The sequence below is a fragment of the Atlanticothrix silvestris CENA357 genome (assembly GCF_016056295.1).
Taxonomy (GTDB): domain Bacteria; phylum Cyanobacteriota; class Cyanobacteriia; order Cyanobacteriales; family Nostocaceae; genus Atlanticothrix; species Atlanticothrix silvestris.
In genome coordinates this window covers 1-56,494 of sequence record NZ_JAECZB010000020.1, presented here as the reverse complement: position 1 = coordinate 56,494, position 56,494 = coordinate 1, and the positions used below count along the sequence as shown (strand labels likewise).

Genomic DNA, 56,494 nt, shown 5'->3' with positions numbered 1-56,494 from the left:
ATTACGAATTACGAATTACGAATTACGAATTACGAATTACGAATTACGAATTACGAATTACGTGCAGCGATCGCTATCCTACTTTTTCATCGCTGGATACTGCTGTAATACCTGCTGCAAATACTGTCCAGTATAAGACCGAGGATTTTTGGCAATTTCCTCTGGTGTCCCTACAGCAATGATTTCTCCCCCTTTATCGCCACCTTCAGGCCCTAAATCAATCACCCAATCAGCACAACGAATCACATCTAAGTTGTGTTCAATGACTAAAATCGAATTGCCTTTATCCACCAAACGTTGCAATACATCTAACAATTTGTGAACATCATAAAAAGATAAACCTGTAGTTGGTTCATCTATTAAATAAAGCGTTTTACCTGTGGCGCGGCGCGATAGTTCTGTGGCTAATTTCACTCTTTGAGCTTCACCACCAGATAACGTAGTCGCAGGTTGTCCAAGTTTTACATAACCCAAACCTACATCATATAAAGTTTGCAAACGAGTCACAGCTTTGGGGATATTTTGAAAAAACTCTAAACTTTCCTCAACTGTCATGTTGAGAACATCAGAAATAGACTTGTCTTTGTACTTTACCTGCAAAGTTTCACGGTTATATCTTGCACCTTTACAAATTTCGCATTGGACATAAACATCAGGCAAAAAGTTCATTTCAATGACATTTACACCTTGTCCACTACAAGCTTCGCAACGTCCACCTTTGACATTGAAAGAAAATTGTCCAGGTTTATAACCCCTAGCTTTGGCTTCTACTGTTTGAGAAAATACATCTCGAATCGCATCAAAAATACCTGTGTAAGTTGCAGGATTAGAACGTGGTGTGCGTCCTATTGGGGACTGATCTATAACGATCGCTTTATCGACTGCATTTAATCCCTTAATTTCCTGTAACTGTTTAGGTAAAGGAACTTTTTTCGTCAAGTGGTGTTGCAGTGATGGGTAAAGTAATTCGTTAATTAAAGTCGATTTACCTGAACCCGAAACACCAGTAACAGCAACAAGTTTACCCAATGGGATTTCTACATCGATATTTCTTAAATTGTTGCGATGGGCATTATTAATTACCAGACTGCGCCCATTTCCTGGTCGGCGTTCTGCTGGTGTATTAATTACTCGTCGTCCAGATAAATAAGCACCAGTCAAAGAATCTTCTGCTGTGAGCAAAGCCTGCAAATCACCTTGGGCGATAATATTTCCGCCGTGGATTCCTGCACCTGGCCCAATATCAACAATGTGATTAGCTGCACGAATTGTTTCTTCATCATGCTCAACCACAATTAATGTATTACCCAAATCACGCAATTTAGTTAAAGTTTTGAGTAAGCGTCCATTATCTCGTTGATGTAAACCAATACTCGGTTCATCTAAAACGTAGAGAACCCCAGTTAAACCAGAACCAATTTGAGTTGCAAGACGAATCCGTTGGGCTTCGCCACCAGAAAGAGTCATCGCGGGACGATCAAGAGTCAGGTAATCTAAACCTACATCCAACAAAAATTGCAATCTAGCTTTAATTTCTCTAAGCACTAAATCAGCAATTTGCATCTGGCGATCGCTCAACTTTAACTGAGCAGTTCTTTCTTGACAATCTCGAATCGATACCCCAGTTAAATCTAAAATTCCATATTGTCCCAATCGTACCGCCAAAGCTTCCGGTTTTAATCGTTTCCCCCCGCAAACTTCACATGGTTGATCAACTAAATACTGCTCTAATTTTTGCTTAATTAACTCCGAACCCCCTTCATATTGCCGCTGTAAAATCGGAATAGCACCTTTAAAACTCTGCGTTTTCCGCGCCTCTGCGGTAGCCTGCGGCAAGCCGCTAGCGCGTCTACGTTCTTCCTTCTCCCCATACAAAACAATCTGCTGTTGTTCTTCTGTCAAATTTTTCCAATGTGTTTGTAACTCAAACCCATGAGCTTGACCCAAACTATAAAGTAATTCCAGATAATATGAATTATCTTTTTCTGACCAAGGCGCGATCGCAGCATAAATTGGTGCTTCGGGGTTAGGTACTACCAAATCGGGTGCAAATCTTCTTAAAGTCCCAATTCCATGACAATTGGGACAAGCACCATAAGGCGAATTAAACGAGAATAAACGCGGCGATAATTCCTCCATTACCGCCCCATGTACTGGACAAGCAAAGTTTTCCGAAAATACTAATTCTTCTTCGCTGTCAGTTGTCAGTTGTTCCTTGTCAGTTGTTTGTTGATTATCACTACTGACTACTGACGACTGACTAATAACAATGTTAGCAATACCGCCTGATTGCTTTAGACACGTAGATAGAGAATCGACCAAACGTTCTTGGATGTCTGGTTTTTTCACCAAGCGATCAATTACAACTTCAATCGTGTGAGTTAAATTTTTATCTAATTCAATCGAGTCTGACAATTCCCGGACTTCGCCATCAATGCGGACACGAACAAAACCTTGGGAGGCCAGACTCGATAAAAGTTTGCGGTGAGTACCTTTTTTACCCCGGACAACAGGGGCGAGAATTTGAAACCGAGTGCGGTCTGGTAATTCTGAAATGCGATCGCACATCTCATCAATTGTCTGGGGTGCAATAGAGCGATCGCATATCGGACAATGGGGTTCACCAGCACGCCCAAATAACAGCCGTAAATAATCGTAAATCTCTGTAACCGTCCCGACTGTAGAACGAGGGTTATGAGATGTAGATTTTTGGTCAATGGAAATTGCCGGACTTAAGCCTTCAATCGCTTCCACATCCGGTTTATCCAATTGTCCTAAAAATTGCCGCGCGTAGGCGCTGAGAGATTCGACATAGCGACGTTGCCCTTCAGCAAAAATGGTATCAAAAGCCAAAGAAGACTTACCCGAACCAGATACACCAGTAAACACAATCAGGCGATCGCGTGGCAATTCCAAATCAATATTTTTCAGATTATGCTGCCTAGCACCCCTAATCCGAATTGTGTTCCGGTCATTATGGTTAGGGTGCGGAAGATGTCCATTGAGGGATGCGGCTAGCTTGTTCTCTGACATATCGGCAGGCTAATAGTGAAATAAAGGCACAAACATTAAGTGTAAAATAATACAGTATCAAGGAATAAGGCATGAATCTGGAAAAATCTGATTTCTTTGCCCATAAGAGGCGAAGAATATACCAATTTCTTACTTTATCCTTAACACTTCAGACTTAATTTAATGAAACAGTCCTTAATAATAATATCTTTACTGTGGTTATAGTAGAACAATAGTACTGTTTTAGGTAGGGATTACTCTATATTCAGGCCGCAGACATCTTCCTTTGTTTGCAAACTTTAAAGGCATTTAGATTAAACATCCTCCTATGGGTAAAGTTATCGCAAATATATATAGGACTGTGTATCGAGTTTTATTACCGAATTATTGAGAAGCAAGAGCAGATAATTGTGTTATCGGACGCGATAAATCCCGTGTCTACATGAGGCTTTTTAGCTTGACTCAACGGCGATAGTTCCAAATCAGGAGGGGTCGAATCTCATGAGTGATTTGCTCCTCCTGCCTCATTTATAAAACTCTGAGTCAGCAATTCACTCAATCCCATGAGCTTAGTATATAATTATGGATTGTGTCGATTCAAAGCTAGACCATGCCTAAACTAAAGACCCGTAAAGCAGCAGCGAAGCGATTCCGTGCCACTGGCACAGGTAAAATCGTGCGTCGTAAAGCCTTCAAAAATCACCTGTTAGAACACAAGTCTTCCAACAAAAAGCGTAACTTGTCTAAGACAGCACTTGTAGACGAACGCGATGCAGATAACGTGCGTTTGATGCTCCCATATTTGTAAGTATAAGTTTTTCAGGAAATAAATTATGACTAGAGTAAAACGCGGCAACGTAGCTCGTAAACGCCGCAATAAAATTCTCAAACTAGCTAAAGGTTTTCGTGGTTCTCACTCAACTCTATTTAGAACCGCCAACCAACAAGTAATGAAAGCACTACGCAGTGCTTACCGCGATCGCAAAAACAAAAAGCGCGATTTTCGCCGCCTTTGGATTACTCGTATTAACGCGGCTTCTAGACAACATGGCTTGAGTTACAGCCAGTTGATGGGCAACTTGAAAAAAGCCGATGTCCAACTTAATCGTAAAATGTTGGCACAATTGGCAGTCCTCGATCCAGCTAGCTTTAGCAAAGTCGCTGAACTAGCAAGTCAAACTAAAGGATAAAGGTGGCAACGGATGTATAACGGATGTAACAGACGGCAAGTAATTACTCGGTTACATCTGGTATTATCCGCCACTATTTGTTGGATATTTTGCTTTTTGATAGTGGGGACAGGATTGACTGCATCTGCCGCCGAAATGCCAAAAATTCAGCAGCGTGGCTATCTAATTATTGCCGTGAAAGACAACTTGCGTCCCTTAGGATTTAGAGATGCTAGTGGCAATTTGCAAGGCTTAGAAATCGACTTAGCACACCACTTGGCACTTGAATTACTGGGTAAAGCAGAGGCTGTCAAATTGAAACCTGTAGCGAATCGCGATCGCTTGTCTGTAGTTTTAAACGACAAAGTTGATTTTGCGATCGCCAGGGTAACAGCAACTGAATCACGCGCTCGTTTAGTAAGTTTTAGTGTACCTTATTACTTCGATGGAACTGTTTTAGTTACAAAAGAAGCCTCTGTACAGCAGTTCAGTGATTTGGCAAAACGAAAAATTGCCGTACTCAATAACTCCAGTACCATTGCCGAAGTCCGGTACTATATTCCTAACGCTGAGTTAGTTGGTGTTAATTCGTATGAAGAAGCAAGAGAAAAAATAGAAAGCAACGCATTAGCAGCCTTTGCCGCAGATGCTAGCGTCCTCAGTGGTTGGGTGCAACAATATCCCCAATATCGACTTCTGCCAACTAAACTATCAACTGCACCGTTGTCTGTAGTCATGCCCAAGGGATTGCAGTACGATAATTTAAGACGACAAATTAATGAAGCGATCGCTCGTTACACAGCAGAAGGTTGGTTAAAGGAACGTGCTAAATATTGGGGTTTGCCTAATAGTCAACAGTCAGTGTTAGAAAAAAATAACAATTGACCAATGACAAAAAGCTGATAATAAAGATCAAAAGCAAATTTTAATATTTATATTTCAAAGTAATGGATAACAATCTAGCCGTTGTTTACCTCTCAATTTTTGTAGGACTACTCACATTTGCAGTTGTAAATGTTTTTCGCCAGATTTTCAAAACTCGTAAGCGTGAAAATGCTCTGGCGCGATTACGAAAAAAATTGGAAAAAGAAAAAGGTACAGCTCAAGAATATTATGAATTAGGCAGTATTTATTCGGAAAAGAAGGTTTTTTCTCAAGCGATCGCACTGTTTCAAAAAGCTATAAAAGCCGCCGAAGAAGAGGAAGAAGAAAACAGTGCCCCCATTTTTAACGGACTAGGCTATGTTTACTTTGCTCAAGAGCAATATGATTTAGCAATTCGTCAATACAAAGAAGCTCTAAAACGTAAACCCGATTATGTGACAGCATTAAATAATTTGGCACATGCTTATGAACGCAAAAAACTAACCACTCAGGCACTACAAACTTACGAAGAAGCACTCAAATTTGCTCCTAATAATCCTACCGCCAAACGCCGTGCTGAATCTTTGCGACGTTTGGTTTCTGCATAATTTATTCAAATATCTCCATTGAAAGCAGTCCTTCAGTTACTTTAGTGACAGCACCCGTCATTGTGATTAAAAAATCATCGCTAATTTCTATTGCAATTTGTCCTCCCGGCGTATGAACTGCAATTGATGAATCACATAAACCCAAGCGATGAGCCACAGCCGCCGCTGCACTGCTACTACTACCGGATGCCAAAGTGTAGCCTGCTCCTCTTTCCCAAATTTCAATCTGGATATTTCCCCGATCAAGAACTTTCATGAACTGAACATTTGTGCGGTTAGGAAAGTAGGGATGAACTTCTAGCCGAGGGCCGTATTTCTTCACTATTTCTGGTGTGACTTCGAGCATCTGTATAACACAGTGGGGATTACCAATTGTAGCTGCACAAAAAGTAAAGGTTTGCTCGTCAATTGTGATACTTTCTTCGAGAACTTCTCTGGAATGTCCTGCTACAGGGATATTGTCACTATGGAAGCTCACATAACCCATTTCTAATCGAACGTTTTGACCTGACTTGGCAACACAGGCTTTAACTCGTCCACCTAATGTGTCGATATCAAACTCTTCCTCTCCAACAAGTTTTTTATCCCACAAGTAGCGAGAAAATATTCTCAGTCCATTACCGCTTTTTTCTGCCTCGCTGCCATCTGGATTAAAAATGCGTAATCCAAATTTCGCATCTTTGGATGGTAGCGGCCCAAACAAAATTCCATCTGAGCCAATTCCAAAATTCCGGTGACAAATCCGCTTAATTTTTTCTGAGCTTAATTCAAAAGCTAAGTCTTCAGGAGCAATAACTAAATAATCGTTTCCGAGAGCATGATATTTAGAATATTTCATTGGCGCTAGTATCACAAGTAGCAGAAATCTCTATAATACAGAATTAAGAATCTAATTATAGATAACCAATGCTGGTAAATTAATTTGGTCTAAGCTTCTAAATCTATCGGGTTCTTAGCTGACGTTGAGAAATAGATAACTATACATTGTTCTCAACGTGTAAAAAATGATTAAGAGGCTACAGTTTTTTGGTTTAGCGATCGCCATTATTCTTTGCGTTTGTTTCTCTATAGGTTTGACAGGAAGATTATCGGCTCAACAACCTGTAATTTCCCATCCTCTAAGTTCTTTAATAGAAGCAGAAATTACAACAGCGGTTTCAGTACTCAAAAAAGCAAAAACTTTGAGCGAAAAGGCAGTATTTCCAGTTATTGCCTTACAAGAACCAGATAAAAACGCAGTCATTAATTTTACATCTGGTAAATTATTTCAGCGACAAGCTTTTTTAGTAGTTTATGAACGATCGCAAAACAAAACTTATGAAGGTGTGGTTGATCTGCAAACCCAGAAATTAAGTTCTTGGAAAGAAATAGCTGGTGTTCAACCTGCGATCGTCAATACAGAATATGAATTAGCCAACCATGTAGTCAAAGCTGATCCCCGATGGCGAACAGCAATGCAAAAGCGGGGAATTACAGATTTTGATCAAGTCCAAATCAGTTGTTGGGCAGCGGGAATTTTAAATAAACAAGAAGAAACGAGGGGTAGTCGTCTATGTCGAGCCTTATCTTATTACAAAGGCGAACACCTACGGCGCGCTGGAAGCGAACGCTGGAATTATTACGGCAGTCCTATTGAAGGAGTGTTGGCAACTGTCAACTTAAATACTGGTACAGTGTCTAGTTTTATAGATCAGGGAATTGTTCCCTTCTCAAAAGCAAACTGGGACTATGATTTGAAGTCTTTAAGAAAATTACTTTCACCACTAAAATCATTAAGAATTCTGCAACCTCAAGGTGCAAGTTTCCGAATTAATAGTAATGAAATTAGTTGGCAAGGTTGGAAGTTTCGCTATTTAATGCATCCCCGTGAAGGGTTAATACTGTACTTAGTAAATTACAACGACGGAGAAAAAATTCGACCAGTGTTATACCGCGCCAGTTTATCGGAGATGGTTGTACCCTATGGTGATCCCGATCCTACTTGGTCATTCCGCAATGCTTTTGATGTTGGAGAATACAACTTTGGTTCTTTAGCAACCAGAATGGAATTAGGTAAAGAAATTCCCGAAAACGGTCTTTTACTGGATGCTGTGTTGGCTAATGAGCAAGGAGAACCGTTTGTAAGGCAGGGGATTGTGGGTATTTACGAACGCGATCGCGGAATGCTCTGGAAGCACTATGAATACAATACCCAACGTAATGATGTGCGTCGCAGTCGTGAATTAGTCATGACTATGACTGTGGCAATTGACAACTATGATTACAGTCTCAACTGGATTTTTCACCAGGATGGTACTTTGGAGGTGGAAAATGAATTAACGGGTATCGTGCTGGCAAAAGGAACTGCTGCCCAAAAACAGTCAAAGATAGATTATGGTCAGTTGATAGCCGAAAACATCATTGGGGTGAATCATCAGCACTTTTTCAATTACCGTTTAGATATGGATGTAGATGGTCAGGCTAATTCTGTAATGGAAATGAATGTCCAAGCCTTACCGATGGATGAGAAAAATCCTCTCGGAAATGCGATCGCAGTAGCAGAGACTCCATTAGCAAAAGAAACAACTGCTGTGCGCGATCTGGATTTAAAACATAGTCGAGAATGGATGATTGTCAGCGCAGATCAGAAAAATACTCTAGAAGCTGCACCTGGATATATGCTGATGCCAGGAGGAAATGCTACATTTTTGCCTGTGGAAGGCTCAAAAATTCACCAAAAGGCAGAATTTGCTACTCATCATGTTTGGGTAACAAAATATCAGCCAGATGAACTTTATGCTGGTAGCGATTATCCCAATCAAACTCAACCTGGACAAGGTTTACCAAAATATATTTCAAACGATGAATCTTTGATGGGTGAAGATATCGTACTGTGGTACACAATGGGCGTAACTCATATCCCGCGATCAGAAGATTGGCCTGTAATGCCTGTTCACCGAGTTGGATTTAAGCTCGTCCCTAGAGGCTTTTTTCCCCGCAATCCAGCCATTAATCTGCCTGAACCAACGCCTGTGAATAAACCCAGGAAAAGCTAAAATGAAGCCATTGAGTTTCTAGTTTTGATGCCGTTCATGCGGTATCTTAGACTACAAGCCGATGCCTAAGGAAACCGCATGACCGAGGGAAATCAACCAAACGACTTTGAAAAGTCGGAAAATGAAAATTGGGATTGGCAAACAGAAACAAGAGAGTGGTCAGCCGCAGCAACAGAGCTTTCTTGCTTTGCGATCGCAAGAATGAAAAACAAAGATTTAGTAGAAATAATTGATACCAAGCGCGGGATTCTGAAATTTGTTTGTATTTTTAGGGATAAAGCACAATGACAGAAGCACAACTAACGGCGACTCAAATCTCTGTTAACGAGTTGATAGGTATGCTTGCTGCTATAGGCGACCAAGACTATTCAAAGTTCCAGGAACTAGAAACCGCTTTTGTTTCTCAACACGGTGAGGAAGTTTGGCAAGAAGTTTTTAGCTTTCGTGTTTTGCCTGCATTGGATAAGGCAGCTAGTCAATGGTTACTAAATCAATGGTTAAGCGCGGGTATCAACAGTATTAGGAAAATAGGGTAATTGTTCTCAAAACTGAACAAATACAACGCTTTGTGTTTTTTAGCCACTGAAGTGACTACTTTTAAAAAAATATTTGTTGAGACATTAAGATTTATTTAACTTAAACAACATTAATGTTGTTTAAGTTAAGAACTGAACCCTAGTCACTGCAAGAGTTTGGGCGATTACATTGGAGTGTAAACTCACATAAGCACCCACTTCTTTGGGGTTACAAGTTTTGAGACAATTCAGAAGCGATTTAATTAATAATCAAGCAATCATAGTCCACCGCTGATCGGACTCCATGTTATTGAAAAGGGAGAACACATAATGAAATTGGCTTACTGGATGTATGCCGGCCCAGCTCACATCGGCACTCTGCGGATCGCCAGTTCGTTTAAAAACGTTCATGCCATCATGCACGCCCCACTAGGTGATGACTACTTCAACGTTATGCGCTCCATGTTATCGCGGGAAAGGGACTTCACCCCGGTAACAACCAGTGTTGTTGATCGCAACGTTTTGGCACGCGGTTCTCAAGAAAAGGTGGTAGACAACATCACCCGCAAAGATGCCGAAGAACACCCGGATTTGATTGTATTAACTCCCACCTGCACCTCCAGCATTCTGCAAGAAGACCTGCACAACTTTGTCGAACGGGCGCAGTTGGAAGCGAAAGGGGACGTGATGTTAGCGGATGTGAACCACTACCGCTACAACGAATTACAAGCCGCCGATCGCACTTTGGATCAAATCGTCCAATACTACATTGAAAAAGCCCGGAAGCGGGGCGAATTGGTAGAAGGCAAAACCGAAAAGCCCTCGGTTAATATTATCGGTACTTCCACCCTTGGTTTCCATAACAATCACGACTGCACCGAACTAAAGCGGCTAATGGCTGACTTAGGAATTGAGGTAAATACCTTAATTCCCGAAGGTGCTTCGGTGAGCGACTTGAAGAAGATGCCCAAAGCTTGGTTTAACCTGGTGCCTTACCGTGAACTCGGTTTGACCACAGCTCGTTACTTGGAAGAACAATTCGGCACACCATACATCGACATTACGCCAATGGGTGTAGTGGAAACTGCCCGTTGTATTCGCAAGATTCAGCAGGTAATCAACGCTCAAGGTGCAGAAGTTGACTACGAAGACTTCATCAATGAACAAACACTGCACGTATCTCAAGCTGCTTGGTTCTCTCGTTCTATTGACTGTCAAAACTTGACTGGCAAAAAAGCTGTGGTCTTTGGTGACAACACCCACGCAGCCGCCATTACCAAGATTTTGGCGCGAGAAATGGGGATTCACGTTGTTTGGGCTGGAACCTACTGCAAATATGATGCAGACTGGTTCCGTGAACAGGTAAGCGAGTATTGCGATGAAGTGCTAATCTCCGAAGATCATGGCGAAATTGGGGATGCGATCGCCCGCGTTGAACCCTCCGCCATTTTTGGTACTCAAATGGAACGCCACGTTGGTAAACGCTTAGACATCCCTTGCGGGGTAATTGCTGCACCAATCCACGTCCAAAACTTCCCCATTGGTTACAAACCATTTATGGGTTATGAAGGCACGAATCAGATTACAGATTTGATCTACAATTCCTTCACTTTGGGAATGGAAGATCACTTATTAGAAATCTTCGGTGGTCATGATACCAAAGAAGTAATTACTAAAGGTATTTCTGCTGATTCTGATTTAAATTGGACAAAAGATGGTCAAGCAGAATTGAATAAAATTCCTGGATTTGTGCGCGGTAAAGTGAAGCGTAATACTGAAAAATTTGCCCGCGATCGCGGTTTCAAAGAAATCAATGCTGAGGTATTGTACGCTGCCAAGGAAGCAGTCGGGGCTTAATGATAATTTAGTTATCAGCTATAAAACTGATAGCTAGAATTCAATAGAAGAGTGTTTCTTTTAAAGAACACTCTTCTGCTTCTTATGAAATAAATTTTACTAGACAAACTAATTTATTAAAAATGAGGTATTTATGAGCAGCAATCAATTATCTAGCAGTCCTAACGAAAATAGACTATACACCAGATTAATTACGACTATAAAGATACTTCAGTTTTTCGGCTTTTTTATTACAGTCATTTTTTTTATTATATTATTTTCAGCATATAATCAAGCTTTTAGGTATAATTATTATACATCTAATACAATTAATATAATTTTTTTAGTACCTTTTCTTTATATAATTATTACCTGTATTATAGTATATATTCTGACAGCAGCTTTAATAGCAATTATTGACCTTTTAAGCAGGATAGAACGGAATACAAGACCGGAATAATAACTGAGGACTAATCAGTTCATCTGCTTATTTGGTTAGATTTAGAAAACTTAAGTTAGATCAAAGTTTAATTTGTGTGGTGGTTATATATTATTTACAGCAGTATTTATAGCAATGATTGACCTTTTAAGCCGCATAGAACGGAATACAAGGTCTGAATAATAACTGCTATTTAGCAATGATTTCATGTAACAGAATATAAATCTAGTCTAGCACCAAGAAATTTAATTGCGATCGCGGTTTCAAAGAAATCAACGCTGAGGTATTATACGCCGAGAAGGAAGTTGTCGGGGCGTAAGTTAACGGGTTAGCAATTATTAATAATAAAGGGCATATCTTAAGGAATGCCTTTTATTCTGACTTCAGCAGACGAATAAAGCCAGCTTGTTCAAAGTGGTGATCTGTGGTTAAGGCATCTTTTATGCGTAGCTGTTGCATGACTATAAAAGAAGTACTATCTACCAAAGACCAAGCTTTATCTTCTCTAGTTTTAAGTAGCTCCCAAGCTGCTGAATCTATTGCTGGTTCAATATAAATCAAGTTGATATAAGGAGCAGTTCTGACAGCTTCTACGTATTTAAATAACTGCGGGCGAGGCACACGTAAAGGGCTATTCAGCAAAGCCACCAGTTAAAGAACAACATAATTAGTTGTTACCATTGCTTGATTTTGCTGACGTTTATGTTGAAACCACTGCTTTGCTTGTTCATGGTAGGACTCAGTTGCAATAAATAAATTAGCCCAGCCGGATGTATCTACAAAGACTTTATTCGTCAATTTTTAACTCCTGCTGCAAAGTTTGCTGGAGATATTGATCGTGGTTTTCTCCTACATCAGAATTATCAAATTTTAATGTACCTAGTAAAGGTAAAATTGGATCGAATTCAGAAATATTTTCCTGTTTAGCTGATTTAGATAAAGATTGCAGAATTAAATCTTCTAAAGATAGATTCAGTTTTTGCGCCTGAGCAGTTAATTTACTTTCTAAGTCATCTGACAACTGTATTGTTAATGTTTTAGCCATTTTATTCACCAGTTACGGATGTTCAATAATCCCATTATATGCATGTATAGCAAGTAAAAGAAAGTCTTTGTCTAGCTTGGAAATAATCGCAACTATTTGTAAAATGTGAATTATAAGTTTTACGTGCTATTTAATAATAACTTCAGTTAATAGAATATAAAATTATTACAGTACCAAGAACCGTGTCTGCGATCGCGGTTTCAAAGAAATCAACGCTGAAGTATTGTATGCCGCCAAAGAAGCTGTAGGGGCTTAGATTAGCACTTATTTCAGAAGATTCAGGGGGTGAGGAGATATGGTACTCTTTACCCCCATTTTTTTGCTGTTATTGATGAAAATTACAGATGAATAGCTATGGCAGTAAAGATAAAATTAATGGCAGATTATGAGTGCGACCCTTTATGGTGGGAAGATGCTGGTAAAGTTGGTAATATCGATCCAGCCAGATTGCCCCTCAGTCAAGAAACCATTAGTCGTTTGAGAAAATGGGCATCTGCTTACAATGCCACATTAAATTGGCAAGATCCTGGTAACTCACCAGATTTGAGTGAGGAAGCTGAAGCGGCTTTTGAAGAAGAAGGAATTAGTCTGTGGAAGCAACTACAAACAGAACTTACACCTAATTATCAAGTTGTTTATTTCAGTGAGTTATTAGGCAAGGTTTTAACTCATCCTAGTGAATTAGAAGTTTTACGTCCTATTCACCAATGATTTCACTTAACAGAATATAAATTTAGTGCAGCCGCAAGAAATTTAATTGCGATCGCGGTTTCAAAGAAATCAAAGCTGAGGTGTTGTACGCCGCGAAGGAAGCTGTTGTAGCTTAGTTTGGCGGGTTAGCAATTTTTAATTTTGAGATTAACTTCAATCGTTTGGCTGAAACATTAGCCAAACGATTGATTTGTTAGTAGTATTACTCAGGACAGCTGTAGTCATTTCAGTTCAGCATAGTTTTTAATAAACCACCCATATAAATCAATGAATCAAGTTATCAATTTCTACGCAAAAAATGCAGCCCGTCTGTTAACTGCTTTGGAAAGAGCAAAAGTTAGAACTTTAAAACCTCAAAATATTAACAGTTAAAAGGGAGGGATACATTTAAGTATCACATCCCCTTATCTTCTTAACTCCACAAAGATATTAGTTATTTTCGCTTGGTGGTGAATATGGTAGTAAACATCATTAGAAAACCACCTAAAATAATAGCGATTGCCAGTCCGCCTGTAACCCAATCGAGCAAATTACTGTTTTCCATAATCTATAGTTAATGATTCTTTACCTTTGATTATTGACTAATTTAAAAATCGACCCCGCGCTTCAGTTCTACACCTTGATTGGCATAGTGTTTGTGACAGTAAACTTCAGAGTGAACGCTAGCCAAATCGAAGTAAGCGGGTTGATTTTGGCAGCGACCAGTAATAATAATTTCAGTGTCGCGGGGTTTGCGAAGCAAAGCTTGCACAATAGGTTCAATGGGGAGTAATTCCAGGTCAACGGTGGGGTTGAGTTCATCAAGGATGATGGTTTTATACAATCCAGAGGCGATCGCAGTTTTGGCAATTTCCCAACCGCGTTCAGCTTCTACGTAGTCTAATTCTTGCCGGGAATTGCGCCAAACGATCGCATCTCGACCACAGCGTTGATGATCTACCACTTCTGGATATGATTGCTGTAAAGCCGCGATCGCAGCATCTTCTGTGTAGCCACTACCACCTTTGAGCCACTGCATAATTAACACCCTAGTAGAGCCAGGATGATTGATTCCCCTACCAATCGCTTGTAAAGCCTTACCGAGGGCGCTAGTAGACTTACCTTTACCAGCACCAGTATAAATTTCAATACCCTCAATGAATAGTGCTTTAGCTGTTGGGTGGTGTTGGGGTTTCATTTCGGAGTGCAGATCCGCAATATCAAGTAACTTTTGGGGTGCGGCGCGTCCGGTAGCAATAATTTCTAAGTCGTGGGGTTTGGATTTTAATGTCTTTACCACTTCATCGACTGGAAGTAAACCCAAATCTAGGACGGGGTTAATTTCATCTAAAACAACTACTGAATACAACCCAGAGGCGATCGCTCCTTTAGCTACATCCCAACCCCGCGCGGCTTCTGCTTGGTCGAAAGCGGTAATTTCTTCTGGGCCAAAAAATTCTGCTCTACCTGTCCGAACTTGGTCAATCAGATGAGGAAAACCGCGCTGCAAAGCTGCGATCGCTCCATCTTCGTCATAATCACGTTCTGGCCCTTTTAAAAACCGCAGCAGTAAAACGCGGTTGGAATCGCTTGGTGTATTTATCCCCAAGCCAATCGAGCGCAAAACCACCCCTAAAGCCGCTTGGGACTTACCTTTTCCCGCGCCGTCGTAAACGTGAATTTGGCCTGTGAGTCGTTCAGAACGCACTTGCGCTGTGCGAATACCTATGCCGTTCCTTGTCATCTTTCAAAAAGCTGTAAAATTGCAGTCTTTCATCTTACCGAAGGTCTTGCACTAGCAGGTAAACATAATTTTGCTCTGGTGTTTCTATACAAGAGTCTGCGAGATATATTAACAAGATAAATAGGAGTATACTGGCATACCAAGACGGTAAACAGCAATTACAACAGAATAATTGCCTCCATTAGACTGATTATCGCAGCTATACTCGCTAAAGTTAACCCCTATCATTGAGCCTGTATGTTTGATCTATTTGGAGATTGGACTCTTCCCAGGATTTTTCCCCTTGGTGCAATCTTGTTTAACTTCTTATTTTTACTGGTTGCTATTCCTATTGAGGCTTATGTTTTCTATAAAAGGCTAAAATTTGACAGAAAAACTAGCACTTTCTATGCCATTTCTGTTAATCTCTTTTCCAGCGCACTTGGTTGGTTCCTATTTTTTGTTTTAGAGCCAATCTTACCAATATATTTTAAAGCAGAGTTAATTAGTTTTGTCTTCTTTAATATTTTTAGATCAACTAATACACAAAGTTTACTTATTTTAACTGCTTTTATAATTTTCTTTACAACTATTCTGATGAAATTTTTTCTTTTACAACTTTTCGTATTTTTATTAAGCGAAAATATGGGAAAAAAGAAAGATACTTTAGAACCACCTCAACGTCTAAAATGGCGTATTGCCACTAGAGCTAGATTTCAAAGTACAAATTTAGTTACTACTACACTAATAGCCAATTCCCTCAGCTACACTGCTATTAGCCTTATTTTGCTAATTCGCAATAGATAAAGATAATTAAAATTATCCAGTGTTGCAAGCTAAATAATAAGTAGATCGGCGTAAATGATTATTGTTCTGATAAGGCAGGGAGCAGGGGGAAAAAGAGTTTGAGCTTTATTTACTTTCATTCACACATTTTAGTTTTATTGCACCGACTTACTTAAATGTAATTTAAGGTAAAATTATGAATTTCTTATTTAAAGATTTATTCGGTCTTTTAGGAATTTTTCAAGATGTTTATAATCGAATTAGGACAATATTAGTTCCGCCCAAAGCTTACTCTTGGCAGACATTAATTTATTTGAGTGTTTATTCTTGGGTACTTTCATTTTTTGCGATAGGTTACATCCAAAATATAATTGCATTTTTTGGCTGGTTATTTTTAATTGCTGGTACAGCTTGGTATACCACTGACGATCCTTTAAGGGTTCCGGGTACTTTTATGCCAGTAGGAGCAGTGATAACTGGATTCTTAGTTAGTGTTTTTGCTTTTGGAAATCAAGATAATGGAATCACATCTAGAACAATTGTTCTTTGGCCTACAATATCTGCATTAATTACAGCAATTCCAGAATTTTTTGAAGGTACTGGTACAGATTCTAAAGCTCAGATACCTAAACCGGAAGTTCGCCAAAGAATTACAGTTTTGGTAGCTAGTTGTATGGTGCTAAGCTGCTGGATTCAATTTTACTTTGTGATGGATAACTGGTTAAAGCAATATCCCAGTTTACTTACAGATGATTTTCAGCGTAGTACCTTTGTGATCAGAATGGAAGATGCAAAAAAAGTAAAAGTACCAGAAAATGGCGTTTTAATTCTAGATAGACTACAACCAATAGTAGAAGCAGAACTAGCTGGCCAACCTTGGTCACAAGTCGAGCGATGGCTGCTAGATGCGAAAACTCAAGTAGGAAAATTAGGCCAGCAAGTAATAGATAAAAACTTAGCAAAATTTGAAGAAAAGGAACTATGGAGCATTGAACCGCGTGTAGTTAATACTAAATCTGGATACATATTAGACTTACTAAGTATCTGGGAAGGCCCAACTTCTAACCCAAAAGGATATTACCTGAAAAAATCTTGTCGGATTGAACCAGTTGCCGGGTCTATAACTAACCCCAACACAACCGCTAGTTTATCAAATGATAAAAGCACAATTGCAGAAATTGAATGCGATCGCATCAGTAAATTTATTGCAGGTGCGCCACCAGCACAGCAGTAAAGCAGGGGAGCAAGCAGGGCAAACGCATCTAAAGTATAAGAATCCTTCAATGGCAAGGGTTTTGGCGTTTTCTAATTTAGCCTATTTTTTCATCAAGATCCTTGTCCAGTAGGGGTTTCGGAAATCCCGTGCGTTCGCCCTGGGGGAGCAAGAAGAATGACAACCGACAACTGACCACTGACAACTGACAACTGACAACTAACAAATATTAATGACTCCGAGCAGAATTTTTGTAATTGCCAAAAACGTATTTCACGAAGTGATACGCGATCGCATATTATATATTATCGGTTTTTATACTCTGATACTTGCGATCGCCATCCGCGCCTTACCTGAATTTGCAGCCACAACTGAAAACAAAGTGTTTTTAGACTTTGGTCTGGTAACAATGAGTGTAATTACCTTAGTTGTTGCCATATTTATTGGTACGGGACTGATTAACAAAGAAATTGATAAACGCACTATCTTGGTATTGATTGCCAAGCCAGTTAGTCGTAGTGAAATTATTTCTGGCAAATTTTTAGGTTTATCATCAGTGCTGGCGGTACTTGTCGCCATCATGACAGCAATTTATCTGATATTTTTACAACTGGGGAATATTCCTCATTCAATATTCAGCATTTTGATTGCAGCAGTTTTTTTATTCTTCCAGTTGTCTTTAATTACCGCCGTAGCTATTACCTTTGGTGTATTTACTAGTTCTCTATTAGCCATCACTCTCACTTTTGCAGTGTACTTAATGGGGAACATCACTCAAGATTTATTAAAACTTGGTCGTCTGAGCAGTAACCCTGCTATGGAACGTGTGACTCAGTTTTTATATCTCATTTTGCCAGATTTATCGCGATTGGATTTAAAAAATGATGCCGTTTATGGTTTGCAAGCGCTACCCAATGCAACTGTACTGATTACAAATGCAGGTTATGGTTTACTTTATAGTGCCATGTTGTTAGCGATCGCTATTTTCATTTTCTCACGACGTGAATTTTAATAGTCAGTTGTCAGTTGTCAGTGGTCAGTTGTTAGTTGTCAGTTGTTACTTTTCTTGTTCACCCTGCCCCCTACTCCCCGGTCACTGAGCGTAGTCGAAGTGCTGCCCCTCTGCTTCCCGGCCATAACTCTTAATTAAAAAATAACTATTTGAGGGTCGTGAATGGTACCATCGGGCATGATAGTATCTCTGAGCTTTGCATAAGTTATTCTTGTCTCATGCAAATTCGCATCAGTTAAGTTTGTCTTAGTTAAGTTTGCCCAAGTGAAATCTGCGCCAGTTAAATTTGCCTCAGTTAAATTAGCTTCTAATAGTATTGCTCCACATAATTGTGCTGATGTGAGATTTGCTCTAACTAAATTGGTCTCAATTAAGGATGCTTCAATTAATGTGGCTCCAGTCAAATCTGCTTCACTAAAATCGGCATCACACAAAGAAGCTCCCCAAAGTTTACAGCCATTGCATTGTACTCTCCACAAAGAAGCTCTACACAAATTTGTGTGTGTTAAATCAGCATTAATTAAATTAGCTTCCGACAAAGAGGCTTCATATAAATTAGCTCCCCGCAAATTCGCTTGTGTTAAATTCGCTCCATTGAGATTAGCACTAGTAAGAACAGAGCCACATAAATTAGCCCCTTGTAAATCTGCTCCTATCAAGTTAACACCACTTAAATCAACTGCTCTCAAGTCGATACCACTCAAATCACATCCGCTAAAATCCCGGCGCTGACAAAATTTATCTTTGATTTGACTTAATATTAATTCCTGTTTGTCAGCATAATTTTTCATGGTATTTACCTCAAAGTGTAAATAATCGTAAAAGTCTATTTTGAGAGTTACTGTATATCGAGAGTACACCCCAGACGGCAATCAGCTGAATCAAAAATCAGTAATAAATTGAGAAAAAATCGAAAATTAACGGAAAATGCACTGATTAAGTAGTTTACACAACAAAAAATGCTGACATAGGTCAGGAAAAATTGATAATGTAAAAAAATGTCATGCTTAAAAATTAATAACTGATTCGCTATATAGATTTCATCACTAACTATTTATGATTGCAGTAAATCCCAAAAAAATAAGATTGCAAATAATAAATAACTGAAAAAAGTAAATTTTTATCTAACCCCTATCTATAGGAGGATTTATTTAGTTCTCTCGGTAGATTAAAAGAAAACGGGGATTTCTGAATGTAAAAGTATATTTAATGGTGTATATAACTCTGCTATTCAAGAATTTTTCCAGTAATCAAACCTCAGTTATTGAGCAAAATAGTCTCGTTCAGTTCATGTAAACCGACAAAATGCAAGATCAAGAAAAGTTTGATTATCACCTCAGTAATCAGCAATTAAACAATGCTCCACGTAGCAGTACAAAAATGGCTACTACAGAAGAGGGGATGGTACTTTTATTGGCGGATGGCAGTGTTCAAGCATGTAATATCAGCGCTGGAAGTATTCTAGGACTTACAACAGAGCAAATACATGAATGGACTTGCCTTGATTTTTCTGAGCAGGCCAATTCAGACAAAGGATTGTACCTTGTTCATGAAAATGGTTCGCCCTTAACTGCTGCAACTCATCCAGCGATGATTGCCCTGCGTACAGGTAAGCCCTGCTCTAATATTGTTGGTTTCTATAAGCCAAACGCTGAGTTAATGTGGCTGTTAATGAACTCGCAGCCTTTATTTTTGGCACACGAAAACGTACCCTATGCAGTTGTATTTACCTTTACTGATATCACTGAGCAAAAACGAAAGCAGTCTGGAGACATTGATTTAGTAGGAAATGCTGTTGTCCAAGACATTTCTAAGTGTCAAACACTAGAAGTAAACATCACTGAATCTCAGCGGATGGAAGAGGCGCTACAAGAAAGTGAAACTCGCTTTCGACAATTGTTCGACTCTAATATTATTGGTATTGTCTTGGCAGATTTTGAAAAAATTATAGAAGCTAACGATGTTTTTCTCCAGATGGTGGACTATAGCCATGAGGATTTGCTAGCAGGAAAGCTCAGTTGGCGGCAAATGACACCTCCCCAATATCACTATTTAGACGACAACGCATTACAAGAACTTTTAAAGTTCGGTTGTTTTGCTCCCTTTGAAAAACAGTATATCCGTAAGGATGGCAGTCTGATTCCAATTTTGATTGGTGGCGCTCTTTTGCAGCAGTCTCCACCTACTTGTGTCTGTTTTGTCATGGATTTAACTGAGCGCAAACATTCTGAAAAGTCCTTGCGCGATGTTTTACAAAGACTCACTTTCCATGTAGAAAACTCCCCATTGGCAGTAATTGAATGGGATCACGAATTTCGCATATCTCGTTGGTCTTATGAAGCCGAGCGAATTTTTGGTTGGCAACCGGAGGAAGTCATCGGTAAGAAGTTGAGCGATTGGCAGTTTATCTTACCGGAAGAAATAGAGGTTGTAAATGATGTTGTTAAGCGGTTATCTAACGGCAGTGAAACACAGGTTGTTTCTCGAAACTGTAACTATGCCAAAGATGGCTCTATTGTTCATTGCGAGTGGTATAATTCTGCCTTATGTGACGAATCTGGCACATTAATTTCAGTACTATCCCAGGTACTAGATGTGACAGAACGCAAACGAATAGAAGCTGCATTACAGGAAAGTGAACAATTATTTCGTCAAATGGCAGATGCATCTCCTTCCCTAATATGGATGTCGGACACAAACCAACTCTGTTATTACTTCAATAGACCTTGGCTGGAGTTTAGAGGTCGTACAATGGAGCAAGAAATGGGTCATGGTTGGTTGCAAGGTGTACATCCTGATGATTTACAGCGTTATTTTGATACTTATATAAATGCGTTTAACGCCCGTCAAGAATTTAGAATGGAGTATCGGCTCAAACGTTTTGATGGCGAGTATCGTTGGGTTTTAGATATAGGAATGCCACGTTTTACCTCAGAAGGCAATTTTCTGGGTTATATCGGTTCATGTATTGATATTAACGATCGCAAACAAGCAGAGGCAGAACGAGAACTCATGCTAGCGCGATCGCAGCAATATGCTAACCAACTGCATGGGCTGACCGAGGCAGCATTAACAATTAATTCAGCACTATCTATAGAAGAAGTTATACGTATAATTACAGAACAAGCACGCGCTATTATCGGCGCACACCAATCTGTTACCAGTATGACAATTGATCAAAACTGGGCACAGTCGATTAATTCAATTTCGCTCTCAGATAAATATGCTGCATGGCAAAATTATTTTGGAAAACCCGATGGTTCGGGTATTTATGCTTACATTTGCCAAATGAATTCCCCTATGCGGATGACTCAAGCTGAACTCGAAGCTCATCCTCAGTGGCGGGGTTTTGGGCAGGAAGCCGATAAGCATCCACCAATGCGGGGATGGCTAGCCGCACCTTTGATTGCGCGAGATGGTCATAACATCGGACTGATTCAATTAAGCGATAAATACCAAGGTGAGTTTACTGAAGAAGATGAAGCTATTATTGTCCAATTAGCTCAGATGGCATCAATAGCCATTGAAAACACCAGACTTTACGAAGCTGAACAACGGGCACGTACTCAAGCCGAAGAAGCCAACGGTATTAAAGACCAGTTTCTCGCTGTGCTTTCCCACGAACTGCGCTCCCCATTGAATCCTATCTTGGGTTGGTCTAAGCTACTCCAAAGCCGGAAATTTGATGCCTCAAAAACAGCAACAGCCCTAGCAACCATTGAGCGAAATGCCAAATTACAGGCTCAATTGATTGAAGATTTGTTGGATGTGTCGCGTATTCTTCAAGGGAAGTTGACATTAAATGTTAATACTGTCGATGTGGTATCCACAATTTCTAGTGCCCTGGAGACAGTACGTTTAGCAGCCGAAGCAAAATCCATTGATGTAAATTTTGAATCTATCGAGCCTCAAAAACAATCTCCCCATTCAACATTCTTAGTAATGGGCGACCCTAATCGCTTGCAGCAAATTATCTGGAATTTACTCTCTAATGCTGTCAAATTCACACCCCAAGGTGGACAAGTACAAGTTTACCTAGAGCGTATTGATTCTTATATTCAAATCCGAGTTGTGGATACAGGTAAAGGAATTGATCCTAACTTTTTACCCCACGTATTTGATTACTTCCGGCAAGCAGATAGTGCCACTACCAGAAAATTTGGGGGATTGGGACTGGGACTGGCGATCGTGCGACAATTAGTAGAACTCCACGGAGGTACAGTCCTGGTAGAAAGTCCAGGTGAAGATCAAGGAGCGACATTTACAGTCCAGTTACCACTTTTGACAACACAAATGGCAGCAGCAAAAGGGTCAAAAGAAGGAGGAATAACCTCCAATTGTAGCCTTCAGGGAATGAAAATCTTGGTTGTGGATGATGAAATTGATTCACGGGACTTTATCAGCTTTGTCCTGCAAGAAGAAGGGGCGGAAGTGATATCAGTCTCCTCCGCTATTGAAGCGTTGCAAATATTAGCAGATTTTCAGCCAGATGTGCTGTTCAGCGATATTGGTATGCCCGAAATAGATGGCTATATGCTGATTCGCCAAATCAGAGCTTGGGCACCAAATGAAGGTGGACAAATTCCCGCGATCGCTCTGACGGCTTATGCTGGAGAATATAACCAGCAACAAGCGATTTCCGCAGGTTTTCAGATGCATGTCACTAAGCCAGCGGAACCTTCTGAGCTAATTGCCGCTGTTAATAGACTGACGAAAAAGTTAGTTGTCAGTAGTTAGTTGTAAGTTGTCAGTTGTAAGTTGTCAGTTGTAAGTTGTCAGTGGTCAGTGGTCAGTTGTCAGTTGTCATTCTTCTTGCTCCCCCTGCTCCCTGCTCCCCTGCTCCTCTGCCTCTACTCTTCGCCCCAAGTGCGTAACTGGAAGTACACTAGTACTAAAGTAAATGCTAATAGTACTGTTGCTGCTGCTGCTGCATAACCAAAGTCAAATTGAGCAAAAGCTTCTTGGTAAATGTAATAAACCAGCAAGTTAGTAGAATTTAATGGGCCACCGCCTGTAATCACGTAAACTTGCTCAAAACTCCGCAACGTGAAAATAGCTGTCGTAACTGTGGCAAATATTAAAGTAGGTTGCAATCCCGGTAAGGTAACATGCCAAAATTGCTGCCAAGCATTAGCTCCATCGAGTTCTGCTGCTTCATAGCGGCTGGGAGGAATTGCCTGCAACCCTGCCAAGAATACCACCATATTAAAACCTAGTTGTTTCCAAATACTCAATATAATCAATACTGGCATTGCCCAAAATGTGTCTCCTAGCCAGGAAATTGGTGGAATGCCAAACACATCTAAAAATGCATTTACAGGCCCGGTGTTTTGGAACAACCAGCGAAATCCTAGACCAGCCGCGACCAGAGAAATGATTGAAGGCAAAAAATAGGCACTCCGCAAGATTCCCCGCAAAGCATGGGAACGGTCTAATAGTACTGCTAACCCTAATGGTATGACTAAACTCGGAATGACAGTGGCAACAGTAAAATAAGCAGTGTTACCCAGAACTTGCCAGAAGTCAGAAGTCAGTAACAAGCGCCAGTAGTTTTTTAAGCCTATCCAATAAATTCCAGAGGAGGTGAAACTACCAGCGGTGAAACTGAGGTAAAACAAATAGGCAATTGGCCAAATAACAAAGATGCCGAGCAAAACTAATGCCGGTGTAAGAAAAGTCCAAGCGGCAAATGTATCATTATCTAACCACGACTTAGTATTATATTTCTTTTGCATCTATAATTTTTTCTCCTTGCTGTTATGACCCTCCGCCCTGATTCTACCTTTAGCTTGGTTTCTCCCAGCATTAGCAATGACCCATGTTCTCAAGACAATCCTGTAAAACTGGGAATTATGGCTTCTGGTAATGGCAGCAATTTTGAAGCAGTTGCTGAAGCGATCGCAACAGGGCAAATCAACGCCCAAATTCAAGTTTTAATTTATAACAACCCTTCAGCTAAAGCCCCAATACGGGCAGCCAACAGAGGCGTAGAAGCGGTTTTGTTAAATCACCGCAACTACAACAACCGCGAAGTTTTTGATGAGCAAATTGTCCAAACTTTAAGACAATATGATGTCGAATGGGTGATTATGGCAGGTTGGATGCGACTAGTGACACCAGTATTAATTGATGCCTTTCCCGACAAAATCATCAATGTCCATCCTAGTTTATTGCCCAGCTTTAAAGGAGTTAATGCTGTAGAGCAAGCTTTGGCCGCTGGAGTCAAAATTAGTGGCTGTACAGCTCATTTAGTTTGTTTAGAAGTGGACAGCGGCCCAATATTAATCCAAGCAGCGGTGCCTGTGTTGCCAGACGACACATCAGAAACACTGCACGCTAGGATTCAACTTCAAGAACACCAGATTTTGCCACAAGCGATCGCACTTGCAGCACAAAGGTAATTTGGTCTTTTTTGACTGTGCAAATTTTGGTTGTTAAAAATTCTCAATTAAATTTTTAATTGAGGATTTATAAACTTATTCCACTTCATTAAAAAGATGTTCTTCTAATAGTGGTTGTACTTTGCGGAACTCTTCTGGAGACAGTAATTCAGGTTGACCTGTTGACGACATCCGGGCAAAAAACAGCAGGGGATCAAGAGGCGTATAAATGGCGTACTCTTGATCTTCATGAAAAAAGTTGGCAAGTAGCTGTAATTGCTCTGGCTCTAATTCTGCCTCTTCGTCTTCAATTTCTAAGGTGAAAAGTTCTGACTCTTCAACTGGAGGTAAATCTCCTGCAACAGTCAAAGCATAGGCGCTATTTTTTACAATGAGGTTCTGCTCAGCTAAGACAGCTTGAGCAGTGCCAAAAATTTGGTTAATAATGGCATCATCGTCTACTAGAACCGCCTCTTCTTCCTCGTCTTCACCTTGCCAAGCAAAAATTTCTATGGGTGAATCTACAGGAAGTAGTAAAACATATTCTTGGTCATCTACGGAGAGCGAGTGTTCAATATAACATTCTAGCGATCGCCCTGTGTCATCGGTCAGAGTGATGGAACCTGCATGAGCGCGATCATTTTCTTCAGGAAATGGAGAGGGAAACATAACCGAATTGTGAAACTTTATAAATACCAGTAACTGTAAAAATCGCTTTACTGTTTAATGACATATTATGATGCCAAAAAAATAGCTTCAGACGGAAATACAAATACTGGGTAATAGACTTCAGAATATCATGTTAAAAGTACTAATATTCTATAGCTGCTGCCAATGATTTGCGAGAGTTGGCTCGTTTAGTATCCAGCCATTGTTGCAAAATTAAAGAAGCTGCCTTGCGGTCAATTAAGCCTTTATGCCTTGATGGAGAACGGTTCTCAGCTATGAGCATTTGCTCTGCTTGAAATGAGGTTAATCGCTCATCTACGTATTCTATAGGCAGTTGGAGAGCCTTAGCGAGTCTCTTGGCAAATTTTTGTACTTGACGGGCTTGAAATCCTAAAGAGCCATCCATTGAGTAAGGTAAGCCAATCACCAAAATTTCTACCTGACGCTCATTAACTATGCAGCGTATTTGCTCGACATCTCGGTCAAAAGACGTGCGCTCAACTGTAGTAATACCCGTAGCAATCAAACCCGTGCGATCGCATCCAGCTACACCAATCCGCTTGCTGCCAAGATCTAACCCTAATGCTAAAATTAACGGCTTTGGTTGCTCTTGCGTTGTCACATTAGTTCTCCTGATTGACATCGGTAGATTCAGGCTGGCAAGATGCTTCCTGGCTACAGTTTTTGCATGTAAAGTTAATCGGTTCAGCCTTGCTTGGCACTACTCTTTCTGACGCTGGCTGTTTTCCTGGTTGTACCCATGACATACCGCCCGGTATTGGTTTACGAGCTGGTTGTAAACCTTGCAGCACTTCAGTCCACTGAATCCCTTCAAGTGAGACAAATTTAGATTCTCTGAGCTTATGCCAAACTGAGCGAGACATGACCAAAGTATGCTCGATACGTTTTGCTCCAATTCGCTCTAAATATTCTTCTCTTTCTGCTTGATAGTCTGAAGAAGCTAGTTGCAGCCCTTGCTGCGGGAAATCTTGAGCAATACGAGCCAGTTGTGAGAGTAGCTCTGGATACAGCCAAGTATAAGCAGGGTGAACCGTCAGCGTTGCGACGTGAGGAGATTCACCTTTGCGGTCAAGTTGCACCTGAAAGTAACCAATCGCCGCCTTGCGTTGGGGTTCAAATACATAACCACTCACAACTTCTATCTTAGTAATCCATTGCTTGACAGCATCTGTTAAAGCACTGAATAAGCTGGTTTTGAAATCGCGAGTATTGCGATCAAACACCTGACGCACCAGAGGTGGCATTGACGCTGTATCTAATTGATACAGTAACTGAGCATCGGCATTACTTACTGGTAGCAAATTAGGCAAGTCTGGCTCTGCTTGTGCTAATTCAGTCAGTAATTCCGGTTCAATTTCCCAATATGTCATTTCTGCTAGGCGCTGAAATCCATTTTGCCGATAAAGTGCCAGCGCTTCTTTGTCATTCACATTTACTTCTAATAGCCAAGTGCGAGCTTCTAAAATCGACTCAAAGCAATGACGTAAAAGTTGGGAGCCAATTCCTTGTTTATCGGTACCACGCTCCAGCATTACCCGATCAACCCGCCAAGTACTGCGTGTACGATTAAATGGCGACACTTGAATCATTCCTAAAAGCATACGCCCTTGCTCTGCTACGTATGCACAGAAACGATACTGTAATGGGTTGGGAAACCAACTCAAAAACTTGAGTAACCCATACCAGCGGCGCAGCCCTTGCATCTGGCGTATGTCTAAGCCAGCCCAGTTTGGGGCAGAGTCCGTGAATGACTCTTGAGTTATTCGCTCAATTCCGTCTAAGTCCCGGTACTGGACTGGACGGACGACAACGCTGAGATTTCGAGGAAGTAATGAAGTCATTTTGATTCGAGCTGCCATTTAGCCCTAACTAAATTGGGTCAGAGGAACTCCTGCCTTATTTTAACGGCTTTGGACTCCTTGCTATTGCTCCAAAAGGGTGATTTTTTTAACTAAAATACTTAGAAAAACAAAAAAGCAGACCTAATGAGCGCACCATTGGTGTTAGCTCAATAATATCTGCTTTTATTTTATTTGAATTTTAGTTAAAGTTTGTATACTTTACAGACCCTGCCGAGAAATTACCTTTTCAAAGCTAGCTTGGGTCTGATGGAGTAATTGTTCCCGGCTATCTTCAAGTATCGGCTTCAGGGTTGGAACCAGATTGCGAGCTTGCAAAGTCATGTGAAGTTGCAGATGGGCAACATATTCACTGAAATCTTCATTTGGTACAGATGCGCTCGTTAAGAAATTAGATTCCACTGCCACTGTGTTCTCCTTAGATTAATCCTGTGCTATTTCTTCACATCATCAAAACTTATCACGTTGCTTTTCCTAGCTTCTTAATTCGCAAAGAAGTTTAACGATTTTTGAGATACCAGCTTTGAGATAGAGAGCAGGCAGCATGAAAGGCAAGAAGAATAACAACTGACAACTGACAACTGACAACTAACAACTGACAACTGAATTCTACTCAATCTTAAAATTGAAGGGTAAGCGAGCGTAAATCCCTTGAGGATCATTCATCTTTTGTAGAATCGTAATTTCCTGTTGAATTTTCTGAAATTCGGCAGTTAAGGGATTAGTTGATTTAATTTGTGCGCCTTCAATCCCTAAAACGGTGCGTGTTTCGTCAATTGCTCGTCCAAAAAAGCGTTCTCCAAAGCTGCTTTCTTGAGGATACTCTTGTAATTTCCAATCTTTGCCCAGTTTAGCTTGCTTGGCAGTGTATTCGATCGCCGCATTCAAACCGCCTATTTCATCCACCAAACCGATTTTTTGGGCCGCCACACCTGACCAAACCCTACCTTGGGCAATCTCTGCTACTTTTTGGGCTGGTATTTTTCGTCCTTGAGAAACTTTATTAAGAAACAAATTGTAAATACGGTTTACACTACGCTGATAAAGTGCTAACTCTTGGGGTGACTTGGGACGAGAAACTGTTTGATTATCAGCATAGCGTCCAGTTTTGACCGTATCCCAAGTAATGCCATTATCATTAGCTAACTTTTGACCATTAAATAAAACTCCAAATACACCAATTGAGCCTGTAATTGTATTCGGTTCTGCAAAAATGCGGTTGGAATCGCTAGCAATCCAATAACCGCCAGAAGCTGCGACATCACCCATCGACACAACAACAGGTTTTACTTCACGAGTCAGCCGCACTTCTCGTTGCATTACTTCAGATGCTGTAGCACTACCACCAGGGCTGTTAATTCGTAGTACAACGGCTTTGATATCTTGATCTTGTCGTAGTTTGTTGAAGATTTTGGCAAAGCGATCGCCTCCTACTTGTCCATCTTCGCCTTTGCCATCAACGATTTCGCCCTCTGCATATACCACAGCAATTTTATTTTGAGAATCGCGCTCTACACTTAGAGACTTGTTGGGAACTCTAGCGTATTCAGTCAGATCAATTTGGCGGAACGTTTTAGCTTCTTGATCGCTAGCGGTCAATTTTTTCAAATCAGTAACTACTTGATCGGTGTAAGCTACTTGATCCACTAAACCATTAGATTTAGCTGCTTGAGCTTCTAATATAGCTTGACTATCTGCGATCGCTTGCAGCTTTTGGGGATTAATTTTTCGGCTAGTTCCTACTGTAGTTCGCCATTCTCCCCAAACGTCATCTAATAATTTCTGTGTTTGTTCGCGGTTTTCTGGGCTTAGTTTAGTGAGAAGAAATGGTTCTACTGCGCCTTTAAATTTTCCTACCCGCACGACTTGAACACCAATGCCATATTTCTCCAATGCTCCGGTTAAGAATATTGGTTGGCTACTCAAACCGTTGATTTCCATCATCCCTAAAGGATTAAGCACGATTGTATCTGCTACCGAACTTAGGTAATATTCTTTCTCTGACCAGTCCATACCATAAGCCACAACCTTTTTTCCACTAGCGCGGAACTCTTCTAAGGCTTTGCGAATTTCTTTAAGAGAGGCAAAGCCTAAGCTATTAGTTGTACTTGTACTTGTGGCATCTAAATAAATACCAACAATGCGGGAATCCTGTCGCGCTTTTTCTAGATTATCTAGAACGCTACGGAGGGTCATCCTTTCTTCTTTTACACCTGAGAAAGTTTGCTGAAATACCTCGCTAGAACTGGGTTCTCTATCGGTAATTTTCATTGACAAGTCAAAAACAACTATTGACTTATCTTTCACTGCTGGCCCAGTATCTTTAGAAGTCGCAACTGCGAATAACAACAAAAATAGTCCTGTAGTACCAATACCGCAAAAAACCATTAGTCCTAGTAAACTACCTACTAAGCTAGCTAAAGTTTGTTTAAGAAAATTACTCATTAGTTATTTAGTTATCAATCAATAGATGACCTATCTGGAAAATTGGCGGTAGAGTAGTAAGACTTTTCCCCATGCTCAATACCCATTAAATTTATTGTATTCTTTGTAAACTTGCAGAATTTTTCAAGTTTTACAAGTTGGTGTTGCTAGTAAAAAACAACACAGTAGTGATTTTAGCAATTAACATCTCAACTAAGTTATGGAGTCAACCTGAAGTATTGTGTGCCATCAGAGGTATTGAGACTCTACTCACTTTTTTAGCGCTTATTTCAACATAATAGACTTGTACGGAATCGTACCGACATTTTCATCTTAATTTTTTACTGTAGAAGAGCGTCAGGAGTTTCGTTCCAAACTCAGCCAGTTGGGTAACAGTGAATTTGAGTATGTGCAAGAGTGGACATTAAAAATACAGCCCCGCAACACTGAGCCTTTTGATGCAGGTATAATTGTAGCTCCTCTTTACGACGTTAAACGCAAGTTCACAGCCTGGCGGTGGATCATTGTGCGTGACATTACTGAAATTGAACAAAGCAAGCGAGCAGAGGAGCAGATATAATGAATAAGCACTTTCACACAAGTGTGTAGAGCCTACTTTAAAGTAATCGGTTGAAACTAGAAATTAAGCCTAATATTCTATTCTAACAAAATGAATTTGATATATTGCACAAGTCTCAACCAGCGGATTGCAAAGGCGTACAAAGTCTATATTTATCTGGCCAGGGCAAACTCTTTATAGCTATGATTTTACCAAAAAGCGATCGCCTCTTAAAAATAAGCAGGCGATCGCTTTTATGCACTCTTGGTCAACCAGTATTGGTGAAAATTACCGAGCAGCTTGTTGGCTAATTTCAGGTCGGACAATATAGTTATAAGCTTCCGCATTTTCAGGAAGAGGTTCTATCCTATCTTGAGCAACCAACGCCTGATGAATTAAAGCAGCGGCTGTTGCGCGTTTCAAAGGCTGATTAGGATTTAAAAGCTTAGGATTTGGATAATTAACCACCATATTTTTTTGTGTGGCTATTCCTACATCATCGACGGCATCCTTAGGAACCCTTTGAGAATCTTGATAATAGTCACTAACAATTGCTGCAACAGGTTCTTGAACAGCAGTTGTTTGAGATTCTACTGGGGGAGGGGTAGGCGCTTTTGCAACCTTCGCTTGAGGCACTATTAAAGGCTGCATCAAGGAAGTAATTGCTAAAGGAAAATATATAGGTTTTTTAGCTATACGACGTGTAGGTGCTGTTGTAGTCGTTTGTTGAGTTTTTGGTGCCAAATTTAGCCCATTAACTAAAGTAACTATCGCCTCAACCCTGGAAACTGGCTGATTTGGGCGAAATGTATTACTAGGATAGCTACTCATAAATCCTTGTTGGTAGGCTTCTTCAATTGCAGGTTCAGCCCAGTAGCCATCAGGCACATCTTGATAAACACTTCCACTTGGTATTTGTCGCACTTGTTCTTGATTAAAAGCTTTGCGAATCATTGCTGCAAATTCATCACGCTGTACAGCCTGTTCTGGTCGAAACGTTCCATCTGGATATCCAACAACTATACTTCTTTGGGCCATACGCTGAATGAATGGTTGTGCCCAATAATTAGGTGGAACATCAGGAAAACTAGTTTGTACTGAAGGAGTTTGAGCAGTTGTACTTACTGCTAGCCCTAAAGTTAATAAAGATGCACTTAATGCTGATAAGTTAGAGAAAATAGACATTATATAATGTCCTCCTTTAGTGTCTAAATTTTTATAAAAAAGTAAGTTAAATTAAGTTAAAGATTAATAATTTTAATCACAGTATTAAATAAATTATTATTTGTAAAATCTTCTCTTTTTATTTACTATTATTCTGAACGAGACGCTACACTCTCTTTTGTGTTCGATGTTTGGAAGAGGAATTTTTCAGCAGCGTAGCTATTAAATTTTTTATCTTAAGGGCAACATCTTACAATCTACTTACAATCTATTTAAATTATCATTCAGAATACTTAATTTTTGCATCCCCTAAAGGTATTAATTTTTGATTTAATTCAATTCAGCCATCAGAAAGATGGAGTAATACGATAAAGGTTTAGCATAGGAAGTGTAGACAGTGAGCTAAAAAATAATTATGACTCTTTATAAACTGGAAGATTTTGCTACCAACTATAAAGATACTGATTTTGATAACTACGACATCAAAAATTTTGATGTCTATTCAGATATAAATGACGAAAAAGTTGGCACTGTAAAAGATATTTTAGTAGATGATTCAGGTTGCTTTCGCTATTTAGTTGTTGATACAGGCTTTTGGATTTTTGGTAAGCAGGTGTTGTTGCCAATTGGACGCTCACGCACCAGTTATTCTGATAGACGGATCTACGCAACAGGCTTAACCAGAGAGCAAGTAGAAAACTTACCTGATTTCCATAATTTGGAACGTGTTGATTACGATTATGAGGAACAGTTGCGCGGAGTTTATCGGACTCCCACAAGAGAAATGCCTTTAGAGACATCAACACCTTTAGATGTACAAACTCCTGTAGAAAGCTCAGCACCTTTAGACACTCCAGCAGCTTATACTGAGCCGGCAAGAAGGGAAACTACACCCATGCCAAGGCCTACTTATGAACGTGAGACTTATACTTACGACAAAGAACCAGATTTGTACAATATGAATGAGCAGAATCATCAAAGTCTCAAATTGTACGAAGAACGGTTAGTTGCAAATAAATCTCGCGTTAAAACGGGAGAAGTAGCAGTTGGCAAACATGTTGAAACTGAGAGGGCACAAGTTTCAGTTCCAATCGAAAAAGAGCGAGTAGTGATTGAACGTACTACTCCCACAGATGCAGGTAGGACAGTTTCTCCCGGTGATGTTGACTTCCGTGAAGGAGAAGTTGCTCGTGTGGACATTTACGAAGAGACTCCTGATATTCACAAGGAAGCTGTTTTGCGTGAGGAAGTTAGAGTCAAGAAAGTTGTAGAACAAGATACAGTAGAGGCTCAAGAAACCCTTCGCCGTGAAGAATTAGACATTAATAAAAGCGATGAATCAATCAAGGAAAGAAGAATATAGGTAAAAAGCATTGATTGTTTTTCTGTTAAAAGAACAGAGATTGTAAAAAGGGTTATCAATTAGTTGATAACCCTTTTATGCTTTGTGTTTTTTATAAAAAAGAAATAGAAAATATAAAACCCGCCGGGGCGGGACTTCACACAACAAAGTATTAAAACTATTAATTTAGCCGAAATACTTGATTTCTGCTTCTAATTGACGAATCAGCCTTTCGTCACCACTAGCTTTGGCTACTTGCAGTCTATGTTGTAGGCTTCTTTGGATATTTTGTCTATGTGCTTCTTTGGCTTGACTAGCAACTTGCATTCTATTTTGGCTCATAATAGTTAACCTCTTAAAAGTTTCTCTTTATGTCTTGTCTTCCTAACATAACATATATTCTGTAGCAACAGCTACAGAATATTATGATTTATTATATTTTATTGTCAAGCTATGTTCAATCGCCCAACTGATCAACGAGCAATTCTGACTGTGCTAAGCGATTTTGGCGATCGCGATGTGTATGTTGGCGTGGTTAAGGGAGTAATAGCTCAAATCAACCCTAAACTGACGGTGGTAGACTTAACACATCAGATTCCGCCGCAAAACATCGCCGCAGCTAGATTTTGTTTGATGAATGCTTATCGCTATTTCCCGGTAGGGACAGTACATATCGCAGTGGTAGATCCAGGGGTAGGTAGTAGACGCAGGGCGATCGCAGTAGAATTTGCTCAAGGTTTTCTCGTAGGGCCAGATAATGGCATATTCAGTGGAGTATTAACTCAAAGTCCAGCAATTGCAGCAGTTGAACTCACAAATCCTGATTATTGGCGAACCCCTCAACCAAGCAAAACTTTTCACGGTAGAGATATCTTTGCACCAGTGGCAGCTAATCTTGCTAGTGGTATCTCTCTTAAAGAGCTAGGACAAGAAATCTACCCAGAAACTTTGGTAAAGCTGGATATAGATATCTGCAACAAGACAGCTACTGGTGTGATGGGTTGTATTCAATATATTGATTATTTTGGCAACTTAGTGAGTAACATTCCAGGAAGTTATGTGCAAAGTAAAAGCTGGTGTGTGCAAGCTGCTGGGTTGACTATACCGGGTGCTGAAACCTATAGTGATGTCAAAATTGGCGCAGCCATTGCTTTAATAGGGAGTCACGGCTGGGTAGAAATTGCCATAAATAGCGGTAATGCACACTTACAATTGCAGATTAACTTACCAGATCAGTTACAAGTTTTATTTTTGGAAAACAACCAGACTCCAGAAAATAGATAAATTCCCATCATAGGTTTTTGCCTAAATTCTAGAATGTAATTAATCATGTAACCTAGAGATAACATCAAGTGCAGTTAACTGCCCGCAATAGTAAAAAGTAACCTGTCAGCCAGTTCTCGTTAAATGCTACAAGAAAATTAACAGTATTATTTTTTGATATGACTACACAAACACTATCTGCACCGGAAGTTTATCAAGGTCAATTTGGGGAGTTTACCATTAATCAAAGCGATCGCACTGGGGTAATGATCTACCGCGCTGGATTAATGATAGCTGCACTGAGTTTTACTGTAGGCAGTGGTTTGGTGTTGTTAAACAATAATCCATCTGTCCTTACCCTACTCACACCTTTGTATGCCTGCTTTAGTCTTGCTCTTGGTGTCAGTTTATTGACCATTCATATTTACATGGCTTTATTACACCGACTTTTGCAAATTTTTTGGGCGATCGGTAGCATTACCTCAGTAGTACTGGCATTATCTAGTAGTGAACCTTTAGCTGTCACGATTTATAATCAGCCTCTGACTTTATTTGGCGTAGGTTTTATCTTCGTTGCTTTGACAGGTATTTATTTCAAAGAAGCTTTTTGCTTTAATCGTTTGGAAACTAAAGTATTAACCGTCACAGTCCCACTATTATTGTTAGGACATTTAGTCGGAATTTTACCAACGGTAGGGGAACAAATTTTATTAGGAGTTTGGGCGGTTTTATTTTTGGTATTTGCTCTGCGTAAAGCAATGCAAGCAATTCCTCCAGATATTGGAGATAAATCTGTGTTTGCTTATTTAAAAGAACAAAATTCAGCCAAGGCTTAATGCAGTAGACCTCAAATGTGATTATACAAAATCATGAGGTTTTATGATCAAAACAAGGCTTAAAAGAGTATCTTGAATGAATTACAGAACGAATAAAGTTCATATCCACTGCGCTGTATTTATCCACCTGATAGGTCTTTCAGCCCATTTCATCGTATTTCGTCAGAGACTTTTCTAAACAAGTCTTCAATTTTGCAGACAGAATTTGCACGTTTGGCTCTTTGAGTATGGAGTCGTGAGTACCAGGGATATAATGAACATCCAACTCTCCAGCCACCAAATTAGCCCAGCCTAATTGGGTAATATGTTTAGAGCTTGGAGTTTCCATTTTTTCCACCTGTTCCTCAATCTGCATAAAGGTCATTTGTCCTGGATAAATCGACGGAACATATTTTTTTAAAGCCTGTATATTAACTTCTCTAATATATCGGTTACGGTAAATGCGAGGAAATGGCAGCCCAAAAAATAGGTGAAATTTGTAGCTAATACCTATGAACTTATTTAGCAGCCACTTGTCCAAATTTTTGTCATGAAGATAAGCAAGTCCTGTTTGGAAAAAGGTCTGCAAATGAGTCAGTATTTCCTTTGAGAATGACAATTGTTTGATATGAGCCGGAGCAGAGCTATGAAATAAAGTCAGTAGACCTACTTTTTGACCTTGTTTGTGCAGTTGCTGTGCCATCTCAAAGGCTACTACACCGCCAAAAGAGTGTCCTCCTAGCAAATAAGGGCCATTGGGCTGAAGAGTTTGTACCTCTTTAAGATAGTGAGATGCCATGTCTTCAATTCGAGTGTAGGGAGCCTGTTTTCCATCCAAGCCTTGAGCTTGTAGACCATAAACGGGTTGCTCAAAACCGAGATGACGTGCTAAATCCTTATAGGAGAGAACATCTCCAAAAACGGCATGGATCAAAAATAATGGTGGCTTAGTGCCACTAGGCTGAATCGCCACAAGGGAAGACCAAGATGCTAATATTGTTGACTGACGAATTATGTCAGCAAGTTGCTTAATTGTTGGTGCTTGGTACAAGATAGATAAGGGCAAATTTTGACCCAAAGTCTTCTCGATTTCTGTGAACAAGTGTACCGCCAGCAAAGAATACCCTCCCAGGTCAAAGTAGTTATCATTCATACCGATGGGTTGGATACCCAAAACTTTTTCCCAAATTTCTGTCAGTCGCAGTTCTAAATCATCCTGAGCAGCTACTTTGGTGGCTGGAATTGCTTGTCTAATTTGGTTCGGTGCGGGTAAACTGTCTCGGTCTATTTTGCCGTTGGGGGTCAGAGGTAAAAACTCTAGGATCACAAAAGAAGAAGGTATCATGTAGTCGGGTAGCTTCTGCTTAAGAAAACGACGCAGTTCATCGTTTGTAGGGATCTGTTGATGAGGAACAAGATAGGCAACTAATCGTTGGTCGCCAGGAAAATTTTCACGGGCAATAACTACCGTCTGGTGTATGGCTGGATGTTGATTTAATATAGTTTCAATTTCTTCTAGTTCAATCCGAAAGCCTCGTACTTTCACTTGGTGGTCAATACGGCCAAGGAACTGGATATTACCGTCATTTAAGTAACGTACCAAGTCTCCAGTTTTGTAAAGACGTGCTTTAACTTCAGAGCTAAAAGGGTCGAAAATGAACTTTTCTGTAGTCAGTTCTGGACGGTTCATATAACCTCGCGCTAGACCAATACCGCCAATATATAATTCACCTGATTCACCAACCGGCACAGATTGCAAATTTTCATTGAGTATGTAAATCTGTACATTGGTAATAGGGCGACCAATGGGAGCAAAGGCGTAATTAGTGCCGCGCTGGCAAGTCCAGAATGTGGTATCAATGGAAGCTTCTGTTGGTCCATAACAATTATGTAAAACATTGTCTAAATTCAGTTTGGCAAAGAAACGCTCTATAAGTTCAACAGGTAAAGCTTCACCACCACAGATAATGTGCCTAAGAGATTGGCAATTCTCAATACCCTTCTGTTGCAGTAAAACACGAAGCATGGAAGGTACTAAGGCAAAAATGGTAATTTGGTGTTCGGTAATTACCTTTACAAGATAGGCGGTGTCTTGATATCCACCAGGGCGAGCTATAATCAATTGCCCTCCGAAGCACAATGGCCAGAATATCTGCCATACTGAGGGGTCGAAGCTAAAAGAAATATTCAGTAAAACTTTGTCTGCTTGAGTTAATCCAAAGGTTTCTTGCTTCCAGTAGAGTTGATTACAGATACCCGCATGAGGAATCATTACACCTTTAGGGTGGCCTGTAGAACCAGATGTGTATATTACATAAATGAGGTCATCAGCCGTTGTCTGATTTATAGGGTTTTGTTTATTGTTATGAGTGTTGTTTTGCCAGTTTGAGTCTAGACAAACGACTTGTGCTTCATGCGGTGGTAGCTTGTTAATCAAATTTTCTTGGGTTAATAAGACTGGTGTCTGGGTGTCTGAGAAAATGAAGGCTAAACGCTCTAAAGGATATGCCGGATCTAAAGGTACATAAGCGCCTCCAGCCTTGAGAATCCCTAGGAGTCCTACAATCATCTCCAACGAGCGCTCCAGACAAATTCCCACAAGTATATTAGGCCCAACCCCTAAAGCACGTAGCATGTGTGCTAACTGATTAGCATGTTGGTTTAACTGCTCATAGGTAAGTTGTGTGTTTTCAAATATTACAGCAATTGCTTGGGGCGATCGCTCTACCTGCATCTCAAACATTTGATGAACGCACATATACTTAGCTTCAACTAGCTGTGTGTCATTCCATTCCTGTGCAGTTGGAATACCTATGATGGAAGTTAAGTTATCTAGAGAAATATTTTGTTGAAATTCGGAATTATTATTCATAATATTTATTTTTTATCTGCGAGTGCATCTCACTTTTACACCAACATCCTAAAGGGTGTAGCTATACGGCAAACAAAGCCTGTAAAGACAGGCTTCCTTGCGGGACGCTACGCTCCAGACTTTTAGTCTGTGGGCAAATTTGTCAAACTAAGATACTCTACTTATCTGCGCTATCTCTTGTCATTTTTTTAGTTTGTTTAACTCCTAAAAAACTAGATCATTTTTCTTAAGGCATAACGAATCCTAGTTTTTTAGAAGTTCAGGTTAACGCAATTGCAATCATCGCCAGAAAACACACTGCTTTTGCTTTTCAGAAAGCTTTTCAGCAAGTATTAATAAATTCTCGTTAGTTAAGGGACGTTGGCAATAAAATGGGTGTTTTGGAGACTGAGAAGTGTAATCAAAAAATATTGCGAATCTATCTGAACTGGTAGGTATTTTTCCTCTATGAAAAATTTTTGCAGTGTCAGCAATAATTACTGTGCCAGAAGAGCCTGTACAAGATTTCCAATTTAATGGTGAGATAACCTGTTGCATGGTTTTGGCTTGAACATAACCATAGTTATATCTTAGAGAGCGAGTTATTGTTGAGCTAAAAGATAGGGGAATATATTGAAAGGGCCCACCATCATCATCTATATCATGTAAATAAACAATAACTTTGATCATTTTTCGGTCTTCCTTGTCTAAATGCCACAACCTCGTTTTTCGCTGGACTTGATTAGCAAGATCTCTACGAAAAGACGGATGATGATAAGCAACTGGCAGACCTAAGTAATTTTCAATAATATCAAGTAAACGTTGTTGTAATCCCCAGTAAAAAATTTCTGGATACTCCATTATTTGTTCATTTGTAGCGTGAGTTACAAATTTATGTTCATTTCCCGGAATGCTGTGGGGCATTTTTAGCATCAATTTTTTCGTCACCTGTAACATTCTGGGAGTAGAAGGAATGGAGAGTGCTGCCAATGAAGTTATAATAATTCCTTCATTTCTAAGAGTTTCAACTAAATTCTGGTCAGCAGTTGAGAGTAAAGGTAAATTATTAATATGTTTTTCTACTGACGCTTGATAATCAGTTTCAATTTTATTTCTCAAAAAAGGAATTTGATAAAAACTTTCTACAATCCGATTGCTAAATTTTTTTACCAAAATATTCATCTTTTTGAAGCTTTATTGAACTTTCTCTTAGACGATGCAATATTTGCCATTCCATGTGCCGTGATTTCGGTTGTGAGAGTAGTCTTTGGCGAGTCTGTTGTCTAAGTGCCAGTAGCCAACCAATCCTGGTTCATTACCCTGAAGGCGGTTATTCATGTAGGCACAAATTTGCTCTTGGCTGCGAACAATATTCCAGATGCGGAAATTATCTATCTTGCCTTTGAAATACAAATCACCCCACTTGCCAATGATGAGTTTTTTTAGAGGAATTTTAGGCCCATCGGAGATATTGTCGCTAGCCACAAGAGTACCGTTTAAATAAATCCCCTTGAATCTACCTCCTTTGCCTTGAGAAACTAGAGCGATGTGAGTCCATTTATCTAGGTACGAAGTGTAGTCTATCTCGACACCTCCTGTACGAGAACAGTTGCCATAATCCCAATAAAGCATTCGGTCAGACCAGGGTAAATGGACTTGAAAACGATTGGGATTTTCTTGAAAGCCAACGCAAAAAGTAACATTTTCTTGAATATCTGTGGTGTTGACCTTCACCCAAAGTTCAACAGTGACAGGCCCACCACTGTTCCATTCAAAGTTTTCGACATATACATAGTCATCTACTCCATCAAACTCAAATGCTCTTGATGCATAATCTTTAATATTAGTTGTTTTAAACTCATAAGATTGCTCTAACTGCTGATAAATATAAAGGTTTTGCACTTGCATACTCCTAAAATTGACAAACAATGCGTAGTTTACCGCCGTAGGCATCGCTACTTTAACTTGTCCTTATGAAAACAGAGCTTTAGCTTTTTTAAGCCTCTGCAATAACTTCTAAATAAACCATCTATTTATAATGTAATGTCTCAAAACGTCCATTTTCTTCCTTAAGCGTATGTGTTCAAATCCTGGGTTATAATTTTCGACTAATGTGAAACCGCTTATCTTGATCAGCGAACCACTACTTTTAATCCAATACGATCTAACAGTATTGATAAAATGAGAGAGATACTTAATAGTAAGCATAAACATAATATTTTTACTATAAAAATCTCATAAAGATTAAAATTTACTTCCAAAAATAGCTGTTCACTTAATGAAGCAAATATTTGATAGAGAATGCCATTAATACAAAAAATGCCTAAACTATATGTTGACAAAACTGATATTACGTTTCTCAACAATGGATTTATTTGATTCTCTTTAATAGATGCAAAACATATAAACATAACTAATACACTTAACATACAAGAAAACATAGCATAATCAAATGGTGGTATATCTCCTTGTAAGACTACAAAAGCATAGTAAGCTTCAAGCCCTTGTAAAACAGCATAAATTCCCAAAATTATTACTTTTGTATAAATGTGTAATTGAGATGATAATTTGACAATTGATGACCATTTTTTACAGCAGTATATGCCCAAAGCTACATAGACAAACCAGTAAATGAATAAAGGCCTATGTATAGATTTAAGGATAGAAATTATTTGGCTATATTCTGAACTCCAATGAATAGTATATATCCATATATAAACACTAGATTGAATTATTATTGTTATAACAAAATTGATATTTTTATAGAAACAAAGTCTAAAGATAACAAAAATTGGTATAAACTGTAATAGAATTAATAAATAATAACCACCAGTAAATATTTCTCCATTTAAAATACCTTCAAATACTTCAATCCAGGAAGATTTATTAATTAATTTTAGTAATGCTGTAATGATAAACCAAAATGTTGTCGGTATTAGAATACGTACTAAACGCTTTTGAACTACTGATAATGTAGAACTATTGTGTTTTGCTAATGCTTTCTCAAACAAAAAAAAATAAATTACTAAAAAAACTGGAACACAGAATCTTAAAGGAGAAAATAAAATCTCCATATATAATTGACTATCTATATAAGTTGTTTTTGGTACAAAAGTTGAATGAAAAGAAACTACTGCAACAATACTAATCGCTTTGAGTAGATCAAGAGAGAAAAGTCTATCTATTTTTTGATGAGTTGGTCTTTCTGATGATAATATTTGATGGAATAGTTTTTCTTGCATTATTTAATACTTCCAAATTCTTTTAATAATAAGTAATTAAAATCATAAATCTCAATTATTGGATGAATTTAACAGCCAATCATAACTGCTAGTTTAAAATAAAAAGCTATTGATCAATAATTATTGATACTAATTATAGTATTTTTTCATTTTTCCACAGGAGTTTAATTGTGTTAAATAAGATATTCGGAATCCGACCTGATGAAAATACTGCTAGTAAAATAGCATAAGAAAAAATTAGAATAATGGGTTGTGTAGATATAGTTATATATTGATCAGGCAAAGGCAAGAATAAAGCTAGTATTAGCGAGATACTAATAGCCAAAGTTGGCAAAAAAGTAGGTTTTATCAAAAATTTAATATCCCATCTAGTAACATGATGAATCGCCAACCAAAACCAAATAGTTGCACCAATACCGAGTACTAAAGCAACAGCGATCGCAACTCCTTTTGCACCTCCTAAGTTCACCCCAATAAAATAAGATAAAACTGTGATTGGAACTAACATCCAATTGATGAAGGCATTGGTCATGGGTTTATCTAAAGCCACTAATGTATTACCTAAAATAGCCATAATTCCTCTGGTGTAAGCAAAGGTTAAAAGAATCTGAAATAAGCTAACACTCTCTATCCAATCTTGACCGTACATTAGTGGAATAAACCAGGGTGCAATGACAAAAGCTATGCCATAAACAGGAGCAAAAATAATAGCATACAGTTCTAAAACCTGCGAAATAAATAGTTTTTGACCTACGTTATCTCTCTGGGACATCACAGAAAGAACTACGCGGTTAACTTGAGATAAAACATAAACAGGTGTCATCGCTAGTTGGTAAGCTAAGTTATAGTAACCGAGTGCTTGTTTTCCTAGCAGCTTACCGATAATTACATTATCACTCATCGTATTCATTTGAACTGCAAAGCTGGTGCTAACTATACCAATAATGAATTTCTTAACATCATTAACGGCAGTTTTATCAAGCTTATAACTGTAGGTAAAATGATATCTACTTAGATACTTCTTAAGTAAACTATCAACCATTACCATAGCGACTTCTCCCACTACAAAAGACCATACCCCCAGACCACTAAAAGCACAAATAATTGCAGATCCTACTCTTGTAAAACTTGCTAGTCCATCACAAATAGCTAGTTCTCTAAACTTCATTTGGCGTTGCATGACAGAGGTATGAGAACCAGCACCTGCACCAATCAGAAAAACTAATGCAGCAAAAGCTGTAAGTGGGAAAAGTATTGGTATACCAAAAAATATCGAAAGTGGAAAGCCTGCAAGAGACTGAACTATAAATAAACCAATGGATATGTTGATACCCAAGCTATAAACAGTATTAACAATTTGTTTATCCTCTAAGCCTCGTTGTACGAGAACTTGAGCAATTGCAGTATCCCGAAAGAGTATAGAAAAATTACTCAAGATTAATACCATTGCCCAAATACCAAAATCATCAGGTGATAACAAGCGAGCTAAAATAATTTGAGAAAGTAATTGAGCTACTTTCCCAACTACAATACTCATGCTCATCCATACACTAGATTTAAGTATTCTTTTCGAGTTAGTTGCAGTCATAAAAACTTTATTGAAAATGATTAGATTGTAAAATATAGCAATCCAAAGTAAGTCGTGGAAAGATACAGTGATTAAACGCTCCTACTCATAAGTTTTTTAGGCATTTGTTTTCTTACAAATGATTTAGGATTGTTATATATCTTTGTTCCGAACATAAACAAGAAGAGTAAAGGGATGAATTAGGTCGCCACGCCACTTACTACAAGTCGGAGAACCGCTAGGGCGCACTGGCTGCACCATTTCATTAGCTTTTTACCTCCCCCCTTACCCCAGGGCTGTTTCATTCCCTAAAAGGCGCTGATTTACAAGCGTTTCAAGCAAAAAAAACAGGTGACTAAAAAATCTGATTGGGCAAGAAAATGGTGAACGCACTTAAATTTGCTGGTTGAGGTGGTAGTTTTTCTTTTTCCCACTCAAGCAAATTTCTGATTCATACTCTTGACAAAATCTCTAAGAGATCGAATGAATCAGCCCTGCCCCTTACCCTTTTTCATAAACTGCATTAAAAGCTGTACTTAGTTTGTATCTGCTCAGGTAATTGTCTCAAAAATTTTGTGGCTCTAGCTTGAACATATTTATAATTTTTAGGTACACGTTTAGCTATATATCTTGCTAAGGCAATTTGGTAGCCAAACTTATACTGAATTGCAGAAAAAACATCAGGATTTACCCGATAAGCTGTAATTTTTTTTTGGTCTTTTAGCTTGGATACTTCACGATAATAGACGGGATGCTCCGCCCAAACACAGGCAAAGTGTACAAGAGCAGGAGACACTACCTTGCTGTCTTTTTGAAAAGTAGATTTACCTGTAATAACATCTACATCCAGAGAACCACGAAGACCGATAGGAGTTCGCATCATTTGGCCTTGATCTTGAAATAAAGTTTGATTGTGTAACATCATAGCTATAGCAATAATGCGTTCATCATTAGGGCCATCGCCACGAAATGCAGATATACCTAGCTTTTTCCAATCACGCAAAACTTCTAGTGCTGTTTCAAAAACTGCCTTAGCAGTACTACTTTGTTCAAAGTAATAAAGACCTCCATTAAATTTAGGTAATTTTGTCAAAGCAAATCGATTGAGTATGTCATCTACATTGATAAACGTATCTTTATCACCTGCTTGAAGATATACATCACCTGTAACACCAAAACTTCTCCCTTTAAAAGCATCAAAAATAAAGTTGATGTCTCTAACTGCTATGCAATCACTATCAATGTAAAGTGTACGTTTGAATGGAGAATAATCATAGAGATGAAGCTTTTGAACCACATTTGACCCGTATTCTTTTTTGCAACTGATCACATAATCGAAAAGCTCAAATAACTCTCTATCATGTTGATTGTCGGTAACAATAGCACGCGGAATTTTTGGTGAATGAAGACGTAGAGAACGTGCTAGAGACTTTGCCATTTCAATATAGTAAGATGCTCCGTAAGCATAGGTAATAACACCAGATTCTGTAATAGCCATTGTTTTCTCCTTATTAATATCCGAATTTTTGTTTTTTACTTACATGAAAAAATTCCGCTTTGGCAGTTTATACAGTTAATATTGAATAACTTCATGCATTAATTTGGTAAAGCCTCCGATGTAAATTGTTACGGGTCGCTAGCTCTTGACCTTTTTTACCAAGTCGTTGACGCAGTGTCTCATCCGTACATAAATGGTGCATATTTAGCAAAATTTCCTCTGGATAGTTTGGGTCTGCTAATAAACCGTTTTCTCCGTGAAAAACTGCGTCTACTACACCTCCTATGCGTGAAGCGATAACAGGTTTACCAAAGTAACCTGCTTCCAGATAAACAATTCCAAAACCTTCAATACTTTTGCTTTTGGTATCCAGAAAAGTGAGCATTGAGAATAAATCACACGCTGCATAATAACCTGCTAATTCTTCATCAATTACAAATCCAGCAAAAATAACCCGTGAGGTAACACCTAACTTTTCGGCTAATTGCCTAAGTTCAGACTCCATATGACCCTGACCGCAGATTAGGTAGTAGACATCAATTCCTTCAGCTAATAAGGCGGGTAAGTTTTGAATGACACGATCAAAACCCTTGCGTTTTACTAATCGTCCTACAGACAATATCACAATTGCCTCTTGAGGAATTTGATGTTTTTGACGAATTTGTGAACGTAGAAGATTTTGTTGATTGAGATTTAGTTGCCCAAATTTTTCTAGTCTAAAAGTTGGGTGAATAATCTGTATAGGGCGCTTAACTTGGAAATGCTCTTTCAGATAATTTTGAGTGAAGTTGCTGTTGCATACAATTATTTTAGTGCGCTGGAGTGTCCACTCAAATAACCATCGCAAAATAGGATTTTTTTGTGGACAAAGTACATCATCACCGTGGAGGTAAATAAAACACTCTACAGGTAACAAATAACTTAGCAGTAGCAATGCGGGGAAGTCGTAGCCGTGACACCACTCAATATAACGATATTGATAGCGTTGATGCAGTCGGACGGCTAGTAACACTGACCAAAACATATTCAGAATTTGTTTGAAAATAGTTCCAAACATACCAAAACTTTCAAGCACTGGCATTGACCATCGGTAGATGGGAAACTCTTGCATCCGGTCAAATTCTCTATCATTTTTACACTGAGAAGAAAGAATAATTACACTTTCTGGATCTTGCAAACAACGATTGTAGGCATATTCTTGAATACCACCTATATCAGGCAAAAATACACGGGAAATAATGAGTATATTTGGCTTATGAAATTGTTCATTCATGTCACTTTTAGACTTTGAGAAAACTCTACATTGCATTGCTAGTAAAATTGCAAGCGATCGCCTCTACAATCTTGTTAATGTTAAGGCGCAAATAGTATTGCTCTTGATCTAAAATTTCTAATAACATCACCTTCCTAAAATTAGGGTAACTCTCAGTTATTCAAAAACATTTTTTTAACAAAAATATTGGTTAAGATATTCATTTCATACAGTAATAAATATCTTCTCTATGTGGCAAACAGTGTTTTATAACCAGTTTTTCTCCCAATTCTTTTACATAGTCTACAACTTGAACGGTAAAACCAGCTTTTTCCAATCTATCTTTATAATCGAGTCCATAAACTCTTACATGGTCATCCTTTCCAAAAAAGTTTTCTCTGTCTGTAGGAGATGTAATACTGAAATCCTCAAATGTTGTTTCTCGTTCATAATCAAGCGGTACTTGTAAGATTGCCCAACCACCAGGCTTGAGAACTCTAAACAGCTCAGACATTGCTTTATGATCTTCAGGGACATGTTCTAAAACGTGGTTACACAAAATAACGTCATATGAATTATCTGGCTGATAAATGTTTGTAATGTCCATTTCAAGTGTTGCAAATGGAGCATTTAAGCCTGCACCAATATATTCGATTAACGGTAGAGATTTAAATGTCTTCCAGAAGAAAAATTCTGGACAAACATGAAGAACTTTCAACTCTTTCAAGAAAAAATTAGTTTTATTCTGCAAATATAACCATAGTAAACGATGTCGTTCAAATGAATTACATTTAGGACATGCTGCATTTTGTCTATTATTAACACCACCAGTCATCAATTTACGAAATGTTCCTCCACAACAGGGGCAAGTATATTGCTCACCTGCGTACCAAATTGACTGTAGTTCTCCAGTGAATTGCATAACAGTAGGCAGAGTCTGTTTTGGGAGGATTTGTTTAGCTAAATCTCTGATATACGACATAATATTCACCTATTGTCTAAATGTAAATAAAGAACTAAGCTAATACACTCTACTAAGTTCTTTTTGTTTGCTTGTTAGAGGAATTAAGCCAGTAATTTCCATCATTTTTTGGGTGTATTTATCTATAGTGCAATTTTCTTCTACCCAACTTTTTGCTTTAGCTAATACTTCTGGCGTATTAGCATTATTGGTAACGTGAATAATTGTCTGGGCAGCAGCTAATGCATCATTTGGATCAACCATCCATTCAGGAGCAAAGTGACTGAGAATTTCACCAATACCACCAGTACAGCTACCTACTACGGGAACACCACAGGCAATTGCCTCTACCACAATGCGTCCAAAAGGTTCTCTGGGAGCAAGGGTAACAACGATGTCTGCAAAATTGTAGTAATCTTCTATTGCAAACTTTGGAGGCAATATTGTGAAGTAATCGACAACGCCTGCCTTTTTAGCACTTTGGAGCAGCTCTTGAGTGTAAATTTGGGTAGGAGATACATCTTGCCCAATAATCACACAGTGGAAGTAATGACCACTTGCACGTAATTGCGATAATACCGGAATCAGCGATCGCAGATTTTTGTCATTCATCCCCCCTGGCTGATTGAGTCGTGATGGATTCAAAATAATTTTTGCCCCAGATTCGAGAATAGGTTGTAACTCTGGTGGCGGATTAGATCCTACTTGGCGCTGGAAACGTGTCAGATCGACGGGTTGATACATAATGCCCCGAATATCAGACTGAAAGCGCCGAACATGTTTGGCTGTGAAGTGAGAGTTGCAAATACTAAGTGGCGCGAGACAAGCAAAGGTAAGTTTTCGCAGCAAATAGCCTGCATAATTGTATGAAAGTGTTAAATCATGAAAAAAGTAAAAAACTGGGCGATTGTTTAAACGAAGATGTAGGCTAGCCCGTAGAAGAACTAATTGCAAAAGACGGTGATTACAGTTGTCTAACAACAATGGGTAGTCTAAAGGTTGTTGGTTTACCCATTGCAGCGCTTTTGTACAAAATTCAACTTGGTGTTTGGCTGGTATTGATTTTACGCAAGTCTTGTGTCCGGCTTGATGTAAATACTTTTCTATCAATGAATCAGTTCGCACTAAAACACATAATGATTCTGCCGCATTAAATTGCTCAAATCCTTTAATTAATAACGCAAGGGTGACTACTGTTCCTCCCAATACATCACAATCCCCAGGTAAAATCAAAAGTTTACGCATAAAAAATTAAAGCTCATGTTTGAAAATTCATAAAAACTAAAGTTGCACAAATTAGAAAGAGTAAATACTTAAATTATATCTGTCATATTTATACTCTTTCTTTTGACGTGTGTTTTTAACTGATTTGTGTTCGGAACTTGCAGTGTTGTACACAACAAAGGAATAAATAATTCTGGCCCCATAAACTCTGTTACTGTGGCAGCTAAACTTAAGTAAAGTAGCATCATGAAAACACAAATTGGTCTATCATGCCTTGTTTGATATAATTGCCCCAAAAACGAGATATAAAATGTCAGAAAAACTCCAGTTCCGAGTAATCCAGATTTATAAAGCAAAGTTCCTAAGATAAAGCTTTCAGTGCCAATTCTGGCAAATTCATATCCTGGCGTAACTGATGGCCCATTAACTCCATGCCCCAAAAGTGGTTCTGCAATAAATCGTTGCCAAGTTCGCTCATATATTAATTGACGACCTTCAGTTGATTCTTTACGAAGATTACTAGTGGCTTCTACCGAATTGGTGTACGTTTCAGTAACATAATCAGTTACTTGAGGTATTGAAAATGTAACAAAAATAGTGATTGCGAATAACATTAAAAGAAATGTTATTCCTCGTTCCCTACCACTTACAACTAACCAACGTACAACAAGTACAATTGATAAGGCTACCCATGCATTCCGAGTTTGAGCAATTAGAATCAGAAATACACAAATCAATGCTAAACCTGAGGAAACATAGCGATTTTTAAGATCTAAAAAAATTAGTCCAGCAAAACCAATTGCAAATGATGAAACTGTAGGATGAGGAAAGAAAAATGTATGGCGGGCTAGTCCAGCGAAACTTTTATCATTGGGATAATAAGGAACTAAAAAACTGCCAACACTACCAAGTTGATTAGGATTATATGCTCCTTTATCTGTAAATAGTGCATAAAGTGTTCTGGGTGGAGTGTAGTATGGCTCGAATAAGACAAAATGAAAAAATGCCCACCAAACCACCATTAAACAGATCACAATGAAAAAAGCCCAAGCAGCAACTTGTAAACGTACGCGAATTTTATGACTTTGGATGTACCAAAGTAATAGGCCAGCGCTGCCAAAATCAAACAATGGATCTAATAATAGGCGAAGAGTAACCTCTGTAGAATTTGTGCCTCTGGAAATTACTGTGTAAGTTGCAAACAATAAAATTGCAATTACTTCTAAACTTGGTTTTGATAGACGTATAGTTTTGTGATTCCATAATTCGCATATCCCTATTCCAATTACCCAAAAAAGAAGCATCATTCCCCAACTGATGAACCACCATAGGGGAATCAAAATAATTCCCAGACAGACAACTTTTTCTGCGTGGCTTAACAATTGCCATCGAATCAAAATACCGCTGAATAATTTTTGATCAGAAGTATTTTTCCTCGATCGCAAAGTGTTAATAAATACGTTCTGGTTCATGCTCTAACCTGCTGAACATCCTGTTTGTAAACGTACTTTTCTCCCCCTTGCTCGACTCCATTCAACGCAAAACCAATGATTTGGGCATTATGACGTACAAGTTGTTCTAAACTTTCTTGCAGCATATGGCGATCGCTCACTCCCAACTTCACAACTAACAACACATTAGCCAATGTTTTGGCCATCAAAGGTGTTTCGCCTGTTGAGTTCACAGCAGCAGTATCAACAATTACATAATCATAGTTGCCCAACTTTTGAGATCTATTCATGTACTCTTCAAATTTTCCTCGCGCCACAAATTCCATCACCTTACCTGTTGGTATCGAAGGTGCTGGTAAAAAATCTAATTTTGAACTTACAGGTATTGGCGAAGGTAAAGTATTTGTCTCTCGTGGTAGAGTATACCCAAAATACTTGCTCAGTTTTGTTTTATGGAAATCGCCATCTACCACCAATACTCGGAAACCCAACACTGATAATGCTGTCGCAAGTCCAATCGTTACTGTGGTTTTACCTTCACCAGATATAGAACTACTAACCATTAAACGGCGGTTTTCTAAAGACATCAAGCTGAGGGTTGAAGCCAAGCGTTGAAATCCAATTTCCGATACAGATTCCAATTTTAACCCCATAGTCGAAGCTTCGAGAGTAGGAATTCTTGCTAAAATTGGTAACTCAATTTCTTGTAAGTCTTTAACTTTCAGCAGTGAGTTACGAGATTCTAAATATGTCACAGTTGCAAAGCTACCAAGAATTGATGACAAAATCGCACCAAGAGCAACCAAAGAGAGTTTGGGGCTTGTTGGTTTGGGATCAACAGTTGGTGAATCGAGAATTTGCACGTTAGGATAAGAACTAAAAGCACTGATTTTCGCTTGCTCTAACTGAGCCACAATACCTTTGTAAATGCCTTCAGCTATTTCATATTGGCGTTGCAAATCTAAAAATTCTCCTTGTTTAGTAGAAATAGAACTCAATTCGGCATTTAAACTCTGCACTTGACTTTGAATCTGTTTAGCTTGCTGTTCTAGAGCTTGACTATCACTATCAGCTTGAATCAAATCTACAATCAAATTCATTGTCGCTTCTTGGAAGTTATTACCACCAAAACTAGTATCAATTCCTTCAGTATTAGGAAGGAGTGAATTTAACTGTTGGTTGAGTGCAGCATTTAATGAATATTGCTTTTCTTGCAACGACTGGACACGGGGGTGTTGTTCAGTCAGATCACCTTTTTGAAATGCGAGTTCTGTGTCAACTTCCGACAATTTTTGTCGTAGTGCTTGATACTCTTTATTTTGACTTAAACGTAGAGAATTAATCGCCTGTTGTGGAGTCATCTCCAATCTTTGACTCAAAATTTGCGAGCGAGTTCTGGCAGCTTTTGCTTGAGAGCCTACATCGGTTTCTATAGTTCTCAAACCTTTAATTGCTTCAATTAAATTTCTAGTCTGTTGCTCATCGTTAATCAACCCTGTAGATGTTTTGAATTGTCCTAATTTCTCCTTGGCTAGCCGCAAATCATGTTCCGCTTTTTGAAGTTGCATTTGACTGAACTGCTGTCGAGTATCAGAAGTTCCTTGACGAAGTTCATTTAAACGACGCTGATAACTTAAAAGTAGCCTTTCTGATCTTTTTATTGTCAGTTCCGGCAGGGAACCTGTAACTTCCAAACTAATAGTTGTGGATTGATCTACAGGTTTAACCTTAAACAATTTTTTGTAAATTCCCAGACTGCGAAATTTATCTCTTTCAGGGTCAGTTAACCAAACAGGACGAATAACATCATCGCTGGTGATAATAGAAGTCTGTACTTGTAATGGATTGAGTTCATTAGTAAAAGCAACTCCTTGGTCTTTAATTTGTCCCAAGATACCTAAACTTGCATCCAAGCTATTTGTGGTATCTGGCAAAATTAGCTGAGTGTTAGCTGTCCAAGTACGTGGTGATAACATAGCTATACTAAATGCACCACCAAGGGTAATAGTGTGTAAAACAACTAGAGGAAGCCAATACCTTTGTAAGATTGCAGATATCTTCACAACTTTCAACCTCAATAACTAAAAATTAAAAAAATTTAATTACTCCACTAAACAGCTATCTTTTCTGGAGGATATTGCACCAAGAGATAATCGGTCAGTCGGGGAGTATTAAATATCTTTTGCTGAAAATAAGGTGGTGGCTCTAACACGCCTTGAGCAAATTCATCTAGAGATAGAAAACTTTTGATACCCAACTTACCAACAGCTTTAGCAAATAATAATTGATGGTCATCAACATGCTCACCATAGCGTTTGAGTCTTGGTAAAAGAATAAAATTTGACCCTTGTGCTGCAAGCATTCTTGTAGATCCTTGGCCAGCATGAGAAATAACCAAGCGAGAGGCATTTACTAACTTGACTAGCTCATCTAAAGTAACTGTTGGCTCTAAAGTGACTTGAGAATATCCTTTTAATACAGAAACATCGCTGTAACCATATTGCAAAAACACAGACTCAGAAATCACACCGCGTTCTATCAAGATTTTTAACCACAATACAGCACGGTCAAATGGAAATGAAACAGTCCCTAATGTCATTAAAATCATGATGCATATCCTTTAAAAATCGCTCTAGGGTATTTTTGGCATAACTCTGGCCATTGAACATAAAACTCATCGCATACTAAGTAAACTAAGTTTCCGGAAACACTTAATTCTTGAGCGCGAGAAATACTTTCAATGTAAATGAATCGGATTCCAAGAAGTTTAGCTATGAATGCGAAATTGATAGCTATACTAGCTCCCGTTGAGATAATTGCATCGGGTTTTTCTAAACGAATAACTTGGAGAGTTTTGGGAATGTTAGCTATCATAGCTAATAGATCTCTTGGCGCTTGATAAGGCATCCAATGAACTCTTTCAGCCTTTTCAAGTATTTCTGTATCTCTTTTACGGTCACTGATCCATACTCTTTCATGCAGTGACCAAAAAGACTTTAAGCTTGTCATGGTTGCAAAGTGACCACCCGATGTACATACTAACATCAATTTCATCTTGCTTACCTGATTTATTCAAAAGAATATTTGGATAAAAGCAAAAATTTCCGATTTGCAGATATGGCTAACTTACTCTTGCAAAACTTAAAAACGTGCCATCATTAATTAGATAGTAATTATCAGTTACAAATCAACCATCATGATTTATTGGCTGAATTTGTTGTTTTTTGGAATGTTGTTTATCGCTCAACAAGAAATAGGGATCACGATGATGAAAATATCCAATCTTTGAATTAAATATCAGTAGAGTAAATGGTTTATAGACCATAACTCATCATGGATATTAATCACACACAACAGAACACATACTTGAGTTTTCTATTAATTGTGTTCAATTGATATCTTCAAATTTTTGAAATGCGCTGGAATTATCTTTGTATGAACGCTTTTTAGAAAACCTACTTTTAGTATACAGCTACTTGATTGATAATGCAACACTTTTTTAGTACCAGGGGAAACGGGAAACGTACCTTATACCAATTCTCTAAAAGCCAGCTACAGATAAAGCCACCAAAATATATTGCCTTCGGGCAATAGATGCAATAATTGGTTTGGTTAATTTTCTAATAAGAGCGAAAAGTTCTGCGGGAGGGAAACCCTCCTGAGCCACTTCTTGCGGAGAGAAGTGGCTCAACTTTTCGAGACGGTCAATCACGGGAAAATCTCACAACCAGGATATGAAAATTTTTCTTTCCCTATTCTCTGTTCCCTATTTTCAAGCTAGATAAATCCGGGGGCTTGAATTAATGCTATTTCACTTTAGGTGAGAATAGCATGTTCTTTGACAGGCAACCGTCGGTTGCCTTTAACTTCTCCCTTTATAATCATTATTAATTAGTGTGGCTACTGTAATATCGACTTTAATATGCACCTGTTTTCTGCAAAACAACCTTGACTGTTTTTAACAAAATTTTCAGATCTAGCCAGAGAGACCAATTTTCAATGTAGATGATATCTAATTTCACACCATCTTCAAAATTATCAATATTAGATCGGCCAGAAACCTGCCACAATCCAGTAATACCGGGAAGAACTTCTTGGCGAATAAAATGGTTTGCTTGAAACCTCTCTACATCTCTAATAGTGTGAGGACGAGGGCCAACTAAACTCATTTCTCCTAATAAAACATTAAATAGTTGTGGTAATTCATCCAAACTGTAAAGACGCAATAATTTGCCAATTCGTGTGATACGAGGGTCATCTTTCAATTTAAACAGAATACCATCCTTGATCTCATTTTTTGCTTCTAGAGTTTCTAGCAATTTCTCTGCATTTATATTCATTGTCCGAAATTTCCATATTTTGAACTGCTTACAATGTAGACCAATTCGGTTCTGCTTGAAAAAAACTGGGCCAGGAGAATCTAGCTTAATTAGCAGAGCAATTATCAGACATACAGGTGATAGAAGTAATAGCAAAATAATCGTACAGACAATATCAAAGCACCGCTTTACCCAAAAATCGCCACCTGCAATAAGTGGCGCTGGAATTGTCAGACAGGGTACGTCACCAATCATTGACAATTTAGACTTAGATGGCAAAATTTCCCTCTCTATTGGTAAAATCTGTAGAGTAATACCAGCACTCAAAAAATACCAATAAAGATACAAACGTTTCTTTATTGCATTCCAAGAAACAAAAACCTCAAGGACATCTTGGTTATAAAGGAATTCTAGTATTACTTCTCGGTTATGTCTATCTAGAGAACTAGCTTCAGCTACACCAATCAGTTTGTAACAATTTTCTTTTTCGATTAGCTTAACGTTATTATCTTGTTCTTCTACATCTGTGATCAAAAAAACTGGATAACGAATTACTCCTAGTTTATAAAGATTTCTAGTAGCAACATAAAATATGAAGCGAGTAGTACAGATAAAAACGACAGACAGCAGCCAGAACATTATAAAAGTCGAGCGTGACACATAAAAATTAGGTTCATAAAAAAACGCAATCAATAAGAGGAAAAAGTTTGACAGGGAAATTGCTGTAATCAAGCGAGCATAATTACAACTAGGAACGCGTACATCATATAATCCTTTGGATGCAATTATCCCTAATTGAACTATTAAAATTATCAGTTCAAAAGATGCTTGTGCTTTCAAATGTGACTCTAACGAAGTTTCGTAAAATGCTGCTAGTTTCCATGCCAAAATTAGAGATGTTGCATCTAGCAAGATAAGTGCTATTAACTGGAGTATTTTGATAGCTAGTCCTCTTTTTTTGATTGCACCTTTAGCAGATCTTAAATCGGACTTCAAATTTCCTAATGGTATGGAGCTAGTTGTTATCATTTCTATCCTCCTTTGTTTATGTACGTTTAATTAACTAGATGATAATTCAGCCACAAGTCAGTACAAAACGAAGCTAATGTGCATTTGGTGGGTGGTATCTAGGATTATTCAGTAAAGCTATATATATATCAGGTGGATGGCGATAGTAGTTTATTTCCTCAACTTGATATTGATAAACTTGGCAACTGTGCCGCAAAATAATATAGTCACCTAATTCAATCGATTTTCCTATTCCAGTCATATACCCTCCTGTTCCTTCATTTAGCAGTTCAAATACGTAATCTCTTCCCCAAACTAATTGGCTGTAGTCGTGTATTTTATTCTTCATTTTCATGATTCTGCATAAACATACCTACGACAGTTGAGCTGTTCTCAACTTAATCAATGGTAAATGTCTTTGTTATTACATCAATTCAAGTATGTGAAATCAGTTTAAAGCGTTTCATAATCAACTGAGGTACACATAAATATTTTCTAGCTTTAAAAATGTACTTCACCAAAATAGGAGCCGCTAAATAGCTCAAAAAAACTATCTTTAATGCCTGTTATACTGAGACCTAATAAATGCCTCATGCAACCTGTTGCATAACTAGTTGAATGATTCGCCAGTAGTACCTATAATCGTTTTAAATTAAATACCAAGCGTACCAAGTACCACATTTGTTGCATGAATTGTATGAAATTGAATGGCAATCCAACTTATACCTTCAAGTTTAAAAACATCAACCTGAATTAGGGAATTTTTAGGGCGTTACATAACAAAAGCATGAGTTTGTGCGTAGGTATAGCTAGTAGCAGAGATCACTATAAAATATCACAGTGTGTATCAATCCCTAATAACATAAGAATAATGAGGCTTTCCTATCCTCTTTTCTTGAAGCAGTCTTATTTGCATATAATTTTGACTGACACTATTGGCGTGGGAAGGATAAATTGATGCAAAAAAATGTGTAGGTTGGGTCGATGAATGAAACCTAATATCCTGACTAGTGTTGGGTTGAGCAAAGCAAAACCCAACCTACACCTAACGCACTATTTTAGCTGTGTCAGTCCACTACGCAGGTAATATCCATAAACTAGGTAGTAAATAGGCCTTTGTTTTGAACATTTCCGATTTTGGTACACTGATTCTGCATAAACCTCACTCATTAGTAAATACAGCAAAGATAAAAATGAAGTTCTTTAGGGAAAGAGAAACAGGGAAAGAAGAATACTAGACAATAATTTCCTTTTCTCTATGCTTCAAGAGATTATCTAAACCGTATTGCATCCACTATCAGTATTTCAGTTCATTTGCACTTTCAGCTAATAGAAGAGCTAAAATTTACTTTTTTAACTCGTCTCTTAAATTAAAACTGTTGAAAAATTCAAATCTTTCCCTAGGAAAATTTAGAACGTAAAGGTTCTAGTGCTATTGCTAAGGATTATTTTGAGTTCTCTTTAGAAAAGTACCACTATACCTAATGAATTGTACGTATACCCAAAGAAGTAAATAATTTTATAAAATAGAACTATTAGTATAAGAATTTACTTAACAAATTAATAATAAAACCAAAAAGCTTGCAATGTAAGGTGTGTAGCAATTTATGGTAAAATCAATTATATAAAAATTCAGAGTTAATTTCTGAAAATAACTACGAAATAATACTCAAAAATACAACCGTATAATAAAAAACATTTATGATTCAGAATCTATAAGCTGTGACTTTATAAGGCTACGTTTAAATACCCGTGAGATGAGAAAAAAGCTCTTATGTGAAACTAGTTTGTTAAGGCTACATTAGCAGATGCTTGCATATTTCTCAGCTATTTCCTGACTCTGGTAATTTTTAGTAACTATTATCCTTTTACCATGCTTACTCAGCTAGGACTTACGCAAAATTCACGTGGTTACGTTATTACGTTATTACGTTAGCGTTAGCCTTCTTGGAGGGTACGATAGCGACGTAACCGCCTAAAACTTTGGGATTGCTTCCCTACACGGAGCCTGTTGCAAGCGAAGCGCTGCAATCTGGTCGCAATGACAAATTTTGCTTGCGTCAATCCTGTCAGTGATCAATTATTTTTTTATTTGAAAGTCTCTTATTAAATCATCCTTGTTTGGGAATACTCAAACCAATGGGTGTGAGGATGGACAATTGATAGAAGAACGTGCGTATTGGCTAGCTTGGTCACAAATTTCTGGGATTGGCCCAGTATTACTACGACGATTGCAACAGCACTTTGGCACATTATCAATAGCTTGGAAGGCTAACAAGGCTCAGTTAGGAGAAGTCGAAGGTTTTGGGTTTCAAACATTAGAAAAAGTAATACAACAGCGATCGCGTCTAAATCCAGAGCAACTATTCACCCAGCACCAGCAAGAAAATCCTTATTTTTGGACACCAGCAGATGCAGATTATCCCCGCTTATACCAATTCACTAAAAAAATGATAGAAATAGTTAAGTCAGAAATATGAGCAGAAGTTCATGGCTGGAGTCACCAAAGTAAAAATAGAAGAATCGGCAGAGGAATTACGTGAACTGCTGAAAAAACAGAAAACAGCATTAGGAAAAGAACGTATTCAAGCATTGTATTTACTAAAGATAGGTCAGGTAAGGACAATACAAGATTTAGCGGTAGTGTTGGGAAGAGGAAGTGCCACAGTACAAAGGTG

48 protein-coding genes and 2 pseudogenes are annotated in these 56,494 nt (G+C 38.6%); 20 read left to right on the top strand and 30 right to left on the bottom strand.

The window, feature by feature from the left end; genetic code table 11:
* Positions 1-78: 78 nt before the first annotated feature.
* Positions 79-3,033 (bottom strand): excinuclease ABC subunit UvrA, encoded by a 2,955-nt coding sequence (gene uvrA, locus I8751_RS10825; RefSeq protein WP_214439167.1) that lies wholly within the window; start codon positions 3,031-3,033, stop codon positions 79-81.
* A 589-nt stretch (positions 3,034-3,622) separates the two neighbouring features.
* Here uvrA and rpmI point away from each other — a divergent pair.
* The 4 genes from rpmI (at position 3,623) to I8751_RS10805 (ending at position 5,653) form a co-directional block, all read left to right on the top strand.
* Positions 3,623-3,820 carry a 50S ribosomal protein L35 gene (gene rpmI / locus I8751_RS10820; RefSeq protein ID WP_214439166.1) on the top strand — a complete coding sequence of 66 codons (198 nt, stop codon included), beginning with the start codon at positions 3,623-3,625 and terminating at the stop codon, positions 3,818-3,820.
* Between the two features lie 25 nt (positions 3,821-3,845).
* Positions 3,846-4,202 carry a 50S ribosomal protein L20 gene (gene rplT, locus I8751_RS10815; RefSeq protein WP_214439165.1) on the top strand — a complete coding sequence of 119 codons (357 nt, stop codon included), beginning with the start codon at positions 3,846-3,848 and terminating at the stop codon, positions 4,200-4,202.
* Positions 4,203-4,214: 12 nt separating this feature from the next.
* The gene (locus I8751_RS10810; RefSeq protein ID WP_214439164.1) at positions 4,215-5,066 is read left to right on the top strand and encodes a transporter substrate-binding domain-containing protein; all 852 of its coding nucleotides are present in this window, start codon (positions 4,215-4,217) and stop codon (positions 5,064-5,066) included.
* A 62-nt stretch (positions 5,067-5,128) separates the two neighbouring features.
* Entirely contained in the window at positions 5,129-5,653 is a 525-nt protein-coding gene (locus I8751_RS10805; RefSeq protein ID WP_214439163.1) for a tetratricopeptide repeat protein, read from the top strand.
* Between the two features lies 1 nt (position 5,654).
* Here I8751_RS10805 and dapF read toward each other — a convergent pair whose 3' ends face one another.
* Positions 5,655-6,491 carry a diaminopimelate epimerase gene (gene dapF, locus I8751_RS10800; protein WP_214439162.1) on the bottom strand — a complete coding sequence of 279 codons (837 nt, stop codon included), beginning with the start codon at positions 6,489-6,491 and terminating at the stop codon, positions 5,655-5,657.
* Positions 6,492-6,657: 166 nt separating this feature from the next.
* Here dapF and I8751_RS10795 point away from each other — a divergent pair, with 166 nt between their 5' ends.
* From I8751_RS10795 to bchB, 4 genes are all read left to right on the top strand, one after another.
* Entirely contained in the window at positions 6,658-8,688 is a 2,031-nt protein-coding gene (locus I8751_RS10795; RefSeq protein ID WP_214439161.1) for a primary-amine oxidase, read from the top strand.
* Between the two features lie 78 nt (positions 8,689-8,766).
* On the top strand, positions 8,767-8,976 hold the full coding sequence (locus I8751_RS10790) for a hypothetical protein (RefSeq protein ID WP_214439160.1): 210 nt from the start codon (positions 8,767-8,769) through the stop codon (positions 8,974-8,976).
* Complete coding sequence (locus I8751_RS10785; protein ID WP_214439159.1) at positions 8,973-9,224, top strand: hypothetical protein; 252 nt, start codon at positions 8,973-8,975, stop codon at positions 9,222-9,224. Before I8751_RS10790 ends, I8751_RS10785 begins: the two co-directional genes overlap by 4 nt.
* Before the next feature lie 309 nt (positions 9,225-9,533).
* Entirely contained in the window at positions 9,534-11,060 is a 1,527-nt protein-coding gene (bchB, locus tag I8751_RS10780) for a ferredoxin:protochlorophyllide reductase (ATP-dependent) subunit B (RefSeq protein ID WP_214439158.1), read from the top strand.
* Between the two features lie 790 nt (positions 11,061-11,850).
* Here bchB and I8751_RS10775 read toward each other — a convergent pair.
* The 3 genes from I8751_RS10775 to I8751_RS10765 are packed head-to-tail and all read right to left on the bottom strand — an operon-like array spanning position 11,851 to position 12,523.
* Positions 11,851-12,120 (bottom strand): type II toxin-antitoxin system VapC family toxin, encoded by a 270-nt coding sequence (locus I8751_RS10775; protein WP_214439157.1) that lies wholly within the window; start codon positions 12,118-12,120, stop codon positions 11,851-11,853.
* 9 nt (positions 12,121-12,129) lie between these two features.
* Positions 12,130-12,276: a hypothetical protein gene (locus tag I8751_RS10770; protein ID WP_214439156.1), complete on the bottom strand. Its 147-nt coding sequence runs from the start codon at positions 12,274-12,276 to the stop codon at positions 12,130-12,132.
* On the bottom strand, positions 12,266-12,523 hold the full coding sequence (locus I8751_RS10765; protein WP_214439155.1) for a hypothetical protein: 258 nt from the start codon (positions 12,521-12,523) through the stop codon (positions 12,266-12,268). The genes I8751_RS10770 and I8751_RS10765 overlap by 11 nt, the downstream gene beginning before the upstream one ends.
* 354 nt (positions 12,524-12,877) lie before the next feature.
* On the opposite strand from I8751_RS10765, the gene I8751_RS10760 reads away from it, so the two are divergent.
* The gene (locus tag I8751_RS10760) at positions 12,878-13,234 is read left to right on the top strand and encodes a hypothetical protein (protein ID WP_214439154.1); all 357 of its coding nucleotides are present in this window, start codon (positions 12,878-12,880) and stop codon (positions 13,232-13,234) included.
* Positions 13,235-13,820: 586 nt separating this feature from the next.
* On the opposite strand, the gene I8751_RS10755 is transcribed toward I8751_RS10760, so the two are convergent.
* Complete coding sequence (locus I8751_RS10755) at positions 13,821-14,957, bottom strand: cob(I)yrinic acid a,c-diamide adenosyltransferase (protein WP_214439153.1); 1,137 nt, start codon at positions 14,955-14,957, stop codon at positions 13,821-13,823.
* A gap of 237 nt (positions 14,958-15,194) precedes the next feature.
* Here I8751_RS10755 and fraC point away from each other — a divergent pair, with 237 nt between their 5' ends.
* The 3 genes from fraC (at position 15,195) to I8751_RS10740 (ending at position 17,947) form a co-directional block, all read left to right on the top strand.
* Positions 15,195-15,743, top strand: a complete 549-nt coding sequence (gene fraC, locus I8751_RS10750; RefSeq protein WP_214439152.1) for a filament integrity protein FraC — start codon at positions 15,195-15,197, stop codon at positions 15,741-15,743.
* A 175-nt stretch (positions 15,744-15,918) separates the two neighbouring features.
* Positions 15,919-16,956 carry a septal junction protein FraD gene (fraD, locus tag I8751_RS10745; RefSeq protein ID WP_214439151.1) on the top strand — a complete coding sequence of 346 codons (1,038 nt, stop codon included), beginning with the start codon at positions 15,919-15,921 and terminating at the stop codon, positions 16,954-16,956.
* A 211-nt stretch (positions 16,957-17,167) separates the two neighbouring features.
* Entirely contained in the window at positions 17,168-17,947 is a 780-nt protein-coding gene (locus tag I8751_RS10740) for an ABC transporter permease (protein ID WP_214439150.1), read from the top strand.
* Positions 17,948-18,081: 134 nt separating this feature from the next.
* Here I8751_RS10740 and I8751_RS10735 read toward each other — a convergent pair whose 3' ends face one another.
* Positions 18,082-18,738, bottom strand: coding sequence for a pentapeptide repeat-containing protein (locus tag I8751_RS10735; protein WP_214439149.1), 657 nt, complete (start codon positions 18,736-18,738; stop codon positions 18,082-18,084).
* A 514-nt stretch (positions 18,739-19,252) separates the two neighbouring features.
* On the opposite strand from I8751_RS10735, the gene I8751_RS10730 reads away from it, so the two are divergent.
* Positions 19,253-22,684: a hybrid sensor histidine kinase/response regulator gene (locus I8751_RS10730; RefSeq protein ID WP_214439148.1), complete on the top strand. Its 3,432-nt coding sequence runs from the start codon at positions 19,253-19,255 to the stop codon at positions 22,682-22,684.
* A 113-nt stretch (positions 22,685-22,797) separates the two neighbouring features.
* On the opposite strand, the gene I8751_RS10725 is transcribed toward I8751_RS10730, so the two are convergent.
* Positions 22,798-23,682, bottom strand: a complete 885-nt coding sequence (locus I8751_RS10725; RefSeq protein WP_214439147.1) for a carbohydrate ABC transporter permease — start codon at positions 23,680-23,682, stop codon at positions 22,798-22,800.
* Positions 23,683-23,706: 24 nt separating this feature from the next.
* Between I8751_RS10725 and purN the strand changes: the two genes are divergently transcribed.
* Complete coding sequence (gene purN / locus I8751_RS10720; RefSeq protein WP_214439146.1) at positions 23,707-24,348, top strand: phosphoribosylglycinamide formyltransferase; 642 nt, start codon at positions 23,707-23,709, stop codon at positions 24,346-24,348.
* A 75-nt stretch (positions 24,349-24,423) separates the two neighbouring features.
* Here the strand turns inward: purN and I8751_RS10715 are convergent, their stop codons facing one another.
* The 5 genes from I8751_RS10715 to sppA form a co-directional block, all read right to left on the bottom strand.
* Positions 24,424-24,996, bottom strand: coding sequence for a DUF3727 domain-containing protein (locus I8751_RS10715; RefSeq protein WP_214439145.1), 573 nt, complete (start codon positions 24,994-24,996; stop codon positions 24,424-24,426).
* Between the two features lie 142 nt (positions 24,997-25,138).
* Positions 25,139-25,639: a Holliday junction resolvase RuvX gene (gene ruvX / locus I8751_RS10710; RefSeq protein WP_214439144.1), complete on the bottom strand. Its 501-nt coding sequence runs from the start codon at positions 25,637-25,639 to the stop codon at positions 25,139-25,141.
* Entirely contained in the window at positions 25,620-26,876 is a 1,257-nt protein-coding gene (locus I8751_RS10705; protein WP_214439143.1) for a GNAT family N-acetyltransferase, read from the bottom strand. Before I8751_RS10705 ends, ruvX begins: the two co-directional genes overlap by 20 nt.
* 201 nt (positions 26,877-27,077) lie before the next feature.
* Positions 27,078-27,278: a hypothetical protein gene (locus tag I8751_RS10700; protein WP_214439173.1), complete on the bottom strand. Its 201-nt coding sequence runs from the start codon at positions 27,276-27,278 to the stop codon at positions 27,078-27,080.
* A 207-nt stretch (positions 27,279-27,485) separates the two neighbouring features.
* Complete coding sequence (sppA, locus tag I8751_RS10695) at positions 27,486-29,321, bottom strand: signal peptide peptidase SppA (protein WP_214439142.1); 1,836 nt, start codon at positions 29,319-29,321, stop codon at positions 27,486-27,488.
* A gap of 364 nt (positions 29,322-29,685) precedes the next feature.
* Between sppA and I8751_RS10690 the strand changes: the two genes are divergently transcribed.
* A complete protein-coding gene (locus I8751_RS10690; RefSeq protein WP_214439141.1) occupies positions 29,686-29,880 on the top strand; it encodes a hypothetical protein in 195 nt (64 codons plus the stop codon).
* Positions 29,881-30,147: 267 nt separating this feature from the next.
* Here I8751_RS10690 and I8751_RS10685 read toward each other — a convergent pair whose 3' ends face one another.
* Entirely contained in the window at positions 30,148-31,044 is an 897-nt protein-coding gene (locus I8751_RS10685) for an S-layer homology domain-containing protein (RefSeq protein WP_214439140.1), read from the bottom strand.
* Between the two features lie 394 nt (positions 31,045-31,438).
* Between I8751_RS10685 and I8751_RS10680 the strand changes: the two genes are divergently transcribed.
* Positions 31,439-32,386, top strand: coding sequence for a DUF2382 domain-containing protein (locus I8751_RS10680; protein WP_214439139.1), 948 nt, complete (start codon positions 31,439-31,441; stop codon positions 32,384-32,386).
* 165 nt (positions 32,387-32,551) lie between these two features.
* Here the strand turns inward: I8751_RS10680 and pirA are convergent, their stop codons facing one another.
* Positions 32,552-32,707, bottom strand: a complete 156-nt coding sequence (gene pirA / locus I8751_RS10675) for an arginine synthesis PII-interacting regulator PirA (RefSeq protein WP_214439138.1) — start codon at positions 32,705-32,707, stop codon at positions 32,552-32,554.
* Positions 32,708-32,818: 111 nt separating this feature from the next.
* Here pirA and I8751_RS10670 point away from each other — a divergent pair, with 111 nt between their 5' ends.
* Both I8751_RS10670 and I8751_RS10660 read left to right on the top strand, forming a co-directional pair.
* Positions 32,819-33,649 carry an SAM hydrolase/SAM-dependent halogenase family protein gene (locus tag I8751_RS10670; protein ID WP_214439137.1) on the top strand — a complete coding sequence of 277 codons (831 nt, stop codon included), beginning with the start codon at positions 32,819-32,821 and terminating at the stop codon, positions 33,647-33,649.
* Between the two features lie 158 nt (positions 33,650-33,807).
* Positions 33,808-34,464: a DUF2301 domain-containing membrane protein gene (locus I8751_RS10660; RefSeq protein WP_214439136.1), complete on the top strand. Its 657-nt coding sequence runs from the start codon at positions 33,808-33,810 to the stop codon at positions 34,462-34,464.
* Positions 34,465-34,603: 139 nt separating this feature from the next.
* On the opposite strand, the gene I8751_RS10655 is transcribed toward I8751_RS10660, so the two are convergent.
* The 15 genes from I8751_RS10655 to I8751_RS10585 all read right to left on the bottom strand — a co-directional run bounded on the left by I8751_RS10655 (position 34,604) and on the right by I8751_RS10585 (position 54,165).
* Complete coding sequence (locus tag I8751_RS10655; RefSeq protein ID WP_225894089.1) at positions 34,604-37,315, bottom strand: non-ribosomal peptide synthetase; 2,712 nt, start codon at positions 37,313-37,315, stop codon at positions 34,604-34,606.
* Positions 37,316-37,594: 279 nt separating this feature from the next.
* Positions 37,595-38,476 carry a phytanoyl-CoA dioxygenase family protein gene (locus I8751_RS10650; RefSeq protein ID WP_214439135.1) on the bottom strand — a complete coding sequence of 294 codons (882 nt, stop codon included), beginning with the start codon at positions 38,474-38,476 and terminating at the stop codon, positions 37,595-37,597.
* A gap of 27 nt (positions 38,477-38,503) precedes the next feature.
* Positions 38,504-39,196: a LamG domain-containing protein gene (locus I8751_RS10645; protein ID WP_214439134.1), complete on the bottom strand. Its 693-nt coding sequence runs from the start codon at positions 39,194-39,196 to the stop codon at positions 38,504-38,506.
* A 230-nt stretch (positions 39,197-39,426) separates the two neighbouring features.
* Positions 39,427-40,536: an acyltransferase family protein gene (locus I8751_RS10640; RefSeq protein WP_214439133.1), complete on the bottom strand. Its 1,110-nt coding sequence runs from the start codon at positions 40,534-40,536 to the stop codon at positions 39,427-39,429.
* 133 nt (positions 40,537-40,669) lie between these two features.
* A complete protein-coding gene (locus I8751_RS10635) occupies positions 40,670-42,124 on the bottom strand; it encodes an oligosaccharide flippase family protein (protein WP_214439132.1) in 1,455 nt (484 codons plus the stop codon).
* 502 nt (positions 42,125-42,626) lie between these two features.
* Positions 42,627-43,601, bottom strand: a complete 975-nt coding sequence (locus tag I8751_RS10630; RefSeq protein ID WP_214439131.1) for a glycosyltransferase family protein — start codon at positions 43,599-43,601, stop codon at positions 42,627-42,629.
* Between the two features lie 91 nt (positions 43,602-43,692).
* Positions 43,693-44,874, bottom strand: coding sequence for a glycosyltransferase family 4 protein (locus I8751_RS10625; protein ID WP_225894087.1), 1,182 nt, complete (start codon positions 44,872-44,874; stop codon positions 43,693-43,695).
* A gap of 199 nt (positions 44,875-45,073) precedes the next feature.
* The gene (locus tag I8751_RS10620) at positions 45,074-45,835 is read right to left on the bottom strand and encodes a class I SAM-dependent methyltransferase (protein WP_225894086.1); all 762 of its coding nucleotides are present in this window, start codon (positions 45,833-45,835) and stop codon (positions 45,074-45,076) included.
* A 39-nt stretch (positions 45,836-45,874) separates the two neighbouring features.
* Complete coding sequence (locus tag I8751_RS10615) at positions 45,875-47,059, bottom strand: glycosyltransferase family 4 protein (protein ID WP_214439129.1); 1,185 nt, start codon at positions 47,057-47,059, stop codon at positions 45,875-45,877.
* 68 nt (positions 47,060-47,127) lie between these two features.
* Positions 47,128-48,510 carry an O-antigen ligase family protein gene (locus tag I8751_RS10610; RefSeq protein ID WP_214439128.1) on the bottom strand — a complete coding sequence of 461 codons (1,383 nt, stop codon included), beginning with the start codon at positions 48,508-48,510 and terminating at the stop codon, positions 47,128-47,130.
* Positions 48,507-50,552 carry a GumC family protein gene (locus I8751_RS30245; RefSeq protein ID WP_214439127.1) on the bottom strand — a complete coding sequence of 682 codons (2,046 nt, stop codon included), beginning with the start codon at positions 50,550-50,552 and terminating at the stop codon, positions 48,507-48,509. The genes I8751_RS10610 and I8751_RS30245 overlap by 4 nt, the downstream gene beginning before the upstream one ends.
* A 47-nt stretch (positions 50,553-50,599) precedes the next feature.
* Positions 50,600-51,097, bottom strand: coding sequence for a glycosyltransferase (locus I8751_RS10600; protein WP_214439126.1), 498 nt, complete (start codon positions 51,095-51,097; stop codon positions 50,600-50,602).
* Positions 51,094-51,543: a PssD/Cps14F family polysaccharide biosynthesis glycosyltransferase gene (gene pssD, locus I8751_RS10595; RefSeq protein WP_214439125.1), complete on the bottom strand. Its 450-nt coding sequence runs from the start codon at positions 51,541-51,543 to the stop codon at positions 51,094-51,096. The genes I8751_RS10600 and pssD overlap by 4 nt, the downstream gene beginning before the upstream one ends.
* A gap of 863 nt (positions 51,544-52,406) precedes the next feature.
* Positions 52,407-53,837 (bottom strand): sugar transferase, encoded by a 1,431-nt coding sequence (locus I8751_RS10590; protein WP_214439124.1) that lies wholly within the window; start codon positions 53,835-53,837, stop codon positions 52,407-52,409.
* 73 nt (positions 53,838-53,910) lie between these two features.
* Positions 53,911-54,165 carry a hypothetical protein gene (locus I8751_RS10585; protein WP_214439123.1) on the bottom strand — a complete coding sequence of 85 codons (255 nt, stop codon included), beginning with the start codon at positions 54,163-54,165 and terminating at the stop codon, positions 53,911-53,913.
* Positions 54,166-55,975: 1,810 nt separating this feature from the next.
* Between I8751_RS10585 and I8751_RS10580 the strand changes: the two are divergent.
* Together I8751_RS10580 and I8751_RS10575 are read left to right on the top strand one after the other, a co-directional pair.
* Positions 55,976-56,248: pseudogene (locus tag I8751_RS10580) on the top strand (DNA-processing protein DprA); the annotation flags it as partial.
* Positions 56,249-56,306: 58 nt separating this feature from the next.
* Positions 56,307-56,494 (top strand): annotated as a pseudogene (locus I8751_RS10575) (IS630 family transposase); the annotation flags it as partial.

What these genes read in the sequence shown, in the direction of transcription:
- I8751_RS10615 (WP_214439129.1), bottom strand. Translation starts at nt 47,059, where the DNA reads ATGCGTAAACTTTTGATTTTACCTGGGGATTGTGATGTATTGGGAGGA.
- dapF (WP_214439162.1), bottom strand. Translation starts at nt 6,491, where the DNA reads ATGAAATATTCTAAATATCATGCTCTCGGAAACGATTATTTAGTTATT.
- purN (WP_214439146.1), top strand. Translation starts at nt 23,707, where the DNA reads ATGACCCTCCGCCCTGATTCTACCTTTAGCTTGGTTTCTCCCAGCATT.
- I8751_RS10795 (WP_214439161.1), top strand. Translation starts at nt 6,658, where the DNA reads ATGATTAAGAGGCTACAGTTTTTTGGTTTAGCGATCGCCATTATTCTT.
- pirA (WP_214439138.1), bottom strand. Translation starts at nt 32,707, where the DNA reads ATGAGCCAAAATAGAATGCAAGTTGCTAGTCAAGCCAAAGAAGCACAT.
- I8751_RS10600 (WP_214439126.1), bottom strand. Translation starts at nt 51,097, where the DNA reads ATGATTTTAATGACATTAGGGACTGTTTCATTTCCATTTGACCGTGCT.
- I8751_RS10715 (WP_214439145.1), bottom strand. Translation starts at nt 24,996, where the DNA reads ATGTTTCCCTCTCCATTTCCTGAAGAAAATGATCGCGCTCATGCAGGT.
- I8751_RS10735 (WP_214439149.1), bottom strand. Translation starts at nt 18,738, where the DNA reads ATGAAAAATTATGCTGACAAACAGGAATTAATATTAAGTCAAATCAAA.
- sppA (WP_214439142.1), bottom strand. Translation starts at nt 29,321, where the DNA reads ATGAGTAATTTTCTTAAACAAACTTTAGCTAGCTTAGTAGGTAGTTTA.
- rplT (WP_214439165.1), top strand. Translation starts at nt 3,846, where the DNA reads ATGACTAGAGTAAAACGCGGCAACGTAGCTCGTAAACGCCGCAATAAA.
- I8751_RS10620 (WP_225894086.1), bottom strand. Translation starts at nt 45,835, where the DNA reads ATGTCGTATATCAGAGATTTAGCTAAACAAATCCTCCCAAAACAGACT.
- bchB (WP_214439158.1), top strand. Translation starts at nt 9,534, where the DNA reads ATGAAATTGGCTTACTGGATGTATGCCGGCCCAGCTCACATCGGCACT.
- I8751_RS10670 (WP_214439137.1), top strand. Translation starts at nt 32,819, where the DNA reads ATGTTCAATCGCCCAACTGATCAACGAGCAATTCTGACTGTGCTAAGC.
- I8751_RS10790 (WP_214439160.1), top strand. Translation starts at nt 8,767, where the DNA reads ATGACCGAGGGAAATCAACCAAACGACTTTGAAAAGTCGGAAAATGAA.
- I8751_RS10660 (WP_214439136.1), top strand. Translation starts at nt 33,808, where the DNA reads ATGACTACACAAACACTATCTGCACCGGAAGTTTATCAAGGTCAATTT.
- I8751_RS10810 (WP_214439164.1), top strand. Translation starts at nt 4,215, where the DNA reads ATGTATAACGGATGTAACAGACGGCAAGTAATTACTCGGTTACATCTG.
- I8751_RS10610 (WP_214439128.1), bottom strand. Translation starts at nt 48,510, where the DNA reads ATGAACCAGAACGTATTTATTAACACTTTGCGATCGAGGAAAAATACT.
- I8751_RS10655 (WP_225894089.1), bottom strand. Translation starts at nt 37,315, where the DNA reads ATGAATAATAATTCCGAATTTCAACAAAATATTTCTCTAGATAACTTA.
- I8751_RS10640 (WP_214439133.1), bottom strand. Translation starts at nt 40,536, where the DNA reads ATGCAAGAAAAACTATTCCATCAAATATTATCATCAGAAAGACCAACT.
- I8751_RS10760 (WP_214439154.1), top strand. Translation starts at nt 12,878, where the DNA reads ATGGCAGTAAAGATAAAATTAATGGCAGATTATGAGTGCGACCCTTTA.
- I8751_RS10755 (WP_214439153.1), bottom strand. Translation starts at nt 14,957, where the DNA reads ATGACAAGGAACGGCATAGGTATTCGCACAGCGCAAGTGCGTTCTGAA.
- uvrA (WP_214439167.1), bottom strand. Translation starts at nt 3,033, where the DNA reads ATGTCAGAGAACAAGCTAGCCGCATCCCTCAATGGACATCTTCCGCAC.
- I8751_RS10765 (WP_214439155.1), bottom strand. Translation starts at nt 12,523, where the DNA reads ATGGCTAAAACATTAACAATACAGTTGTCAGATGACTTAGAAAGTAAA.
- I8751_RS10725 (WP_214439147.1), bottom strand. Translation starts at nt 23,682, where the DNA reads ATGCAAAAGAAATATAATACTAAGTCGTGGTTAGATAATGATACATTT.
- I8751_RS10585 (WP_214439123.1), bottom strand. Translation starts at nt 54,165, where the DNA reads ATGAAGAATAAAATACACGACTACAGCCAATTAGTTTGGGGAAGAGAT.
- ruvX (WP_214439144.1), bottom strand. Translation starts at nt 25,639, where the DNA reads ATGTCAATCAGGAGAACTAATGTGACAACGCAAGAGCAACCAAAGCCG.
- I8751_RS10680 (WP_214439139.1), top strand. Translation starts at nt 31,439, where the DNA reads ATGACTCTTTATAAACTGGAAGATTTTGCTACCAACTATAAAGATACT.
- I8751_RS10785 (WP_214439159.1), top strand. Translation starts at nt 8,973, where the DNA reads ATGACAGAAGCACAACTAACGGCGACTCAAATCTCTGTTAACGAGTTG.
- pssD (WP_214439125.1), bottom strand. Translation starts at nt 51,543, where the DNA reads ATGAAATTGATGTTAGTATGTACATCGGGTGGTCACTTTGCAACCATG.
- fraD (WP_214439151.1), top strand. Translation starts at nt 15,919, where the DNA reads ATGAATTTCTTATTTAAAGATTTATTCGGTCTTTTAGGAATTTTTCAA.
- I8751_RS10635 (WP_214439132.1), bottom strand. Translation starts at nt 42,124, where the DNA reads ATGACTGCAACTAACTCGAAAAGAATACTTAAATCTAGTGTATGGATG.
- I8751_RS10705 (WP_214439143.1), bottom strand. Translation starts at nt 26,876, where the DNA reads ATGGCAGCTCGAATCAAAATGACTTCATTACTTCCTCGAAATCTCAGC.
- I8751_RS10590 (WP_214439124.1), bottom strand. Translation starts at nt 53,837, where the DNA reads ATGATAACAACTAGCTCCATACCATTAGGAAATTTGAAGTCCGATTTA.
- I8751_RS10740 (WP_214439150.1), top strand. Translation starts at nt 17,168, where the DNA reads ATGACTCCGAGCAGAATTTTTGTAATTGCCAAAAACGTATTTCACGAA.
- rpmI (WP_214439166.1), top strand. Translation starts at nt 3,623, where the DNA reads ATGCCTAAACTAAAGACCCGTAAAGCAGCAGCGAAGCGATTCCGTGCC.
- fraC (WP_214439152.1), top strand. Translation starts at nt 15,195, where the DNA reads ATGTTTGATCTATTTGGAGATTGGACTCTTCCCAGGATTTTTCCCCTT.
- I8751_RS10730 (WP_214439148.1), top strand. Translation starts at nt 19,253, where the DNA reads ATGCAAGATCAAGAAAAGTTTGATTATCACCTCAGTAATCAGCAATTA.
- I8751_RS10805 (WP_214439163.1), top strand. Translation starts at nt 5,129, where the DNA reads ATGGATAACAATCTAGCCGTTGTTTACCTCTCAATTTTTGTAGGACTA.
- I8751_RS10630 (WP_214439131.1), bottom strand. Translation starts at nt 43,601, where the DNA reads ATGGCTATTACAGAATCTGGTGTTATTACCTATGCTTACGGAGCATCT.
- I8751_RS10685 (WP_214439140.1), bottom strand. Translation starts at nt 31,044, where the DNA reads ATGTCTATTTTCTCTAACTTATCAGCATTAAGTGCATCTTTATTAACT.
- I8751_RS10625 (WP_225894087.1), bottom strand. Translation starts at nt 44,874, where the DNA reads ATGAATGAACAATTTCATAAGCCAAATATACTCATTATTTCCCGTGTA.
- I8751_RS10650 (WP_214439135.1), bottom strand. Translation starts at nt 38,476, where the DNA reads ATGAATATTTTGGTAAAAAAATTTAGCAATCGGATTGTAGAAAGTTTT.